The organism is Corynebacterium sp. (assembly GCF_030532195.1).
Taxonomy (GTDB): domain Bacteria; phylum Actinomycetota; class Actinomycetes; order Mycobacteriales; family Mycobacteriaceae; genus Corynebacterium.
In genome coordinates, this window is sequence record NZ_JAUNLP010000002.1 from 57,672 (window position 1) to 115,342 (window position 57,671).

General features: G+C 59.4%; 49 protein-coding genes (1 of these 49 only partly in view). 14 read left to right on the top strand and 35 right to left on the bottom strand.

Translation table 11 applies throughout. The features are described from left to right. Nucleotides 1-147: 147 nt before the first annotated feature. The gene (locus tag Q4E11_RS03105; protein WP_303163584.1) at nucleotides 148-531 is read right to left on the bottom strand and encodes a hypothetical protein; all 384 of its coding nucleotides are present in this window, start codon (nucleotides 529-531) and stop codon (nucleotides 148-150) included. A gap of 108 nt (nucleotides 532-639) precedes the next feature. Here Q4E11_RS03105 and Q4E11_RS03110 point away from each other — a divergent pair, with 108 nt between their 5' ends. Continuing rightward, nucleotides 640-2,016, top strand: coding sequence for a DUF4921 family protein (locus Q4E11_RS03110; protein ID WP_303163586.1), 1,377 nt, complete (start codon nucleotides 640-642; stop codon nucleotides 2,014-2,016). Nucleotides 2,017-2,126: 110 nt separating this feature from the next. Further along, entirely contained in the window at nucleotides 2,127-3,404 is a 1,278-nt protein-coding gene (locus tag Q4E11_RS03115; protein WP_303163588.1) for an amidohydrolase, read from the top strand. Between the two features lie 198 nt (nucleotides 3,405-3,602). Here Q4E11_RS03115 and pyk read toward each other — a convergent pair whose 3' ends face one another. From pyk to hisH, 12 genes are all read right to left on the bottom strand, one after another. Further along, a complete protein-coding gene (gene pyk, locus Q4E11_RS03120; RefSeq protein WP_303163591.1) occupies nucleotides 3,603-5,018 on the bottom strand; it encodes a pyruvate kinase in 1,416 nt (471 codons plus the stop codon). Nucleotides 5,019-5,051: 33 nt separating this feature from the next. After that, a complete protein-coding gene (gene lgt / locus Q4E11_RS03125) occupies nucleotides 5,052-6,065 on the bottom strand; it encodes a prolipoprotein diacylglyceryl transferase (RefSeq protein ID WP_303163966.1) in 1,014 nt (337 codons plus the stop codon). A gap of 7 nt (nucleotides 6,066-6,072) precedes the next feature. After that, a complete protein-coding gene (gene trpA, locus Q4E11_RS03130) occupies nucleotides 6,073-6,852 on the bottom strand; it encodes a tryptophan synthase subunit alpha (RefSeq protein WP_303163594.1) in 780 nt (259 codons plus the stop codon). After that, nucleotides 6,853-8,142 (bottom strand): tryptophan synthase subunit beta, encoded by a 1,290-nt coding sequence (trpB, locus tag Q4E11_RS03135; protein ID WP_303163595.1) that lies wholly within the window; start codon nucleotides 8,140-8,142, stop codon nucleotides 6,853-6,855. Nucleotides 8,143-8,255: 113 nt separating this feature from the next. Beyond that, nucleotides 8,256-9,065, bottom strand: coding sequence for an indole-3-glycerol phosphate synthase TrpC (trpC, locus tag Q4E11_RS03140; protein WP_303163596.1), 810 nt, complete (start codon nucleotides 9,063-9,065; stop codon nucleotides 8,256-8,258). A 6-nt stretch (nucleotides 9,066-9,071) separates the two neighbouring features. Next, on the bottom strand, nucleotides 9,072-9,770 hold the full coding sequence (locus Q4E11_RS03145) for a TIGR02234 family membrane protein (protein WP_303163598.1): 699 nt from the start codon (nucleotides 9,768-9,770) through the stop codon (nucleotides 9,072-9,074). A 12-nt stretch (nucleotides 9,771-9,782) separates the two neighbouring features. After that, nucleotides 9,783-11,327, bottom strand: coding sequence for an anthranilate synthase component I (locus Q4E11_RS03150; protein WP_303163600.1), 1,545 nt, complete (start codon nucleotides 11,325-11,327; stop codon nucleotides 9,783-9,785). Between the two features lie 150 nt (nucleotides 11,328-11,477). After that, a complete protein-coding gene (gene hisI / locus Q4E11_RS03155) occupies nucleotides 11,478-11,795 on the bottom strand; it encodes a phosphoribosyl-AMP cyclohydrolase (RefSeq protein WP_303163969.1) in 318 nt (105 codons plus the stop codon). 71 nt (nucleotides 11,796-11,866) lie between these two features. Next, a complete protein-coding gene (hisF, locus tag Q4E11_RS03160) occupies nucleotides 11,867-12,643 on the bottom strand; it encodes an imidazole glycerol phosphate synthase subunit HisF (protein WP_303163601.1) in 777 nt (258 codons plus the stop codon). 66 nt (nucleotides 12,644-12,709) lie between these two features. Then, entirely contained in the window at nucleotides 12,710-13,522 is an 813-nt protein-coding gene (locus Q4E11_RS03165) for an inositol monophosphatase (protein WP_303163602.1), read from the bottom strand. A 127-nt stretch (nucleotides 13,523-13,649) separates the two neighbouring features. Continuing rightward, nucleotides 13,650-14,384 carry a bifunctional 1-(5-phosphoribosyl)-5-((5-phosphoribosylamino)methylideneamino)imidazole-4-carboxamide isomerase/phosphoribosylanthranilate isomerase PriA gene (gene priA / locus Q4E11_RS03170; protein WP_303163604.1) on the bottom strand — a complete coding sequence of 245 codons (735 nt, stop codon included), beginning with the start codon at nucleotides 14,382-14,384 and terminating at the stop codon, nucleotides 13,650-13,652. 212 nt (nucleotides 14,385-14,596) lie between these two features. Further along, on the bottom strand, nucleotides 14,597-15,295 hold the full coding sequence (hisH, locus tag Q4E11_RS03175; protein ID WP_303163606.1) for an imidazole glycerol phosphate synthase subunit HisH: 699 nt from the start codon (nucleotides 15,293-15,295) through the stop codon (nucleotides 14,597-14,599). A 315-nt stretch (nucleotides 15,296-15,610) separates the two neighbouring features. Between hisH and Q4E11_RS03180 the strand changes: the two genes are divergently transcribed. Then, on the top strand, nucleotides 15,611-16,231 hold the full coding sequence (locus Q4E11_RS03180) for a low molecular weight phosphatase family protein (protein WP_303163608.1): 621 nt from the start codon (nucleotides 15,611-15,613) through the stop codon (nucleotides 16,229-16,231). A 39-nt stretch (nucleotides 16,232-16,270) separates the two neighbouring features. Here the strand turns inward: Q4E11_RS03180 and Q4E11_RS03185 are convergent, their stop codons facing one another. Continuing rightward, nucleotides 16,271-17,725, bottom strand: a complete 1,455-nt coding sequence (locus Q4E11_RS03185; RefSeq protein WP_303163611.1) for an MFS transporter — start codon at nucleotides 17,723-17,725, stop codon at nucleotides 16,271-16,273. A gap of 427 nt (nucleotides 17,726-18,152) precedes the next feature. On the opposite strand from Q4E11_RS03185, the gene Q4E11_RS03190 reads away from it, so the two are divergent. After that, a complete protein-coding gene (locus Q4E11_RS03190; protein WP_303163614.1) occupies nucleotides 18,153-18,833 on the top strand; it encodes a pyridoxamine 5'-phosphate oxidase family protein in 681 nt (226 codons plus the stop codon). A gap of 10 nt (nucleotides 18,834-18,843) precedes the next feature. On the opposite strand, the gene hisB is transcribed toward Q4E11_RS03190, so the two are convergent. From hisB to hisD, 3 genes are read right to left on the bottom strand one after another with little or no spacing between them, the layout of a single operon-like run. Then, nucleotides 18,844-19,482, bottom strand: a complete 639-nt coding sequence (gene hisB / locus Q4E11_RS03195) for an imidazoleglycerol-phosphate dehydratase HisB (RefSeq protein ID WP_303163617.1) — start codon at nucleotides 19,480-19,482, stop codon at nucleotides 18,844-18,846. Between the two features lie 49 nt (nucleotides 19,483-19,531). Then, nucleotides 19,532-20,644: a histidinol-phosphate transaminase gene (locus Q4E11_RS03200; RefSeq protein ID WP_303163970.1), complete on the bottom strand. Its 1,113-nt coding sequence runs from the start codon at nucleotides 20,642-20,644 to the stop codon at nucleotides 19,532-19,534. Between the two features lie 17 nt (nucleotides 20,645-20,661). After that, nucleotides 20,662-22,017, bottom strand: a complete 1,356-nt coding sequence (gene hisD, locus Q4E11_RS03205) for a histidinol dehydrogenase (protein ID WP_303163619.1) — start codon at nucleotides 22,015-22,017, stop codon at nucleotides 20,662-20,664. Nucleotides 22,018-22,301: 284 nt separating this feature from the next. On the opposite strand from hisD, the gene Q4E11_RS03210 reads away from it, so the two are divergent. From Q4E11_RS03210 to Q4E11_RS03220, 3 genes are all read left to right on the top strand, one after another. Further along, nucleotides 22,302-23,993, top strand: coding sequence for a hypothetical protein (locus tag Q4E11_RS03210; protein WP_303163621.1), 1,692 nt, complete (start codon nucleotides 22,302-22,304; stop codon nucleotides 23,991-23,993). Between the two features lie 77 nt (nucleotides 23,994-24,070). Next, complete coding sequence (locus tag Q4E11_RS03215) at nucleotides 24,071-25,858, top strand: hypothetical protein (protein WP_303163623.1); 1,788 nt, start codon at nucleotides 24,071-24,073, stop codon at nucleotides 25,856-25,858. Nucleotides 25,859-25,911: 53 nt separating this feature from the next. Further along, the gene (locus Q4E11_RS03220) at nucleotides 25,912-26,493 is read left to right on the top strand and encodes a hypothetical protein (protein ID WP_303163625.1); all 582 of its coding nucleotides are present in this window, start codon (nucleotides 25,912-25,914) and stop codon (nucleotides 26,491-26,493) included. A 30-nt stretch (nucleotides 26,494-26,523) separates the two neighbouring features. Here the strand turns inward: Q4E11_RS03220 and nadC are convergent, their stop codons facing one another. The 6 genes from nadC to bioB all read right to left on the bottom strand — a co-directional run bounded on the left by nadC (nucleotide 26,524) and on the right by bioB (nucleotide 32,308). Next, nucleotides 26,524-27,405: a carboxylating nicotinate-nucleotide diphosphorylase gene (gene nadC / locus Q4E11_RS03225; protein WP_303163628.1), complete on the bottom strand. Its 882-nt coding sequence runs from the start codon at nucleotides 27,403-27,405 to the stop codon at nucleotides 26,524-26,526. A 3-nt stretch (nucleotides 27,406-27,408) separates the two neighbouring features. Further along, entirely contained in the window at nucleotides 27,409-28,971 is a 1,563-nt protein-coding gene (gene nadB / locus Q4E11_RS03230; protein WP_303163971.1) for an L-aspartate oxidase, read from the bottom strand. A 10-nt stretch (nucleotides 28,972-28,981) separates the two neighbouring features. Beyond that, complete coding sequence (nadA, locus tag Q4E11_RS03235) at nucleotides 28,982-30,025, bottom strand: quinolinate synthase NadA (RefSeq protein ID WP_303163973.1); 1,044 nt, start codon at nucleotides 30,023-30,025, stop codon at nucleotides 28,982-28,984. A 345-nt stretch (nucleotides 30,026-30,370) separates the two neighbouring features. After that, the gene (locus Q4E11_RS03240; RefSeq protein ID WP_303163630.1) at nucleotides 30,371-30,943 is read right to left on the bottom strand and encodes a hypothetical protein; all 573 of its coding nucleotides are present in this window, start codon (nucleotides 30,941-30,943) and stop codon (nucleotides 30,371-30,373) included. An 83-nt stretch (nucleotides 30,944-31,026) separates the two neighbouring features. After that, nucleotides 31,027-31,314: a hypothetical protein gene (locus Q4E11_RS03245; RefSeq protein WP_303163632.1), complete on the bottom strand. Its 288-nt coding sequence runs from the start codon at nucleotides 31,312-31,314 to the stop codon at nucleotides 31,027-31,029. Then, nucleotides 31,301-32,308 carry a biotin synthase BioB gene (gene bioB / locus Q4E11_RS03250; protein ID WP_303163633.1) on the bottom strand — a complete coding sequence of 336 codons (1,008 nt, stop codon included), beginning with the start codon at nucleotides 32,306-32,308 and terminating at the stop codon, nucleotides 31,301-31,303. The genes Q4E11_RS03245 and bioB overlap by 14 nt, the downstream gene beginning before the upstream one ends. Nucleotides 32,309-32,548: 240 nt before the next feature. Here bioB and Q4E11_RS03255 point away from each other — a divergent pair, with 240 nt between their 5' ends. Beyond that, entirely contained in the window at nucleotides 32,549-33,184 is a 636-nt protein-coding gene (locus tag Q4E11_RS03255; RefSeq protein WP_303163636.1) for a TetR family transcriptional regulator, read from the top strand. A gap of 15 nt (nucleotides 33,185-33,199) precedes the next feature. On the opposite strand, the gene Q4E11_RS03260 is transcribed toward Q4E11_RS03255, so the two are convergent. The 5 genes from Q4E11_RS03260 to Q4E11_RS03280 all read right to left on the bottom strand — a co-directional run bounded on the left by Q4E11_RS03260 (nucleotide 33,200) and on the right by Q4E11_RS03280 (nucleotide 38,480). Next, the gene (locus tag Q4E11_RS03260) at nucleotides 33,200-34,564 is read right to left on the bottom strand and encodes a Na+/H+ antiporter family protein (protein WP_303163638.1); all 1,365 of its coding nucleotides are present in this window, start codon (nucleotides 34,562-34,564) and stop codon (nucleotides 33,200-33,202) included. A gap of 75 nt (nucleotides 34,565-34,639) precedes the next feature. Then, nucleotides 34,640-34,999, bottom strand: coding sequence for a biotin/lipoyl-containing protein (locus Q4E11_RS03265; protein WP_303163640.1), 360 nt, complete (start codon nucleotides 34,997-34,999; stop codon nucleotides 34,640-34,642). 49 nt (nucleotides 35,000-35,048) lie between these two features. Then, nucleotides 35,049-35,354: a hypothetical protein gene (locus Q4E11_RS03270; RefSeq protein WP_303163642.1), complete on the bottom strand. Its 306-nt coding sequence runs from the start codon at nucleotides 35,352-35,354 to the stop codon at nucleotides 35,049-35,051. Next, nucleotides 35,354-36,961: an acyl-CoA carboxylase subunit beta gene (locus Q4E11_RS03275; RefSeq protein ID WP_303163644.1), complete on the bottom strand. Its 1,608-nt coding sequence runs from the start codon at nucleotides 36,959-36,961 to the stop codon at nucleotides 35,354-35,356. The genes Q4E11_RS03270 and Q4E11_RS03275 overlap by 1 nt, the downstream gene beginning before the upstream one ends. 22 nt (nucleotides 36,962-36,983) lie before the next feature. Beyond that, nucleotides 36,984-38,480 (bottom strand): methylmalonyl-CoA carboxytransferase subunit 5S, encoded by a 1,497-nt coding sequence (locus Q4E11_RS03280; RefSeq protein WP_303163646.1) that lies wholly within the window; start codon nucleotides 38,478-38,480, stop codon nucleotides 36,984-36,986. Nucleotides 38,481-38,767: 287 nt separating this feature from the next. Here Q4E11_RS03280 and glgX point away from each other — a divergent pair, with 287 nt between their 5' ends. Next, a complete protein-coding gene (gene glgX / locus Q4E11_RS03285; protein WP_303163647.1) occupies nucleotides 38,768-40,909 on the top strand; it encodes a glycogen debranching protein GlgX in 2,142 nt (713 codons plus the stop codon). Nucleotides 40,910-41,206: 297 nt separating this feature from the next. On the opposite strand, the gene Q4E11_RS03290 is transcribed toward glgX, so the two are convergent. Continuing rightward, complete coding sequence (locus Q4E11_RS03290; protein WP_303163650.1) at nucleotides 41,207-41,452, bottom strand: HigA family addiction module antitoxin; 246 nt, start codon at nucleotides 41,450-41,452, stop codon at nucleotides 41,207-41,209. Nucleotides 41,453-41,792: 340 nt separating this feature from the next. Between Q4E11_RS03290 and Q4E11_RS03295 the strand changes: the two genes are divergently transcribed. From Q4E11_RS03295 to Q4E11_RS03305, 3 genes are read left to right on the top strand one after another with little or no spacing between them, the layout of a single operon-like run. Then, the gene (locus tag Q4E11_RS03295; protein ID WP_303163652.1) at nucleotides 41,793-43,397 is read left to right on the top strand and encodes an exonuclease domain-containing protein; all 1,605 of its coding nucleotides are present in this window, start codon (nucleotides 41,793-41,795) and stop codon (nucleotides 43,395-43,397) included. 54 nt (nucleotides 43,398-43,451) lie between these two features. After that, nucleotides 43,452-45,914 carry a malto-oligosyltrehalose synthase gene (gene treY / locus Q4E11_RS03300; protein ID WP_303163653.1) on the top strand — a complete coding sequence of 821 codons (2,463 nt, stop codon included), beginning with the start codon at nucleotides 43,452-43,454 and terminating at the stop codon, nucleotides 45,912-45,914. 14 nt (nucleotides 45,915-45,928) lie between these two features. Next, nucleotides 45,929-47,122: a GTP pyrophosphokinase family protein gene (locus Q4E11_RS03305; RefSeq protein WP_303163657.1), complete on the top strand. Its 1,194-nt coding sequence runs from the start codon at nucleotides 45,929-45,931 to the stop codon at nucleotides 47,120-47,122. On the opposite strand, the gene Q4E11_RS03310 is transcribed toward Q4E11_RS03305, so the two are convergent. Both Q4E11_RS03310 and Q4E11_RS03315 read right to left on the bottom strand, forming a co-directional pair. Next, nucleotides 47,070-47,462: an RNA-binding S4 domain-containing protein gene (locus Q4E11_RS03310; protein WP_303163658.1), complete on the bottom strand. Its 393-nt coding sequence runs from the start codon at nucleotides 47,460-47,462 to the stop codon at nucleotides 47,070-47,072. The two genes, Q4E11_RS03305 and Q4E11_RS03310, sit on opposite strands and share 53 nt — an antisense overlap. Then, complete coding sequence (locus tag Q4E11_RS03315; protein WP_303163660.1) at nucleotides 47,463-47,699, bottom strand: hypothetical protein; 237 nt, start codon at nucleotides 47,697-47,699, stop codon at nucleotides 47,463-47,465. Nucleotides 47,700-47,905: 206 nt separating this feature from the next. On the opposite strand from Q4E11_RS03315, the gene Q4E11_RS03320 reads away from it, so the two are divergent. Further along, the gene (locus tag Q4E11_RS03320; RefSeq protein WP_303163662.1) at nucleotides 47,906-48,652 is read left to right on the top strand and encodes a helix-turn-helix domain-containing protein; all 747 of its coding nucleotides are present in this window, start codon (nucleotides 47,906-47,908) and stop codon (nucleotides 48,650-48,652) included. Between the two features lie 77 nt (nucleotides 48,653-48,729). Here the strand turns inward: Q4E11_RS03320 and Q4E11_RS03325 are convergent, their stop codons facing one another. Next, complete coding sequence (locus Q4E11_RS03325) at nucleotides 48,730-49,422, bottom strand: YigZ family protein (RefSeq protein ID WP_303163663.1); 693 nt, start codon at nucleotides 49,420-49,422, stop codon at nucleotides 48,730-48,732. An 84-nt stretch (nucleotides 49,423-49,506) separates the two neighbouring features. On the opposite strand from Q4E11_RS03325, the gene treZ reads away from it, so the two are divergent. Next, complete coding sequence (gene treZ / locus Q4E11_RS03330; RefSeq protein ID WP_303163664.1) at nucleotides 49,507-51,426, top strand: malto-oligosyltrehalose trehalohydrolase; 1,920 nt, start codon at nucleotides 49,507-49,509, stop codon at nucleotides 51,424-51,426. A gap of 66 nt (nucleotides 51,427-51,492) precedes the next feature. Here treZ and Q4E11_RS03335 read toward each other — a convergent pair whose 3' ends face one another. The 3 genes from Q4E11_RS03335 to dnaE form a co-directional block, all read right to left on the bottom strand. Beyond that, the gene (locus Q4E11_RS03335) at nucleotides 51,493-55,224 is read right to left on the bottom strand and encodes a hypothetical protein (RefSeq protein WP_303163666.1); all 3,732 of its coding nucleotides are present in this window, start codon (nucleotides 55,222-55,224) and stop codon (nucleotides 51,493-51,495) included. Nucleotides 55,225-55,317: 93 nt separating this feature from the next. Next, the gene (gene ilvA / locus Q4E11_RS03340; protein WP_303163667.1) at nucleotides 55,318-56,613 is read right to left on the bottom strand and encodes a threonine ammonia-lyase IlvA; all 1,296 of its coding nucleotides are present in this window, start codon (nucleotides 56,611-56,613) and stop codon (nucleotides 55,318-55,320) included. Between the two features lie 56 nt (nucleotides 56,614-56,669). Then, nucleotides 56,670-57,671: the final stretch of a DNA polymerase III subunit alpha gene (gene dnaE, locus Q4E11_RS03345; RefSeq protein ID WP_303163668.1), read on the bottom strand. The gene runs 2,556 nt beyond the window's last position; 1,002 of the gene's 3,558 nt are visible here — the last part of the coding sequence; the start codon falls outside the window, past its right edge — the gene reads right to left on this strand; it ends in the stop codon at nucleotides 56,670-56,672.

The following is a 57,671-nucleotide window of genomic DNA, read 5'->3' on the forward strand; positions in this document are numbered from 1 at the left end:
GGACTGGGCAATTACTGATATTAAAGCGGATATAAGTATACAACGGCAGCACGCTGGGAAAACTTAAAACTTTGCGCACTACACCCGTTGAACACTGCCCAAAAAGCTATCGCAGCGAGTTACACTTTTCATCAATTTGGTAGGAAATTACCTAAATACGGCGACATTCCATGGGTACGTTGCGACAGATTCGAGCATCTCGTCAAACTCTCGCAGCACCGGATCCGGGGGCAATTCTGAACGGGGGGTCAGTAGTTCTGAGAGGTCCATTGCAAGCTCATTGAGCGAGCCCCCGTGCTGCTCAAATTTCAGTACGTAGCGGAAAACCTTCCTATCTTCTAGGGACTCCTTCGGATTCTCGCGCTCCCACTGCTCCACCAATTGCGCATCAGTCTCCGCAGAAGCCAAGGAGACATCCACATCACTAATTCGGCCAGCTCGGTCAAAATCATCGAGCTTGGTTCGGAATGCCTGGGCCAGGGACTCGGCGTCCGCCGGCTTCACAAGGCAGTTAAATACGATTGTCGACATAGCAATCAGGCTAAGCCACCGCAGGCGGGCTGACAATCGATGACGTCGTCACGCATCCGCCGCGTCTTAGCGCGCGCCCACCGTCGACGAAGACGTAATGTGGAGTTTATGCAGGCACCTAGGAATCCGCTCATCACGCTTGCCGACGGCACGGTTAAGCAAGTCAATCCTTTTTCCGGTACTCAGGTCTGGACTGTTCCGGGCCGTGGAAATCGGCCGCTGGGCATTAAGCACGTCGACCCGCAGCCACTGACCGACAAAGATTTTGGCAGTCGCGATTCCTTCGGTTGGAACAATCTGCTGCAGACCCCGCCGGAGAAAGCCCGCGTCGTCGCCGATGATTCGGTTTTCGGCGGCTACCGCATTGTCACCGGCGTGCTGCCCGATCAGCTGTTTGATACCACCGCGGAGTTCCGCCGGGTGCCCAACCTCTTTGAGATCGTCACCTATGACTACTGGAAAGATAACTACGGCTTCGAGCCTGACCGCGAGACGCAGCAGCGAATGGAGACTTACCTCGACGATCCGCAGGGCCGCGAGCACGTCCTCAACATCGTGCGTATGCGCCTTCGCGCCGCGGGTAAGAGCGATGAGGACATCGCCGCGCTTTCCGACGAAAAATTGCTGCGCCGCGCACCCAGCTATTTCGCCGGTGGCCATGATGTGATTATTGCCAGGCGCCACTTTGTCGACGGTGCCACGCACGACAATCAGCTGGCCTCCTCCGGAACGCTGACGGTGGCCGAGCACCGCGCGCTGATTGCCTTTACTGTCGAGTCCATCGCTGACCTCTACCGCCGCAACCGCTATGTGCGCTACGTGGTGGCATTCCAGAACTGGCTGAAACCGGCTGGTGCCAGCTTTGACCACTTGCACAAGCAGCTGGTGGCCATTGATGAGCACGGCGAACAGCTCGGCCGTGAAGTCGCCCTAGTGCGCAAAAATCCGAATATTTATAACGAATTCGCTGTGGACTACGCCGCTCGGCACAACCTGATCATTGCGGAAAACGAGCACGCAGTCGCCTTCGCGGGATTCGGACACCGCTACCCTACGCTGGAGATTTATTCGAAGTCTGACGTCTGTGAGCCGTGGCTGCAGACTCGTGCTGAAATTGACGCGATGTCCGATCTTATTCACGCCTGCCATGCCGCAGCGGGTCCGACAATTCCGTGTAATGAGGAATGGCATCACCGCCCGGTGGACTTGGATGCCCGGATGCCATGGCGCGTGATGATCAAGTGGCGCACCTCTAACCTCGCTGGTTTTGAAGGCGGCACGAAGATTTACCTGAACACCATTTCACCATGGGATTTGCGCGACCGCGTAGTCCCGCAGCTCTATCGCTTGCGCGAAACTGGTGCTATCTCAGACAGCATTCACATCGCCACCGAGTGTCAGTGCCTGCCGAATTCGCTGAAGTACAACCCACTGGTGGAAGAAGGCGACCGCCTGTACGGACAATCTTTAGGACCAATTAGCTAATTGGCATATCCGCCAGCGGCAGCTGCTGGCGCAGCGGTAAGGTCGGCTGAATAAAGCACATTGTCTATCCGCCAATCGATTCTTAACTGAAGATAGGAGTAGTAGCCCACGTGAGCCACGATAACGCGCGTTTGGAGCGTATTAACGACATCATTTCGAACTACCGAGTTCCCTTGGACAAGCAGTGGGAGACCTACCGCCACCTGCACCAGAATCCTGAGCTGTCCCAGGCGGAGGAGGACACCGCGCAGTATCTGACTGCAGCGCTGCGGGAGATGGGTACCTATACCGTTCAGGTGGGAATTGGTGGCTACGGCCTGGTTGGTGTCATGGAAAATGGCCCCGGCCCCACGGTGCTGTTCCGCGCTGACATCGACGCTTTGCCCGTTGCGGAGGAAACCGGTGTGGAATTCGCCTCCACTGCTACCGGAACTGCCCGTGACGGCTCCGCCACCGCGGTGATGCACGCCTGTGGCCACGATATGCACATGACTGCTGGCCTTGGTCTTGCCAGCCTGATGGCCGAGGCCAAGGAAAAGTGGTCCGGTACCTTCATTATTTTGTTCCAGCCGGCAGAAGAGCTGGCCAGCGGCGCCACGGCCATGGTCGACAGCGGCCTGGCTGACATTATTCCGAAGCCAGATGTGTGCTTTGGCCAGCACATTGTGCCAGGCCCAGCCGGACAAGTCATGACAATGCCGGGGCCTGCACTGGCCGGCTGCGACACTATTAGCATCACGCTGACCGGTCGCTCCGCGCATGGTTCGATGCCGCACAACGCCATCGACCCGACTTACTTGGCCGCGGCCATTGTCCTGCGACTGCAGGGCATTGTCGGCCGCGAGATTCCCCCGTCGGAGTTTGGCGTCCTTTCCGTCGGTACGCTGCAGTCCGGAAATTCCAACAACACCATTCCAGGGCAGGCCCGCATCGTAGTGAATATCCGCTACTACTCCGATGAGGTCCGCACAAAGCTGATCTCCGGTATTGAGCGTGTGGTGCGCGGTGAATGCGTCGCCTCTGGCACCGAGGTCGAGCCGGTCATTGAGTACTCGGACCACGGCGATGTCACCGATAATGACCAGGTTGTCTTCGATACGATTCGCCCAGTAATGGATGCTGTCCTCGGCGATGACTCCGCCGATGCAGAGCCGTGGACCGCTTCCGAGGACTTCTCCAACATTCCGCGAGCACTGGGCAGCCCCTATGTGTACTGGACTGTGGGTGCGACCCCGCGAAAGCAGTGGGAAGCAGCTGTCGCCGCTGACCGCGTGGTGGAGGATATCCCGTCCAACCACATGCCGACGTTCCTGCCGGACTTCGTTCCAACCGCTCAGTCCACCACCTCAGCCGCCGCCGCTGCGGTGCTGGCCTACCTGGTGAAGTAGGCAGATGCAGCTGGGAGGGCCGACGTAGGTGCCGCGTGGCAGCATGCTTTACGACGATGCCCCCACCTTCCCACCTCCCAGAAACATAAAAGGCTTGTCGGTGAGTTCTTCGAAACTTACCGACAAGCCTTTTCGTACTGGTGTGAAACAGTACTGAGTTAGCAATCAACTATTGCTAACTATTGCTAGATATTGCTACTAGCGGGCGTCCTCACCAATCATGTGGACGTGAATCATGTTGGTATTGCCCTCATTTCCCGGAGGGGTACCAGCAACAACCACAAGGGTGTCGCCGACGCTGTAGCTGTCCATAGCCATCAGCTGCTCATCGATGACCTGCATAATCTCATCGGTGTTGGAGACCTGGCGAACCAGGAAGGTCTCCGCACCCCAGGTCAGTGCCAACTGCGAGCGGACCTGCTGATTAGGCGTGAAGACCAGCAGCGGCAGACGCGAGTGCAAGCGTGCAACGCGACGAGCGGTATCGCCCGAGGTGGTAAAGGCCACCAGAGCGCGAGCGTTCAGGCGCTCACCAATATCGCGAGCTGCGTAGGAAATAACACCGCGCTTAGTGCGTGGCATGTGGGTCAGGGCAGGTACCTCGCCCTCACGCTCTGCGGCGGTGACAATGCGAGCCATCGTCTTGACTGTTGTGGCCGGGTACTTACCCACCGAAGTCTCGCCGGAGAGCATGACTGCATCCGCACCGTCGAGCACAGCATTGGCCACGTCGGAGGCCTCCGCACGTGTCGGACGGGAGTTGGTAATCATGGAATCCAGCATCTGGGTTGCCACGATGACCGGCTTAGCGTTCTCGCGGGCAATCTGGATGGCACGCTTTTGAACCAGCGGTACGTCCTCCAGCGGGACCTCAACACCGAGGTCACCACGGGCCACCATGACGGCGTCGAATGCCAGGATGATGGCCTCGAGGGATTCGATTGCCTCCGGCTTTTCCAGCTTGGCGATAATCGGAACGCGGCGACCCTCTTCATCCATCACAGCGTGGACCAGCTCCACGTCGGACGGCGAACGGACGAAGGACAGTGCGATGAAGTCAACACCCAGCTTCAAAGCGAAGCGCAGGTCTGCAATGTCCTTCTCCGAGAGCGCCGGAACCGAAATGTTCATACCCGGCAGGGAGACACCCTTGTTGTTGGAAACCGGGCCGCCCTCGATAACACGGCACACGACATCATTGCCGTCTACCTCGATACATTCCAGGCCCACCTTGCCGTCGTCGACAAGCAGGCGGTCGCCCGGACGGGCGTCTTCAGCGAGGTTCTTGTAGGTGGTGGAGACGCGGTCGTGCGTGCCCTCCACATCGTCAACAGTAATGCGCACGATTTCGCCGTCGGCCCAGTACGTCGAGTCTTCCTTGAAACGGCCAAGGCGAATCTTCGGCCCCTGCAGATCGGCCAGAATGCCGACCGCGCGACCCGTTGCATCGGATGCTTCACGCACCCAGTGGTAATTCTGAGCGTGATCCTCGTGCTCGCCGTGAGAGAAATTCAGACGGGCAACATCCATACCGGAGTTGACGAGTTCAGTAATTCCCTCCAGCGAAGCAACTGCAGGACCAAGGGTACATACAATCTTCGTTCGTCTAAGCACGAGTTCTAGCCTAGTCGGTAACTGCCGCTCACGTCAGTTGGAAGATTTTCGGGTCTCCTTCGAGATGTCGCGAGCAGTGCCGCCTGCCGCGTTGACCGCGTTGTTCGCCGAGTTGTCCACGGTAACTACCTGGTCTTCTGTCACGTCCGCCGCAGCTTCCGGGCCACGCACGTATTCAGGTGTCTCGCGCTTTTTATCCCGCAGCATCCACAGCACCACCACCGCGCCGATAAAGACAACGGCAGAGGTGATGTTGTTAATGCGCACACCGAAGACCAGTGTGGCTTGGTCCACGCGCATGAGCTCAATGAAGAAACGGCCCAGTGTGTACGCGGCGACATACAGCGCAAACACGCGCCCACCGCCCATGCGGAACTTGCGGTCTGCCCACACAATGACAAGACAGGCGAGGATGTTCCACACCATCTCATAGAGGAACGTGGGGTGTACGACGGCGAGCACTTCGCCTGTCGACGTTCCGGTGACCGGGGCAACCCGCCCGAATTCATCGACTCGCTGGTAAATCTCCAGTCCCCACGGCAACGTTGTCGGCCCACCGTAGAGTTCCTGATTAAACCAATTGCCCAGGCGCCCGATGGCCTGCCCCAAAATAAGTGCAGGAGCTCCAGCATCCAGCAGCGGCGCAAACGGCACCTTGCGCCATTTCGCCACACCCCAGGCCGCCAGCACGCCTAGCACCACAGCACCCCAGATGCCCAAGCCACCATTGGTGATTTTGAAGGCATCGGCGGGGTTGGCACCTGGTCCGAAGTACTTCGGCCAATCCGTTGCCACATGGTAGAGCCTGCCGCCGATAATGCCGGCGGGGATGACGGCAATGGCGATATCGAGGATGACCTCGGGGTCGCCTCCCCTGGCTGCATATCGGCGTTGCGTCCAAAAAATGCCAACGAGGACGCCAATCAGAATCGAGATGGCGTAGCCGCGGATGGGCAGTGGCCCTAATTGCCACACGCCCTGCGACGGCGACGGAATATTTGCGAGATACCTGGTTGCGGTTTCTGCGAGTACAAGCGTGGAGCTCATCAATTCGCTAGCACTCTCCTCGAACGCCTGCTGCAAGTTCGCGGGCAAGCGCCACTAGGTCGTCCTTGCTCCTAGTTGCGGCCTTAATCAGTGCGGAGCCGACAATGACACCGTCGGCAAACTCAGCGATTTCAGCAGCCTGCTGCCCATTGGATACACCGAGACCAACGCATACCGGCGTGTCGGTGACCTGGCGCGTGCGGGCGACCAGTTTGGCGGCGGCGGAGTCCACGCTGGACTGCGCACCGGTAACCCCCATGTGGCTGGTGGCGTACACAAAACCGGTTGAGGAAGTAGCGGTGAGCTGCAGACGCTCGTTGGTGGACGACGGCGCTACAAGCATGATGTTGGACAGACCGTTGGCCTCGGCTGCCTTCATCCACTCGCCTGCCTCTTCCGGAATGAGATCCGGGATAATCGTGCCGCAACCACCGGCCGCGGCCAGATCTTCGGCGAAGCGCTCTGGGCCGTACTGCAAGATTGGGTTCCAGTAGCTCATCACCACGCAGGTACCACCATGCTCGGTGACCTCGCGGACAACTCGCATCACCTCGCGGGAACGAAAACCCGCATCCAGAGCCACGTTAGCGGCATCCTGAATGGTCGGGCCGTCCATCATCGGGTCAGAAAACGGCAGACCCACCTCAATAATGTCGGCACCGGCATCGACAATGGCCTTAATGTTCTCGATGGACTCATCCGTGGTGGGAAAGCCCGCTGGGTAGTAACCGATAAACGCTGCGCGGTTTTCCTCGCGGACCTTGGCAAAGACATCGCTCAAGCTCATTTAGGACTCCTCCATCAAGTCGAACCACTTGGCTGCGGTGTCGACATCCTTATCACCGCGACCGGAGATATTGACAATGATCAGCGGCTTGCGGCCCAGCTCTTCCCGCAGGCCATCGGAAATAAGACGTGCTGCTGCAACTGCGTGGGCGGACTCAATCGCAGGCAGGATGCCCTCCATCTGCGTGAGATCCTTGAACGCCTGCATTGCCTGAGTATCGGTCACCGGCAGGTACTGCGCACGGTGAATATCGGCCAGGTACGAGTGCTCTGGGCCAACGCCTGGGTAATCCAAACCGGCGGAAATCGAGTGTGACTCTGTAATCTGACCATCTTCGTTCTGCATCAGGGCAGCGAACGAGCCCTGGAACACACCGGGGTTGCCGCCTGCGGAAATCGGTGCTGCATGACGCCCGGTTTCCACACCGTCACCGCCAGCTTCTGCACCAATCAGGCGCACCGAATCATCATCAATGAAGTGGTGGAATGCGCCAATTGCATTGGAACCGCCGCCGACACAAGCCACAACGGCGTCGGGAAGTATGCCGGTCTCTGCGAGAATCTGCTGACGTGCCTCAGCGCCGATGATGCGCTGGAAGTCACGCACCATTGTTGGGAATGGATGAGGGCCGGCGGCGGTACCGAAGCAGTAGTAGGTGTCGTCGGCATGCGAGACCCAGTAACGCATGGCCTCGTTGATGGCGTCCTTCAGTGTCTTCGAGCCGAGTTCGACCTCGATGACCTCCGCGCCGAGCAGGCGCATACGCGCAATGTTCAGGCGCTGACGCACTGCGTCGACCTTGCCCATGTAAATGCGGCAGTTGAGCCCCAGCAGCGCACATGCGGTCGCGGTGGCGACACCGTGTTGACCGGCACCAGTTTCGGCAATGATGTTCTTCTTGCCCATGCCTTTGGCCAACAGCACCTGGCCCAACACATTGTTGATTTTGTGGCTACCGGTGTGGTTGAGGTCTTCGCGCTTGAGCCACACCTCTGCGCCGATGTCGGCGGAGAATTTCTCCGCGTAGTACAGCGGCGAGGGTCGGCCGACATAGGTGCGCTGAAGGCGGTCGAGTTCATCAAGAAAATCCTGATCGACGCGGGCCTTCGCGTACCCATCGGTGACCTCACCAATCACGGCCATCAGTGCCTCCGGCACGAACTGGCCGCCCCACTTGCCCCAATGGCCAATGCCATTGGACTCATGGTTGGTCGTCTCCGCGATAACCTGCCCCATTGTGGGCAAGCGGTCACCGCGGGCATCCTGGTTCTTGAAATCCTGGTCACTCACAGTTACCTATTGTGGACTATCCCACCGCGAGTGTGGGACATAAGGCCTAAGAAACTGTGGGAAATCGGATAACTTCTCCCCCGCCTGCTCACTGACTGAGCCAGGCGGATCTGCTATTTTTCGCTGCGCAGTGTGGGGTGGACACCGGCGGCAACGAGACGTCGACACGCATCGCCTGGCTTGCCAGCCGTTACCAGTCCCTCGCCCACCAACACTGCGTCAGCGCCGTGGGAGGCGTAGTAGCGCAGCTCCTCCGGCCCCTTCACACCGGACTCCGCCACCTTGACCACACCCTCCGGCAGCATCGGCGCCAGGCGCTCGAAGACGGTCAGATCGACATCGAGAGTCTTCAGATTGCGGGCGTTGATACCTAGAATCTTGGCGCCCGCAGCTTCAGCGCGCTCGACCTCTTCGGCCGTATGCGCTTCGACGAGAGCGTTCATGCCCAGAGATTCTGTGCGGTCCAGCAGGGACTCCAGCGTCGGCTGATCCAGCGCCGAGCACATCAGCAGCACCAAGTCAGCGCCGTGCGCACGTGCCTCATGCACCTGATACGGAGTGACAATGAAGTCCTTGCGCAGCACCGGAATGTTCACCGCGCGACGCACGGCATCCAAGTCAGCCAGCGAGCCGTGGAAGCGGCGCTCTTCGGTCAGACACGAAATGACTGCCGCCCCGCCCTGCTCATACTCCGCCGCCAGCACATCCGGCGCTGGGATGTCCGCCAACGCGCCCTTCGACGGCGACGCGCGTTTGACCTCGGCGATTACCTGCACACCCGGCTTGGCCAGTGCAGCCACCGCATCAATCGGCGACGGCGCCTTGAGCGAAAGCTCCTTGATTTCACGATAGGAAATCCGCGTCTCGCGGGCTGCTAAGTCCTCGCGGACCCCTTCAATAATGCTATCCAGAACGTTAGCCACGGTCGATTACTCCTTAGTTTTCTCATCCACGCGAGCGTCACGCTCTTGGTCTGCGAGATCCTGATCCATATCCGTCGGATCGACGCCCGCATCGAGCGCGTCCCACAGCACACGTCCCGACTGGCCGTCTTCCTTCAAATCCTCAGTAATGCGCTGGCGGCGCACCTCTGGGGTCTCATACGCACTGGACTTCTGCTTCTTCACAGCGCCGGGGTTACGCACCATCAATACGGCACCGACCAGCGCCAACGCGCACGATACCAGGGCCAGCACCGGCCCCAGGGCATGAATTTCGATCGCGTTGATCTGTGCCCAGTCAGACACCGTCACTGCATCGCTGGCACGCTGTGAGGCGCTTCCCGACGTCAACAGATCCAGTGCCCTCTGCCCATCAACACCATCTTCCCCACCGCTGAGCAGGACCATCGGTGTCCACGAAGCCGCAATGGCGAGCACAGCGGCAAGCGCACCGACAATGCGGCGGCCCAGGGAGCCCATGATGGTTGTGGCAAATAGTGCGGCCAGCAGCGCCAACGCAATGGAGGTCATCGCTGGCGCCCAGACGGCACCAACCAAATCCGTTGTTGTCGGACCGGCCTTGTCATCGATTGTGCTGACCGTCAACCACGGCCGCTGGCTGCTGAGCCAGAGCCCCAACGCGGACAGGCCAATGAGCCCTCCGGACACAAAAGTCTTCGACTTCACTTGCGAGACCTCCTATCTCCTTGCCGCTGGCACCAGTGTCTCAGCGGCCGCGACGGCGCGCAGCACAGCCGCGGCTTTATTGCGCGTCTCTTCATCTTCGGCGATGGGGTCGGAATCGCTGACAATTCCACCGCCGGCCTGGACATAGACCGTGCCACCCTTTTTCACACCGGTGCGGATGGCAATCGCCTGATCGGTATTACCCCTGAAGTCAAAGTAACCGACGGTGCCACCGTAGACACCTCGGCGAGTATCTTCCAGATGATCAATGATGCTCAGCGCCGATGGCTTCGGCGCACCGGACAGCGTGCCTGCCGGGAATGTTGCAGCAAAGGCATCGACTGCCGTGGCATCTTCTGCGAGCTCACCGGTGACCGTAGAGACTAAATGCATCACGTGACTGTAGCGCTCAATGTGGCGGAAATCATGCACGACGACGCTGCCCGGACGGCATACCCGACCGAGGTCATTGCGGCCAAGATCGACCAGCATCAGGTGCTCACTGTTTTCTTTTTCATCCGCGAGCAAGTCAGCTTCCAGTGCATTGTCCTGCTCCACGGTGGCGCCACGCGGACGAGTACCCGCGATTGGGTTGGTAATGACCTCGCTGCCGTGGACTGCCACGAGTGACTCCGGGGATGAGCCGACAATTTGAAAAGCGGTGTCAGAAAAGTCCTTCGTTGGCACATTGACCAGGAACATATACGGCGACGGATTAGATGTGCGCAGAATGCGGTAGATATCAAAAGCCGAGGCCTGTGTGTCCATCTCGAACCGCTGCGACAGCACAATCTGAAAGGCATCACCGGCACGAATGTGCTCCTTACACACCTCAATGCGACGCATGTGTTCTTCCGCGGTGCGCTGGCGACGCACCTTTGGTTCTGGATAGCTGACCTCTGCAGGGCGCAAATCCGACGGTTCTGCCAGACGCGCGACCATGTCATTTACGCGGTCACAGGCGCGGCCATAGGCTTCATCAATACGCTCATCCGAGCCATCCCAGTTCACCGCATTGGAGATTAACCACAGCACGCCCTCATGGTGGTCAAAAGCTGCCAAGTCCTCCACCAACAGCTGCATGAGCTCTGGGATCTGCAGGTCATTGTCCGTGGTATCCGGCAGCTGCGGCTCAATGTAGCGAATGGTGTCATGCCCGAAGTAGCCAACGAGCCCGCTGGTGAGCTTTGGCACCGAAGCATCGTCGGCAAGCGGGAGCTCCGTATGCAGCAACTCCAGCGTCCGCGCCAGCGCATCGAGCGGATTGCCCCCTTCAGGCGCGCCGTGTGGGGCGTTACCAATCCACGTGGCTTCACCGTTGTCATCGACCGAAAGTGCTGCGCGCGAACCGCAACCGATAAATGACCACCGCGACCACGATTGCCCCACATCAGAGGACTCGAGCAAGAAAGTACCGGGACGATCGGCCGCCAACTTCCGGTATGCCGACAGCGCAGTTTCGCCGTCTGCCAATACCTTCCGAATAACGGGCACGACCCGATGATGTGCGGCCAGTTCGCGGAAGCTCTCCCGCGTGGTCATGGTGATACGAGTCATAGCCGCTATTGTGCCACGCACACCGGATTGCGCCGAACATAACCCCGCATCATTGATGGATTACCTCACGATTGATGGTGTCCGTGCGAGGCTTCTGCCGGGTATTCTGCAACGCGCCTCTCTCGACCAACGCGCTTTCGTACAGCGCTCTTAAACCACCGGGTGCACGTCGAAGCAGCTGTGCGAACCCGTGTGGCACGCGGCACCGTCCTGCACAACCTGCATCAATACGGTGTCGCCATCGCAGTCCAGCGCCAGTGACGTCACGGTCTGGAAGTGACCACTGGTCAGGCCCTTAATCCAATACTCCGAGCGCGAACGGGACCAGTAGGTACCGCGCTTGGTGGCAATGGTGTAGGCCAACGCATGCGAATCCATCCACGCCATCATGAGCACACGACCGGTGGATTCCTCCTGCACAATCGCAGGAATCAACCCGTCAGCATTGAATTTGGCAATTTCGGCAATCTCGGCCGGAAGGGTGTACTCCCGCGGGTCGTCGCCCGCGCCGTGCTCGGCTGCACCTGGGGCTAGCTCCGTCACTTGCGCACCTCAATTCCCTCGCGTGCCATTTCTTCCTTCACCTCAGCAATGCTGACCTCCCCGAAGTGGAAAATCGAGGCAGCCAGCACCGCATCGGCACCTGCGCGCACTGCCGGCGGAAAGTGCTCAGCCTTGCCTGCGCCGCCAGAGGCGATAACTGGCACGTCCACTGCGGCACGAACCTTCTCAATAAGCTCAAGGTCGAAGCCGTCCTTCGTGCCGTCGCCATCCATGGAGTTCAGGAGAATTTCACCTACACCCAATTCCTCGCCGCGGCGTGCCCACTCCACCGCATCAATGCCAGCCGAGCGGGAACCGCCATGTGTTGTGACCTCGAAGCCGGACGGCTGCGGAGTACCACCTTCCGGCACACGGCGGGCATCGACCGACAGCACCACGCACTGTGCACCAAAGCGGCGCGACAGTTCACTCAGCAACTCCGGACGAGCAATCGCAGCGGTATTCACACTGACCTTGTCAGCACCGGCACGCAGCAGCTGGTCGACATCCTCGACGCTGCGTACGCCACCGCCGACCGTCAGTGGAATGAAAACTTCACTTGCCGTGCGACGAACCACGTCGAGCATAGTGCCGCGACCATCCTTGGAGGCTGTGACATCCAGGAAGGTCAGCTCATCTGCTCCTTCTTCGCCGTAGCGGCGTGCCAATTCCACCGGATCGCCCGCGTCGCGGAGATTTTCAAAGTTAACTCCCTTGACGACTCGTCCGTTGTTGACATCCAGGCAGGGAATCACACGTACTGCCAGAGACATAGTTTTTCAGTTCTCCTTGGTTGAAAAAGCGTTACAGCGTTTTTAGCGTCGCAGTTTAGCTGCAGTTTAGCTGTGGAAAGTTTCCGGATGACCCAGCTGAGCAATAATTGACCGCAGCGTGGCGTGGACATCGCGCGTGCCCGCCAGCACTCCCACCGAGTCATGGCGCCAGGGATTACCTGCCAGGTCAGTGACAACGCCACCTGCTTCAGAGATCTGCAGTACACCAGCGGCGTTGTCCCACACATGCGGTGAAAATGTCACGGTACCGCCAAAGGCTCCCATCGCGGTGGAGCCCAGGTCGACTCCGACCGAGCCGGTAATTCGAATCGTCGGATAGCGCTCGCCCACCTTCGACAGCAGCAGCTGCCGCCACTGGCGGGGGAACGTGCCGTCGGTACGCGCGATGACTGACCCAAAGGCGATGGACACGGGCCTACCGGCCTCGGCATCCATGCTCACGCGCCGACCGTTGACGTACGTGCCGCTGCCTTTCGCGGCGGTAACGCGGCGGCGCAGCAGAGGCATCGAGGTGATCCCGACCAGCGGTTCGCCCTCATGCATCAGTGTGAGCAGCATGGCGCACAGCGGAAAGCCGTTGGCGTAGTTGGTCGTGCCGTCAATCGGATCGATGACCCACGCGGTGTGCTCCTCCGGAACCTTGCCGCCGAACTCCTCGCCGTAGACGGGAAGCCCCGAGTACTGCGTGAGAATCGCGCGAAGCCTGCGCTCAATTTCCAGGTCGGCTTCTGTTGCGAAATCGCCACGCGGCTTCATGACGACCGGGTCAGCACCCACCTGCTCAGTGAACAGGCCTTCGACCTCATCGAGCGCTGCTTCGGCGATTGCGAGCATCGCGCGCGGTTCCAGGGCATCCATACTTTCCAGTCCTTTAATTCGCCGATTCTGCCAGGGCTTAGGCTGTCTCGTCTACGGCGGCGCTGTCTCGTCTACTACGACCGCGCTTTACGACGTCCACCCTGGCCAGGCCACGGAAGTGACGTTGTTAGCCGCGGGCGATTGCCAGGGCTTCCTCCAGAGTGAAGCGACCCGCGTAGAGCGCCTTGCCAACGATTGCGGAATCCACGCCTTCATCAACCAGGTTCTTAATAGCGGCGATGTCGTCGAGGCTGCTGATACCGCCCGATGCGACAATCGGAGCCTCGGTAGCAGCGGCAACATCGCGCAGCAAATCTACGTTCGGGCCCTGCAGGGTACCGTCCTTGGAAACATCGGTAACAACAAAGCGGGAAGCGCCCTGGGAATCCAGGCGCTCAAGGACCTCCCACAGGTCACCGCCGTCGGAGACCCAACCGCGGCCGCGCAGGCGCCACTGACCATCCTCATTGCGGACATCCAGACCGATGGCAACACGGTCGCCGTAGTTCGCGATAACCTCGCGGCACCACTCCGGGTTCTCCAGCGCGGCGGTACCAATGTTGACGCGGGCGCAACCGGTGGCAAGTGCGGCCTCCAGCGACTCGTTGTCGCGGATACCGCCGGAAAGCTCCACCTTGAGGTCGAGCTTGCCCACAACGTCCTTCAGCAGCTCATAGTTGGAACCGCGACCAAATGCGGCGTCCAAATCTACCAGGTGTACCCATTCGGCACCTGCGTTCTGCCAGTTCATTGCAGCTTCCAGCGGGGCACCGTAGGAAGTCTCGGTGCCAGCGGCACCCTGCACCAGGCGGACAGCCTGGCCATCGGCGACATCTACAGCGGGCAGCAGGGTCAAACTCATGGGGGCTCTACTCTCTTCGACTCTTAGCGCGCGGCTTGTGTGTTGTAACGGTTTTCTATTTTCCGAAAGGCCAACGACGCTGGTTGCTAGTTATTTCAGTATAGGCGGTGCAACAGGGTTTCCTGCCAGGCAGTGCTGCTGCAGCCCAGAGGGCGGCGCGGTTGCCGGTACTCGATGCGGTATGGGTGCCACTTAGCTGCGCAACAGCGCTACTACAGCGTGTTCACCCAGTTGCGAAGCAACTTCAATCCCGCTTCACCGGACTTTTCCGGATGGAATTGAGTTGCCCACAGCGGACCATTTTCCACGGCAGCGACGAATCGATCAGACTCATGAGTCGACCACGTCACCAACGGTGCTGCGATGCGCGAATCAGCCTTCAACTCCCACTTTCGCACACCGTAGGAGTGCACGAAGTAAAAACGCTCATCTTCAAGACCGTCAAACATGACAGACCCCTCTGGCACCTCGACGGTATTCCAACCCATATGCGGCAAAATTGAGGCTTCCAAGCGCTCCACAGTGCCCGGCCATTCGCCGCAGCCCGGCGTGCCCGTTGGGGTGGCCGAACTTTCCGTTTCCGCAGCATGGATGCCGTCTGCGTACTCAACACCACGGTCAAAGAGCACCTGCATACCGACGCAGATACCCATCACCGGTCGACCACCAGCCAGGCGAGAGCCAATCAGACGCGGCCCCTGGACCTTGCGCAGCCCGTCCATGCAGGCGGCGTATGCGCCGACGCCCGGCACTAGCAAGCCGTCGGCTTCCATGACAGTTTTCGGATCAGCAGTGACGATGGCTTCGGCGCCTGTAGAGGCCACCGCACGCTCGGCGGAGCGCAGATTTCCGGAGCCGTAGTCCAAGATGGCAACGGTCGGGGCCTTCGTCAACGGTGAGACTTGTTCCATAGTTGGTCATTTTAGGGCGAGGCTAACCAAACACTGGCATTTACCCCGAGATACCCAAGTTTGGGTCCTTTTTTCGAATCTATCTAGCAGTTAATTGGCAGCTAGATGGCAAGGATTTTGCAGTCACCCTAGCTTCGAATGCGATGAACAAATGGAAAGTTCCAATTCTCACAATAGTTTGGTAAACTCAAGGTTAACAACAGGTTAACTGCTTTATTAATAACTAATTGATTCGACAGCGGTAGCTGCCGGGCACCTGGTTAGACACTCCCGTGCCGCCAGGTATCTGCCGCAAAACTCGAAAGGCTAATCACCATGACTACCGCTTCAACACTTAGTCCTGCATTCGCTATCGTCCGCGAGGATTTACACCGCCTGTACGGCGCAATCTGCAAGCCAGAGACCATCGATACCATTCTCGATGACGTAATCGCGGAGTTTTCCACCGCCAAGGTGACCAATTTCCTCCCAGTCCTGGCAGAGCGTGAGGCCGCCGAGCGCATCAAGGCCATCAGCGGTAACGCAGCTGCTACCCCGCGTCAGGAGATTCTCTTCGCCGACAATCGCGGCTCCGGACGCAGCCAGATTGCCACCGCCCTTGCCCGCCACCTCGCAGGCGACAACGTCTTCGTCCGCACCATTGGCCTGAATCCCGAAGATGGCCTCAACCCACGAGTCATTGAGGCGCTCGAGGCTCGTGGCATCGACACTTCTCATCTGGCGCAGAAACCTATTACTCCTCGCGTATCTCACCGCGCTGATGTTGTGGTGCTCATTGGCATCGATGAGACTCCGGGCGTACCTGGTGACCGCTACGTCGAATGGGACATCGCCGATCCCGCCGAGGCCACCGATGCTGAGCTCAGCGCCATCATCGACGACATCGAGGCTAAGCTTCGCGCACTCCTGGCTGAGATGAACGTCGAAACGCACTAACTTGCACGCCTCGTAGTTGATACAAACTGGGGGTGCTGGCTACTTCTTCTGTTTTTTCGAAGCCTTTGGTCCCTTGTGGTTTTTCGGATCGCGCACCGTCAGGCGCGTCATCGCATTCTTCGCCGGACGAGCAACACGCACAGCGGCCTCCGGTGTCCTACGCTTCACGGCATCGCCAAGGCGACGAAGCGTAGCACGGGTGTTCTGGTACTCCGCGACACGGTGCTTGCCGACGATTCGGTCGAGCACAGCCCCAATCAGACCAATGGCAACCAGTGCCGCGGCGAAAGCAAACACCGCTGGGTATGGGCGCAGTGCGGCAGCGGCAACCGCACCGAGGACAAACGAACCGATACCGGTGCCCGAGTCGAAGGACATGTTCCAAAACGCGCTGGCCTCTGCAGTACGGTCGCGTGGCAGGCGTGCGAACATCAGCAGCAGTGCCTCGTTTTGGACAATGCCGAAGCCCGCGCCGTAGAAAATGGCTGCTACCAGCAGCAGCCATGGCGACCATCCTGCAAGCACAATGCCAGACATCATCAGCAGTCCGGCAAAACCGCTGACCAGAGCCGGAATCAGCAGCTTGCCAGCTTCGCCCTGACGGTCAGCGTAAACGCCTGCGAAGTAACGGAAAATCATTTGGGCGCCACCGACAACCGACAGGGATAGGCCTGCCACAATTGCGCCGGAAACCGGGTTGATTTCGCTGGCAGCTGGGGCGAGGAATGCGGAGATACCACCGAAGCCCATGGCAATAGTGCACATTGCAATTGCCGGGATACCCACCAGCTTCCAGGTGGCGACATGCTGAACCGGGCTCGGCTGGGTGGCGGCGGAACCGGGCACCGGATCGCCAACATCCTCAGTGCCGCCCTTGCCTTCCTTCGGAGCCGGCTTAATGCGCGGAATGAACAGCGCCATCAGCGAACCAACCAGCGAAATGATTGCACCCAGGACGTACACCGGCGTGTACGAGCCCATCTTGTCCGCGATAATCAGGCCCAATGGCAAGAACAGCAGCTCCGACAGACCAACTGCAACACCCAGCACGCCAGAGGCCTTGCCCAGGAACTTCATCGGCACAAGCTCAGCAATGAGGGCGGACTCAGCAACGGTCAGGGCACCAAAGCCCATACCGCGGAGAACCGCGATGGCGAGTACCAATGCTGCATCGGTGCCAAAGATGTGGAAGATCGTCGGCACGCCCAAAAAGAGACCTGAAATAAACATGGTCCGGCCGTAGCCGACGTGCCGCAGCATCCGAGGAGTTTGCGTCTGCGTCAAAACGGTGGCGGCCATGAAGATACCGGTGTAAGCACCAGCGAGGGAGGTGCTACCGCCATCGTCAAGAATGGCCTGCGGAATAACAGGCATCAGCAGCGACCAGCCACCGAAAGCGGCCATCACTGCAATAAGCGTGGGAATCAGTCCGGGCGCTTTCCACATGCTGTCCAATTGATCCAACTGCTTGCGGTCCATCACCCGGGACGCCATTTACCCAATCACTCCAATCAACCACAAAACCGCACCGGCAAGCGCAATCACCGACAGCGCTCCGAGGATAAACGTCCCTACCCTCGAACCCGCCTTATACAGTGACCAAGTTCCGCCCACCAGAAGACCAGCGACAATGAACAAAAAATAAGTGCCTAGCGTCGATGCGGTGGACACCTGAGCTAAAAGCACGTCTACTGACGTTGTTACCATTAATTCCTCCAAAACTCCAGCTAAGGAAAAGAATTGGCCTGCCTTTAATAACTACCACGGCCGCCGATATGAGCCCGTTGTCGGTGCCATTTCGACTCGCGATGAACACTTATCAAACCGCCCCACTACTGCCCCACAAAAACGCACCTTTAAAAAGTGGGAATTTTTGCTAAGCCAGCACTTGCGCGTCTCCTCGGGACTAGAGTCTGCGGCTATGAGCCCGCTGGACAATAAGCCCGAGCACGAGGATCTCGAGTACCAGGACCTCGAGTACCAGGACATTGCCTTTGACAGCTATGTCCGGCATCGCCAGGAATCACTTCAAACTGAGATTCCCCGTTCTCATGACCACTTTGAAATCGAGCCGGCCCACCAAAAGCTCATCAAAACGTCATCGCACTTTTTCTTGTCCACCGTCACCGGCGCTGGCTGGCCCTATGTCCAGCACCGCGGTGGCCCCGAGGGTTTTGTCCATGTACTGAGCCCCACAAAGCTGGGTTGGCTTGAATTTCATGGCAATAATCAGTTCGTCAACACTGGAAACGTTGACCGCGATGGTCGCGTCTGCATGTTTTTCATCGACTACGCCACGCGCAAGCGGCTCAAGCTCTTTGGCACAGCACGAGTGATTGAAAAGGCCGACGACCCAAAGCTGATGGAGACGCTACGGCAGGTCAGCGGCCGAGAAATCCGCAGCCCACATGAGCGCGCGATGGTGGTCGATGTCGTTGCGGCCGATAGTAACTGTTCCAAATACATCAAACCTCGCTACACAAAGGAGCAGGTAGATGAGCGCATTGACCTCTACCGCCAGGACATCAAGGATCTGAAGCAACAGGTAGAGGAATTAACTGCGCAGGGAGAACAGCTACCGGCGCAACTCGAAAACGGTTAGCCTGCGAAAACTACAGTGTGCCCTTCGTCGATGGCACACCGTGAACGCGCGGATCATCTTCACATGCTGCGCGCAATGCGCGAGCCACGGCCTTGTACTCCGCCTCGGTGATGTGGTGCGGATCGCGACCATAGAGGCAACGAACGTGCAGCGCAATGCGAGCATTAAGGGCAAAGGACTCAAAGAAGTGCTCGTTGATCACAGTCGGGTAATGCCCACCGATAACTGAGGTCAGCATCTGCTCCGGCTCGCCTGTTGCCACGAAGTACGGCCGCCCGGAGACATCGACAACCGCATGGGCCAACGTCTCATCCATCGGAATGAAGCTGTCTCCGAAACGACGAATGCCGGACTTGTTGCCCAGCGCCTCAGCGAAGGCCTGTCCCATCACAATGCCGGTGTCTTCCACTGTGTGGTGTGCGTCGACTTCCGTGTCACCGTTGGCCTGCACAGAAAGATCAAAGCTGCCGTGAGAGCCAAAAGCGGTCAGCATATGGTCAAAAAATGGCAGGCCAGTCGAAATATCGGTCTTGCCCGTGCCATCGAGGTTCACCGTGCACACGATGCTCGATTCGCGGGTTGCGCGCTCGATACGGCCAATGCGCTCAGTGCGCTCCGACTCCAGATTGTCCTTGTCACTGACGTGCATGGTTTTTCCGATTCTCCTTGTTAGGGGGATTTAAAAAGTGCGGACGTTTCTAAGCCAGCGCGCTGCCGGCCAACTTTTCGGCTGCAGCCAACAGGGCATCGTTTTCACTGGGCAGGCCGATGGTGGCACGCAGGCGCCCTGGGACACCAACGTCGCGAATCAGCACGCCCTCATCCAGGAAGCTCTGCCAGGCAGCAGGGGCGTTGGCAAAACGACCAAAGAAAACGAAATTCGAGTACGAGTCGATCACGTCGTAGCCGTAGCTCTTCAGTGCGGTGACGACGCGGTCGCGTTCGTCGGCAAGCTTTGCGACGGTCGACAGCGTGGCCTCCGAGTGACGCAGCGCCACGGTTGCGGCGGCCTGCGTCAGCGTGGACAGGTGGTACGGCAGGCGCACGAGCATGACTGCGTCGATGAATGCGGGGTTGGCAACGAAGTACCCAAGGCGACCGCCAGCGAAGTCGAAAGCCTTACTCATAGTGCGAGACACCACCAGCTTGGCTGGGAACTCAGCCAGCAGTGACACAGCGGACGGCTCATCGGTGAATTCTGCGTATGCCTCATCAACGATGACAATGCCCGGCGCGGCTTCGGCAATGGCGCGCAGGTCATCCAGCTTGGTCAGGTTGCCAGTCGGATTGTTCGGAGTGGTGACAAAAATGACGTCTGGTCGGTGCTCCTCAATCGCCTTCAGCGCCACATCCATATCGATGTCAAAGGTCTCAGGATTGCGGTTGATACCGATAAACTCGGTCTGCGTCCCGGACGACAGAATCGGGTGCATGGAGTAGCTGGGCACAAAGCCCATCGCGCTGCGGCCCGGGCCACCAAACGCCTGCAACAGCTGCTGCAGAATCTCGTTGGAGCCATTAGCTGCCCACACCTGCTCGACGCCCACTTCCACGCCGGTCTGGCGCGTGACGTACTCCGCCAGCGCGGTACGCAGAGCCACTGCATCGCGGTCTGGGTAACGGTTGAGATCCGAGGCGACCTTCTCCACCGTCTTGACCAAATCAGCAATCAGGTCATCGGACGGCGGGTACGGGTTTTCGTTGGTGTTCAGACGAACATCGACACTTAGCTGCGGCGCACCGTAGGCCTCTTCCCCACGCAGTTCGTCGCGCAAAGGCAGGTCGGCCAGGCTCAGCTTGCCGACGGGCATTTCTGGCTGCTGCTCCATTAGTTGTCCTCTCCCTCAGTTGCCTTGTTGTTCTCGGAGTCGCCCAACAGCGACTCAAAGCGAGCGCGAATAGCCTCGCCGTGAGCAGGCAGGCGCTCCTCATTGGCCAGGGTAACCACGTCTTCGGACACTTCCTTGAGCGCAGCTTCGCTGTATTCGACCATGTGGACGGCCTTGAGGAACGTGTGCGTGGACAGGCCGGAGGCATAGCGGGCCGTGCCGGAGGTCGGCAGAACGTGGTTGGATCCGGCCGAGTAATCACCCAACGGCACCGGCGAGTAGCGGCCGATGAAAATGGCACCGGCATTGCGAATACGCTCAGCATCAGCTGCAGCATTTTCCGTGTGAATCTCCAGGTGCTCGGCAGCGTAGGCATCAGCAACCTGGATACCGACATCGATGTCGTCGACAAGCACGATGCCCGACTGCGCGCCGGTGAGCGCCTCTCGGACGCGCTCGGCGTTCATGGTGACTTCGTAGCGGTTTTCGACCTCGCGGTCGACAGCGGCGGCGAAGTCGGCATCATCGGTAATCAGCACGCTGGCGGCCATGACGTCGTGCTCAGCTTGGGAAATCAGATCGTAGGCGACGGACACTGGATCTGCGGAGTTATCGGCGAGAATGGCGATCTCGGTCGGGCCAGCTTCAGCATCGATGCCGACGACCGAGCGGCACAGGCGCTTGGCGGCGGTGACGAAGATATTGCCCGGGCCGGTGACCATATCGACCGGCTCGAGGGATTCATCCTCATCGCCGTACGCCAACAGGGCGACTGCCTGAGCGCCGCCGACAGCCCAGACCTCATCGACGCCGAGCAGCTTGCAGGCAGCCAGGATGGTCGGGTGCGGCCAACCGTTGTTATCCGGCTGCGGCGGAGATGCCACGACCAGCGAGTCGACGCCGGCTTCCTGTGCTGGGATGACATTCATCAGCACCGACGACGGGTAGACGGCATTGCCGCCCGGAACGTAGAGGCCTACGCGGGAAACCGGAATCCACTTCTCACGGACGATGCCGCCAGGCAGAATTTCGACGGTCTTATCGCTTGGCTTCTGAGCTGCGTGGAACTTGCGCACACGGGCGATGGATTCCTGCAAAGCAATACGAACTCGGTTATCCAGTGCGGCCTCTGCGGCATCGATAACCTCTGCTGGGACTCGCATGCTGGCGGGGCGAATTCGGTCGAACTTTTCGGAGTACTCCATCGCCGCGGCGATACCGCGGGAAGCCACGTCTTCGACAACCGGCTTGACCGTCGGAATCATCGAATCAACATCCGCAGCACCGCGGGGCAACACTCGACGCAGAGTGGCGGTGGATGGAGTTTGACCGCGAAGATCAATAGTGGACAACATGATTGATAAATAACCGCCTATTCGCACGATGGATTCATACGGGGGCACGGCTCACGATCGAGCTGCGAAACTCTCGCAATGCCAAACAAATCAGCTAGCAGGTCCGCTACTATTCGACCCTGAAGTCACCCCTGGGTATGAACTAAGCATAACTTTTCCGCATTAGGTTGATACAGATTGCCCTCTTTATCCCCTATTACAGCGGAGTGTGCTCCCCCGATGGGGCCTACATGATGCAGTATTGTGAAATTGCCTAAATCCCCCGAGTCGTAGAAAGGCCAGCTGTGCAGCAGGAAGGAAATAACCCGGATTTGCGCGAGCTAGTCAAGGCATACGCGGAAGTCACCGCCGCCGACAATTCCCTGGCCATGCGACAGCTCGAAAGCGTCTTCGCACACCACTTCTACGATTCGGCGAACTTCTCCGCCCCAGAATCCGTTGGCATCTCCGAGCAGATCGGGGCGTTCTACCGACTGGTCCGTGAAGTGACAGAGGACCTCGGCGACTACACCGCCGCTCACGATGCCGCTATGAACTGGATGATTTGGGCATCCGACAACGACAATGTTCCTGAGTACTGGTATGCCCGCGCTCGCCTGGCTATGGATGAGACACGGCGTTACATCAACTTCATCGCCGACGGCCCCTCTTCTGTTGCGGCCGAGACCGAAATTCCACTCATTGCTCGTATGAGCAGGGAAATTGCCTCATACCGAGCACTGATTCTGGCCGATGAGATTGAGGCTCCCACCGGTGGCATTAATGCGTCTGGGGCGTACTCGCAAGACTCGTCGCAAAGCGAAACGTTTAGCCCACGCCAGTGGCAGAAGCGCGCGGCACTGACTGATGCGCTGATTCGCATTGCTGGAGCGCTGCGCCGCGTTAACCGCGGTGACCTGGCAAAAGAACTCCACGAGATGATTGAGCAACTACCCGGCGCGGATAAGTTTGAATCCATTGCGCTGGCGAAAACGCTGACGCAGGCATCTCGCTACCACCGCGAAGGCAAGGTGGTGGAGGCTGCCAGGTTGTGCGCCTCTCAGCTCAATGCGATTGGTAACCGATCCGTCATTTCCGGTATTGAGCTGCGACAAAACCTCGCTCGCTATTCGGTGGAAACCGGAAATGGCGACACGGCGTTTCGCATGCTGTCGAACAATGTCGCCGTCGCGGACCAGTACGCCCTTGATCTCGACCACATTCTGGCCGTGCGGGAAATGGCCAATATCAACTTTGACACCGCGCAGAACAAGCCGAGTGCCGAAGAGATTTTGGCGCTGGCACAGCGCGCCCGCGAGGTCTCGCAGGGCTTTCCACAATGTGAAGTCACTATGGAGATTGCGCTGCTCAACGCCACCGCGCAGTATGAACTGAGCAATTTCCAGGCAGCCGGCAACGAAGCCGAAACGGTGGCTAAATGGTCGGAGAAAACCTCCGATACTGCGCGGACAGATTTCGCCTGTGCCATCGCCGCGGAGTCCGCGTTGCAGCAAGGCGACACCGCACATGCGGCGGTGCTCTTCGACGCGCTAGCCGATATCCGCGCCAGCTACTCCTCCCCGGTCTCACCGGCGGAGACCTTGATGGATGCCGCGCTGGAACTCAGCAACGCCAACGCGGAAAAGCCCGTCACCGACAATTTGATGGCTCGTTCCAAGAGTTTCATCGATGGCTCCTGGGAGCTGGCCAAGTGGCACGAGGCTCAGGCTCTGCTCTGCTGGGCGGTGTGGGATAACTTCGGTGTCTACAAGTACGCTGAAGAGGCTGCCCAACTTTTCCTGGAAGCTCATGCTCCTGCCGATGCCGCACGAGCCCTGGCGGTTGCCGTGCGCGCCGCTACCGGCGACAATGACACCGAGCGCGCACGCCGCTTTGCCACCCGCGTGGGTGAGCTGGTCGGCCCCGGTCATCCCGTCCGCGATGAAGTGCGCACCCTCATGCGTGAGATGGCTGCCAACAACGAAACCAACAACTAATCCAAGCACCAACCCTTCCCTCAAGGTCGCTGCGGAGCGTTTTGCATCTCGCTGCCGCCACGGGCCAAGATAGTGCAATGGTGTGGTGGGAAATTGCCGAATCGATTGATGTCTCTCTGAGCAGGTCCGAGGGCACTTCTGGAACTGCTGCTATCACTGGCACCGCTGGCGCTTCTAGCACCGAATCCGCAGCAGATTCCGCCAGCGAGGCCGAAGCTATCGCCTTCCCACCGCTGCCCGACCTCACCCCACTGCCCGAGTCGCTGCCCGAGCTCCTAGCTGCGTCCCGCAAAGCCGGTATAACGCTGCAACACGTCACAAGCTGGCGCGCCGTCACCGCCTTTGCCCGACATCACTGGCTCGCCGACGCCCCAGCCGACACCACGGATCTCATCGGCGAGTACCACGCGCTTCGCCACGCCGTCGCCGATCAGCTAGAGCTTGTCGACGAAGCCAAAGCCGAACGCGCCGCCTGGCTGAAATGGGCAACGGCGGCAGGGGTTCATTCAGCAATCCTGCACGCCCGCTCCTACGGTGCATTTGCCGAGGCCGAAGCATTCATCGACGCCAACCCCGGCGATGCCATCACTGGCCGCCGCCCAGAAGACGCGGAAATCCCCGAGCTGGTCAGCTTGGCTGATGAAATTCTTGCCACCACGCCGAGGCAAGGTGAGGCCTATTACTACTTGGTCAGTGCTGCGGTCACCGGCGCGGCAGCCTCGCTTGCGCGCCGGGCCGATATTGCGGGCAAGCTCTCCAAGTGGTCAGCGCGCTGGGCACCCAAGCGCAGTGGTCTGGATGACCGCAAGCTCTTGGAGGCACAGTTGGCGCATGGCCGAGGTGAGCTTCGCAAGGCCGCGCGCATTGCCGCTGGCGTTGCCGCCACGCCACAGTCGGAGCCGGTGACCACCACCATTGAGGCTCGCCAATTCCTCGCCTTTTTGTCGCTGGAGGCTGGCGAGGAGGACGAGGCTATTCGTCAGCTGCGCCCCATCGTGCAGGCTGGCCTCGATGCCGGTCTTACCGTCGCTGTGCTTCGCAGTACTCGCCTGCTGTGTGCGCTTCTCAACGCCCATGGCCACTTTGCCGAGGCAGCCGAGATTGCCCGCCACGCACTCGAGCGCGCCGAGGGAATGCCAGCCAATCCCATTTCCATGGACATCCAGCTGATTCTCGCACGCAGTCTGCTCGATGCCGATGCTATCGAGGACGCATTGCGCTATGCCGAACCCGTCGCGCACTGGTCCACTTTTACCTCCGACGAGGAACGCACCGATGCTGCCTTTTCCATTGCCGCTGCCGCTGCAGGCCTTGCCAACAACCCACGTCATGCGGCGAAACTGCTGGTAGAGCACGGCGAGCATCTGGAGCGAATTGGTGATGCCAAGGGAGCCTCGAAGGCCTACCGCCAAGCCGCACGCTCGGTCATTCACATCATCGATGTGGTCATTACCGAGACAGCTGCCGCTGCCGATGCCGCAGACGCGTCACTGACAATCGACCGGACTCTCAGCGAAGCCGAGGACCTTCTGCTGCGCTCACAAAAGTTGATTACCGATGACTGGTCAATGGCCGATTGGCACGATGACGCCGCCTACATCTTCTACTCCGCTGGCCGCGACGAACTGGCTACCGACCACGTCGAAGCCGCCGCCGAAGGCTATCTGAACTCAGGTGATGGTGAAGAGGCCGCCCGTGCGCTGCTCGCCGGTGTGCGGTACCGCCTCGATGCCGACGACCCCGAAGGCGCCGAAGACTACGCCCGTCGCGTCGAAAAGCTCTTGCCCCGAGCGACGTGGGACGGTCATCCAGTTCTGGACGCGCTGGACACGATTCTGCCGCAAATGCCTCACGACGATCAGTAGCGAGCGGTAGCCCACTTCGGCGCTGACGATGACCCACAGTAGAGTGTTATGCCATGACTACTTCTGGTTCTGGTGATTCCACTGTTTCCAGCCCACAGCAGCTTTTTGACACCGCCACCGCGCAGGCGGAGCACAACCAGCTCTGGGAGGCGGCGTTGACCCTCATGCAGGGCTTTGAGCAGCTCGGCGACAAGGCCGATGCTCCGCAGACCGATAGCCTGGGCCGGCCCATTCGTGGTTCAGCACCAAAGCTGATGGACAAGGCCGCCGACTGGTTGGATCTGCTGGACAATCTGGAAAAGGACGGTTTCGAGCCGACTGCGAACACTCCTCCGCGTCACCTGCGCTGGGCCATGTGGCACACGCTCAATGGTCAGGCGGAAATTCGTCGTGGTCATCAGGGCCGCGCCATCGATCACTTGGAGCTGGCTGCCGGGCTCTTCCAGTCCGATAATTTGAAGAACCAGGCCGTGCCGTTGCTCGCACAGATTGCGCAGTGCCACTTGCACCTCAATGACGTGGCAAATGCGGAAAAGACGCTGCACCGCGCCCTCGAGGTCTGTGATGATGCCGCCCGCGAGCGCTGGGGTGCTGCACTCAATGAAATCGGCGCGGAAATCGCCCGCAGGCTCTAACTCACAAGCGGAAAAACCCGCCTCACCCGCCTACTGCTCGTCGAAATCCAGTCCGACGTCAAAGACCTTGGCCGAGTGCGTCAGCGCACCGACGGCCAGGTAATCCACACCGCACGAGGCGTAATCACGCGCAACGTCCAAGGTCAAGCCACCAGAGGACTCCAGCTGAGTAGCCGGCGAGACCTGCGAGCGACGCTGAACGGCAATCTGAGTTTCCCAGACTTCGAAGTTATCCAGCATCACGATATCCGGCTTCATCGGCAGAATTTCATCGAGCTGTGCCAGCGTATCGACTTCCACCTCGCACGGCAGCTCCGGGTACTGCTGGCGCACCTTCTTCAGCGCACCGGACACCGAGCCCACAGCAATTACGTGGTTGTCCTTAATAAGCGCTTCATCGCCCAACGCGTAGCGATGATTAATACCACCACCGCAGGTCACCGCATACTTTTCCAAGTTGCGCAGCCCCGGCAGAGTCTTCCGCGAATCACGAATACGCGCGCCGGTGCCCAAAATCGCATCGGCCCACTTACGCGTCTCCGTAGCGACGCCACTGGCGTGCGTCAGTATATTCAACAACGTGCGCTCAGCCGTCAACAGGCCACGCGTCGGCGCCGTAATCGTCGCAATCACGGTGCCGGGGTGCACCAGCGTGCCGTCGTCAACATGCTTTTCGACGGAAAAATCACCAGCGATAACTTCCTGCAGCGTCCACTCGACCGCATCGATGGCTGCAATAACACCAGTTTGTCGAGCTACCAAGCGCGCACGCGCCTGGGCGTTGGGAGATACCGTCGACAACGTCGTCACATCAGGACCAAAGCTCTGGTCCTCCTGCAGTGCCGTGCGAATAAGGCCGCGGGTGATGTTCTCATTGAGCACTCCGCGCAAAGTGTCCTTTTCGGAAGTCATGCTTTACTTTTCCTCGTCCTGTTCAAACCAAGTGTGGCACCCCAGAGTATAGGGGCGTGCCAACGCTGCCTCGACGACTTTCCGTGCTGCCACTACCTGAACCGATTGTGGCAGCTGGTCAATAATTGCCAGTGTTGCTCGAAGTCCCTTTTCGTTGCGAGTTACCCCAGCGCCTTGCTGCATCGCGTTTTGCAGGCGGAACAGCTGACGCGGTTCCAACTGAGGTCGAGGCTCAGGCAGCGCGGCCGCAGTCTTTTCGAAAACTTCCTGCCCGACCGGTGTGAGCGCCTCGGACGCCACCTGCTGCGCCACGCGTCTGCCGACGACGAGGCCTTCCAACAGCGAATTCGATGCCAACCTGTTGGCACCATGCAGCCCAGTCGCAGAGCACTCACCGGCCGCATAAAGTCCCGGCACGCCAGTTGAGCCCTGCGGATCCACCGCGATGCCACCGCAGGTGTAGTGGACCGCCGGGGCCACGGGAATGAGCTCAGTCGTGGGATCAATTTCCTCGGTGGCCAGGCCCGCTGTGATCGTCGGAAAGCGCGACGCGAAATCCTTTACGTGACGAGCATCGAGGAAGACGTGGTCTTCGCCGAGCTCGCGCATGCGTGTAGCAATGGCACGCGAGACGATATCGCGTGGCGCGAGGTCACCGCGCGGATCGACACCTTCGGTGACGCTGTGCCCGCGGGAATCAACAAGGACTGCGCCTTCACCGCGGACAGCTTCGCTGATGAGCTGACGACGTCCGCTGCCATCTGTGGCCGAGCGGTCATCGTAGAGAACCGTGGGATGGAACTGGATGAATTCCATGTCGCGGACCTCGGCACCAGCATCTGTGGCCAGACCGATGGCCTCGCCGCGAGCGCCCGACGGTGCGGTAGTGGCCCGATAAATATGGCCAACCCCACCGGTGGCCAGCAGCGTGGCACCCGCACGAATGGTGCCACCCCCGCGGGAGTCCTCAACCAGTGCGCCGAGAACGCGGCCGTGGTCATCGACAACCAGCTGACGCGCCGTGGCATTTTGCAGCACACGCACACCAGTGACGGACTCTTCCAGGGCACGCTGAATCTCCGCGCCGGTCGCGTCACCACCGGCGTGAATGATGCGCCTGGCGTGGTGACCGCCCTCCTTGGTGCGCGAATAGACGGCCGGATTGTCCGGTGATGGGTCAAACTGAGCGCCGAGCCCAATGAGCCACTGAGTTGCCTCCGCGCCGGCGCGGATGATGGAGGCTACGGCCTCTTCATCGCAGTGGCCGGCACCTGCGTCGAGAGTATCGGCAATGTGAGAATCGGTGGAGTCATCGAACCCATTGGCCACATGCCCTGTCGGATCGTCGTCAAGCCCAACGACGGCGAGCCCGCCCTGCGCGAGATTCGTGGCGGCGTCGGCGAACCGGAGATGTTTGCGCGCGCCGGTGCGCCACTCGACGCTGTCGATAACGAGCACGTCGAGACCGAGCTCAAGTGCGCGGCGTGCGGCGGACAGGCCGGCGACTCCCCCGCCGATGACGAGGAAGTCGCAGCTTAGCGTCCAGGAGTCGAAGGAGGGGCGCAGACCAAACGTGTTACTCGCCTCCGCCTGGGTTGCCGATGGCGATCATGCGCTCAACGGAGGCACGAGCCTTAGCAGCGACCTCTGGATCAACGTCAACCTCGTCGACACCATCGACCAGGCAGCGCAGAAGTGCCGCCGGGGTAATCAGCTTCATGTAGGAGCAGGAAGCGCGGTCATTAATTGGCTCGAATTCCACGTCCGGTGCGGCCTTGCGCAGCTGGTGGAGCATGCCCACCTCGGTGGCGACGAGGACCTTCGAAGAGGACTTCTTATCCTCGAGCTTGTGGGCCTCAGTCAGCATCTCACCGGTGGAGAGCATCTGCACGCGCTCCGGCTCAATGGCGCCCTCGCCAGCCAGGTAAATTGCGGAGTTGGCGCAGCCGCACTCTGGGTGAATGAACAGCTGCGAGTCGGCATTTTCCTCGGCGCGGTGTGCGAGTTCCTCACCGTTGATGTTGGCGTGGACGTGGCACTCGCCAGCCCAGACCTTGATATTGTCACGGCCGGTCTCACGGCGAACGTGAGCACCCAGGAACTGATCCGGGTTAAACAGAATCTCCTTGTCTGCGGGAATGGACTTGACCACATCGACTGCGTTGGACGACGTACAGCAGACATCGGTCAAAGCCTTCACATCGGCCGTGGTGTTGACATAGCTGACAACGACCGCATCCGGATTTTCGGCCTTCCACTCAGCCAGTTCCTCAGCCGTGATGGAGTCTGCCAGCGAGCAGCCAGCGCGCTCATCCGGAATCAGCACCGTCTTTTCCGGGCTGAGAATCTTGGCGGTCTCCGCCATGAAGTGCACACCACAGAAAATAATGACGTCAGCATCGGTCTTCGCTGCAATGCGGGAAAGGCCCAGGGAGTCACCGGTGTAGTCGGCAATATCCTGAATCTCCGGCAGCTGGTAGTTGTGTGCGAGAATGACAGCGTTGCGCTCACGGGCGAGACGCTTGATTTCGCTGGCCCACTTCTCGTCGGCAACTACGCCTTCGTAGCGGCCATTCTTGTCGACGACATTGGCGTACAAATCCGATTCAAGGCGCGGCAGACCGGAAGCGGCGGTACTCGGCGTAGGGCTGGTATTCACGAAAATTAAGTCCTTACTACATCGGGCTGTGGCTACGACCGGCTGGATGTGCCATTAAAAATGGTGACATCCCTCGGTGGCATTCGCAGCGGAGTCGAACGGGCAAGTGCAAGAGGACAATGGCCGCCCCTCGATATCTCACTATCCCAATATCCCAATATCGAAAACGCCCCTAAATCGGGGCGAATAGCGGGTATTGAAAGGTTGAAAGGCGAACCTATTTTAGGAAATTGTAAGACTTCCCTTAGGGCAATGCCCAATAACTACCCCTTTTCGGCAGTTTCCACGCTTTCCTTCTCGCCTTCTTTATCGATTTCCTCCCACTGCTTCCTCCGCCTTCGCGGTCGTGCCCGGTTCACCGGAATCACCGAGAAACAGCACCCGCGTCCACAACACCAACATAGAAATCAGAGGTGCAATAAGCAGCGCAGTGTAGGTGGTGAAATTCGGAATAATCGAGACTTCATCGCCCGGCTGGACGCCAGTGAGATCCGGCTGCAACAGTCCTGCCACGGACTGACCGACAATGTAGGTCACAACGGCGCACAGCAGCGCTATAAAGCCTGCCATGAGCACGCCGACGAGCATTGCGCCCGGAGTATCAATGGTTCGCTTTCGATGGGACAGATTTCCCAGTACCAGACCACAGATGGCAGTGATACCGACAAACCAAAGCAGGCCGGTAAAACCTGCGTCAACAGTCTGCGAGATAACAGCCATTTGACCATCCGGCAGCAGCTGAACTTCCTGCTTAGGCCGCAGGAATGCCCAAATCACACCCGTGACAGTGCCGAACACAATAGAGATGAAAACAGTACCCGAGACCGTAGCCACGTTCTGCTTGTGGACGTGTGGGACTTGGGTACTTTTCTTAGTCATAGTTGATTAACTTACCTCACAGCGCGAGCGGAATCCGATGTCTATTCACCTACCGCATTCCGCCTGCGCCGACAAGGTATTTTTCAGCGTTGTTCCAGCATGACCGAATCGACTTCACCGTGGCGAGAGCACTTTGCCGTCCAGCCATCCGGGCGTACCTGCACCACCATGCGGCGACCACAGATCTGGCAGTAGCGAGGTGCCTCAAGCCCCGCTTTTGCGCCGTAGGAGCGCTCGCGCACTTCACCGGCTTCCAAATCCGCCCCAGTAAACGGATCGAACTTCGGGGCATCGCCTAGGACCATGGCCTGGAGCAGTTCGGTGGAATCTACTTTCTTAGACCGCGTCGGGCGCGTTTTAGACAGTTGCATTGAGAGCCTTAATGGGAAGTCGAACCTTACCGAGCAGATCCAGATCCTGTTCTGCTGGGCGGCCAAGAGTGGTCAGGTAGTTACCAACGATAACGGCGTTGATGCCGCCGAGCAGGCCCTTTTCCGCACCGAGATCGCCGAGGGTGAGCTCACGGCCACCGGCGAAACGCAGGATGGTCTTTGGCAATGCCAGGCGGAAGGCGCCGATAGCGCGCAGAGCGTCCTTGGCCGGCATCGGCTCGCGGCCCTCAAACGGGGTGCCGGGTCGCGGGTCGAGGAAGTTCATCGGCACCTCAGTCGGGTTCAAAGCAGCGAGGTCCTGAGCGAACTCCGCACGCTGCTCCAGAGTTTCGCCCATCCCTAGGATGCCACCGCAGCAGACCTCCATGCCGGCTTCGCCGACCATGCGCAGAGTTTCGTTGCGCTCTTCCCAGGTGTGAGTGGTGACAACCTGCGGGAAGTAGCTCTTTGCGGTCTCCAGGTTGTGGTTGTAGCGGTGAATACCAGCCTTGGCCAGGCGGTCAACCTGCTCCTGAGTCAAAATGCCCATGGATGCGGCCACGTTGATGTCAACCTCGGACTGAATTGCGGCAACGGCCTGCTCCATCTGGCTGAGCAGACGCTCATCCGGACCCTTCACAGCAGCCACGATGCAGAACTCGGTCGCGCCGGACTTTGCGGTCTGCTTTGCAGCGTCAACCAGCGCCGGAATATCCAGCCATGCGGAGCGAACCGGGGATTCAAACAGGCCGGACTGCGAGCAGAAGTGGCAATCTTCTGGGCAGCCACCGGTCTTCAGCGAGATAATGCCTTCGACCTCAACCTCTTCACCGCACCACTTCAGGCGAACCTCGTGAGCCAGCGCCAGCAAATCCTCAATGCGATCATCATCGAGATTGAGAATTGCCAGAGTCTCCTCGTAGTTCAGCCCCTCACCGCGTTCAAGCACCTTTTCACGTGCGAGATCCAAAATGTCTTGGTGCTGTTCAGTCATTGGCTTGCGACACTCCTTGAGGCTGGTTTCGTCATCACTTCCAACACCCACACACGTTCCTAACCAATCTTGTTGACCGGAATTGAACAGTGTTTTGAGCGTTGTTCAGGTTCCAAATCTAATACTGTGAACCGCAATTGTCGAACATGGTTCAATTCGTGTCATTACAGGGGCATTTCCCGCCCGCACCCGTAGCCCCCTTTAATCCGAGGCAAACCAGTTTCGTCTACGGTGGGCAGTGTGCAACTGACCAAGGACATTATTCTCGACGCCGCGCTGACCATTCTTGATGAGTACGGGCTCGGTGACCTGACCATTCGTCGCCTGACTCGTCACCTGGGCACCGCCGCCGGGGCGATGTACTGGCACTACTCCTCCAAGCAGGCGCTCCTCGGCGCTGTCGCCGACCGCATCCTTGCCCCCTACGCCGAATTCACCCCCACCGGCCAGTGGCGCGAGGACGCAACGGCCATGTCAGAGCTGCTGTACACCTGCCTGACTTCCCATCGCGACGGCGCCGAAGTGGTCTCCGCAGCACTGGCGACGAATACCGCCACCATCCGCCCCGAACAGCTGCTTGGCGACGTTCTCAGCGGTGCACCCGGCACTGATTCCAGTAACACTGTCGACACCGCATCTGTCTTGGTCTACTTCATTCTCGGTGCCACCGTCGATCAGCAAACCGCCAGTGCTTTGGAGCTCGTCGACAAAACAGCGGCCAAGAACAAAGCCTCACGCTCCACTGACACTGCTGAAGCAGACGCTGCTGACTCCACCGAGGCCGAGACCGCCGCGGAGAAGAAAAAAGAGCTCGGCCGCCAGCGCATTGCGCTGGGAACCGAGCTCATCATTGCGGGCATTGCTGCCCGCGGCTAAGCCGCAGTCAGTGCTCTAGAGCACCAGGGCTGCGATCCAACCGGCTGCCAGCAGCGGCAGGTTGAAGTGCAGGAAGGTCGGAATAACCGAGTCTCGAATGTGGTCGTGCTGACCATCTGCGTTAAGCCCCATCGTCGGGCCAAGCGTGGAGTCAGATGCCGGGGAACCCGCATCTCCCAGCGCACCTGCGGTACCGATAATTGCGACGGTGGCCATCGGAGAGAAGCCCAGCGACAAACACAGTGGCACGTAGATAATGGAAATGATCGGCAGCGTCGAAAACGATGAACCGATACCCATCGTGACCACCAGACCAACAAGCAGCATGGCAATTGCAGCTGCAGGTTTATTACCTGCGAACAGCTCTGCAGTCGCGGTCACCAACGGCTCGACCTGACCCGACTCGGACATCACGGAGGCGAAGCCCTGTGCGGAAATCATGATGAAGCCAATAAGCGCCATCATCTTCATGCCCGCAGTGAACACGTCGTCAGCTTCGCGCCAGCGAACAGCGCCAGTCAGCATAAAGATCGCCAGACCCGTCAGTGCACCGATGAGCAGCGGATCGGCTTCCGTGCCCATCGAGTTCATGACAATCTGGACAACGAAAGTGACCACAATCGCGATGAGGGCAACGATGACGCGGTACTTAGATACCGGCTCATCGGAGTTCGATTCCGTGTGCTCTGATGCCGCAATTGGACGATCTTCGTAGTACCGCGGCTTGCGGTAGGAAAAGAACACGGCGATAGCCAGACCAGTCAGCATGCCGAGAGCCGGGATACCCATCGTGGTCATGATGTTGATGTCGGATACATCGAGACCAGCATTTTCGATGTTGCCCAACAGAATGTCGTTCAAAAAGATTGAACCGAAGCCGACTGGAATCCACATATAGGTTGTGACCAAGCCGAAAGTCATAACGCTGGTAATCATTCGGCGGTCAATGTGCAGGCGATTAAATACCGGCAACAGTGGCGGGATAATCAGCGGAATAAACGCAATATGAACCGGAATGAGGTTCTGCGACATAATTGCCATCGCCAAAATGCCGGACAGCATGCCCCATTTCGTCCACGTCACCGCTTTGGCTTTGGTGTTTTCATCTTCGGTACCAATCTTGGCGATGAGCCAATCCGCCAGGAGCTTTGGCAGACTGGAAGATGCTACGGCCATGGCGAAAGCACCCAGCATGGCGTAGCTTAAGGCGATCTTGGCACCACCAGAGAGGCCTTCTTGGAAGGCCACCATGGTGGCATCGAGCCCCATACCGGCGGAGAGGCCACCGACCAAGGCGCCGATAAACAGCGCCAGCACAACGTGTACCCGGCAAACTGCCAGGATGAGCATCACCAAAACGGCGAGAAGAACGGCATTCATGGGGACGATATTAAGGCAAAATTAAGTAATTGCCGTAACCGGGGTTAGACCCTGGGTGCCGTCCTTCGTCGCCCGCTAATCGATGGACACCAGTCCCTGGCCGCCCTGCACGGCGTCGCCAACCTCAACGTGGATGGTGCTGACCGTACCGGCGCTCGGAGCCGTGATCTCAGTTTCCATCTTCATGGCCTCGAGAATCAGCAGCACCTCCCCTGCCTCAATCTCCTGGCCCTCGCTGACCAATACCTTGCTCACCGAACCGGCCAACGGTGCCACAACAGTATTTGCAGAAACACCGGAGACACTGGCCGTGGCCGGCTCAGCAGAGGCGTTAGAGGAACCGCCCATCACAATCGGAGAAAGGCGCTTTGGCTCCTCCACCACTTCAACGTCGACATCGTAGGCAATGCCACCGACGGTCACTTTCAATTCCATGGCTTAAAAATCCTTCTCAAAATTGCTTCACGCTACGGGGGAAAAATGCCTACCGATGCAGCCGCTGCTGCTGAACCTGACGGCCCTGCGCGGCCCACGTCTTGTGGCGGTTGTATCGAATTGCTTTGACCTTGCCGCGATTGCCCAGGTACGCGGAGACAGCCGCCGAAATCGCGATGACCGTGTCCTCCGGAATGTCGGCATCGACGCGCTTGCGCAGGTCAGCCAGCTCACGCTCCGCTTGATTGAGCCGTGCGGTGGCCTTTTGCAAGCTGCTCGACGTCGCATCCAAGCGGTTGGTCAGCTCAGCCACCAGCTGACGAAGCTCTTTGATTTCCGCGATGTTCTCACTCATTACTGCGGCCCCAATCCGTGCTTCTTAGCCGGGCGGACTTCGCGCTTGTTGCGCAGAACCGACAGCGCATCTGCCACGTACAGGCGGGTTTCAGCCGGGTCAATCACATCGTCGACCAGTCCGCGCGAGGCGGCGACATACGGCGTCGAAAAGCGCGTCTTGTATTCCGCGATGCGTTCGTCGCGCACCCGAGCCTGCGCTTCCTCATCGCCCGCAGCGGCGATTTCCTTACGGAAGACCACGTTGACCGCGCCTTCGGCACCCATGACGGCAATCTCTGCAGTCGGCCACGCAAAGACATAGTCAGCGCCGAGATCCTTCGAGCACATCGCCAGGTACGCACCGCCGTACGCCTTGCGCATGACGACGGTTACCTTGGGAACAGACGCTGCGGAGTATGCGTAGAGCATCTTTGCGCCGTGACGGATGATGCCGCCGTGCTCCTGAGTGACACCCGGCATGAAGCCCGGCACGTCCACCAGCGTGACCAGCGGGATGTTGAAGGCGTTGCAGAAGCGAATGAACTTCGCGCCCTTGTCGGAGGAGTTGATGTCCAGTACACCGGACATCACATTTGGCTGATTGGCAACAAAGCCCACGGTACGGCCGAGAATTCGGCCGAAACCGACGACCAGGTTGGTGGCAAAACCCGCCTGGCACTCGAGGAAATCACCGTTGTCGGCAAGGCGAATAATGATTTCACGGACGTCGTAGCCCTTCTTGCCGTCGACCGGGACAATCTCGCGCAGCTCCGGATCTGGCTCGGCCTCAAAAACTGGGTCAACGACCGGCGGCTCTTCAGTATTGTTCTGCGGCAGGAAGCTCAGCAGCTTCTGAGCAATGAGAATTGCCTGTTCATCGTCTTCCGCAACAAAGTCGATGTTGCCGGCCTTGGCCATGTGTGCGTCAGCCCCACCGAGCTGCTCCGAGGTGACATCCTCACCGGTGACGGACTTAATCACACCCGGGCCAGTAATGAACATCTGAGCCTTGCGGGTCTGAATGATGAAGTCGGTCAGAGCTGGCGAGTAGGCAGCGCCACCAGCGCACGGGCCGGCGATGATGGAAATCTGTGGCACCAGACCGGAGAGCCAGACGTTGTTGTAAAAGACCTGGCCGTAGCCGGACAGGGAGTCGATGCCCTCCTGAATGCGGGCTCCGCCGGAGTCATTGATGAACACAAACGGAGTGCCGTTGTCCGCGGCGGCGCGCATGGTGGCCGCCACCTTGCGGGACTGTGTTTCACCTGCGGAGCCACCCATGACGGTGAAGTCTTGGGAGGCCACATGCACCGCGCGGCCGAGGACCGCGGCAGTGCCGGTGACCACACCGTCGGCAGGCGCATCGGCGGTATCCATGCCGAAATCAGTGGTGCGATGCGTCATGAACATACCAGTTTCGCGGAAGGTGCCTTCATCGACGAAGCTGTCGATGCGCTCGCGAGCGGTCATCTTGCCGCGATCATGCTGCTTGGCCTGGCGAGCTTCGCCGCCACCAGCCTCGACGCGGCGACGCTGGGACTCAAGGTATTCCAGGCGCTCGGCCATCGACGCATCTACGCCCGGAGCCTGTGCCGAAGTCGGTTGAGTATCTGGGTTGTTAGACATTGCTATCTCTTCTTCCGAATTCCTAGGCAGGTTCAACCTGAACGGTCTGAGAGCGACCGCCGACGGTGACCTTGTAACGGATGGGCTCGCGGATGGCGTTGGCAGCACCCGAGGCCTGCTCGGCCTCGCGCTTGAGCTGCTCGGCGGTCTTGCCGACGTTCTTCGGGCCTTCGCCACGAGTGGTGAAAAAGCCCGGCGCGACCGATGGGAACAGCGCGTTGGTCAGCACATCCTCATCAGTGCCGTTGAAGCCGTCGAGGCCCTTGGCCTGCTCAACCAGGTCATCCCACTCCGGCTCCAGCAGATCTGCCGGACGAACCGAAATCTCTTCCTTCTTGGTCTGCGCCGCAGCCTGCTTAATCAGCTCTGGGTTGCGCTCACCTGGGCACTGGCCGTAGTAGCCGAGCATCAGGTCGGCGAACTCCGCGGTCATGACCTTGTAACGCCCCATCAACACATTGAACACAGCCTGCGTGCCGACGATCTGCGAGCTCGGTGTCACCAGCGGCGGGTAACCCGCATCCTTGCGGACAATAGGCACCTCACGCATAACCTCATCGACGCGGTCGCCCGCACCTTGAGCCTTCAGCTGGTTTTCCATGTTCGACAGCATGCCGCCAGGAATCTGGGACATGAAGATGTCGGTATTGACCAGAGTCTTGGACTCAAACTCTGCGTACTTCGGACGTACCTTGCGGAAGTGATCACGGATGGTGATCAGGTTGTCCATATTCAAATCGGTGGTGTAGTCAGTGCCTTCCAGCATCTCCACCAGCGACTCAGTCGGGTTGTGGCCAGGGCCAAGCGACATGGAAGAAATTGCCGTATCGACAACATCCGCGCCTGCCTCGATAGCCTTCATCAGGGTGACCATGGTGACACCCGTGGTCGAGTGGCAGTGGACATTAATCTGTGTGTCCTCGCCATAGGTTTCCTTGATGCCGCGAATGATGTCATATGCCGGCTGAGGCTTAAGCAGCGCTGCCATATCCTTCAGCGCAATGGAATCCGCACCCATATCAAGTAGACGACCAGCGAGCTTGACGTAGCCGTCGACGTCGTGAAGCGGAGACGTCGTGTAGCAAATCGTGCCCTGAGCATGCTTGCCGACGTTCTTGACAGCCGTCATTGCGTGCTCGAGATTTCGTGGGTCGTTCAGGGCATCGAAAACGCGGAACACATCCATGCCGTTTTCGGCGGACTTTTCGACGAACTTGTCGACGACCATGTCCTCATAGTGGCGGTAGCCGAGCAGGTTCTGGCCGCGCAGCAGCATCTGCAGCCGGCTGTTCGGCATCAACTTGCGGAACGTGCGCAGACGCTCCCAGGGATCTTCGTTGAGGAAACGGATGCACGCGTCAAAGGTTGCGCCACCCCAGCACTCAACACTCCAGAAACCGGCCTTGTCCATTTCTTCACAGACATCGACCATGTCTTCCATAGCCATACGCGTTGCCATGAGGCTCTGATGAGCATCGCGGAACGCAACTTCCGTTACACCAATGGTTCGTGGGCTCATAAACCCGAATTTAAAGGTAGTTGGTGAACTTCGCGCGCTGGTGACCGCGAATTTTGGGTGACGGATTGAGAACTTGTTGAGTTTTGGGCGGAAAATTGCCCACAAGCAGGGTTAAATACCTAATTTCGCGCGTAGTTTAGGTGCTTAATCGTTCAACGAGAAAACTCATCGACCGGTCGTTTTTGTCGCCGCAACTCTAAGTTCTGTGGGCATTTTGTGAGTAGCAGCACGCGCTTACCTCGCGCGAAAAGCTTAAGAATGAGTACAGAACAGATAGAGTGTGTCACATGAACCAAGCAAACACAGTCGGCGAATATCAAGTGTGGCCAGGTGACCCCTATCCACTCGGCTCTACCTATGACGGCGCTGGCACCAACTTTGCGCTCTTTTCCGATGTCGCGGAAAAGGTTGAACTATGTCTGATTAGCTCTGAGGGCGAGGAGACTCGAATCGCCCTCGAGGAAGTTGATGCTCATATTTGGCACTGCTACATCCCGTCGATCATGCCGGGACAGCGCTACGCCTACCGCGTACACGGTCCGTACGATCCGGAAAACGGTAAGCGTTGCGATCCGAATAAGCTCCTGGTGGATCCATACGCCAAGGCCTTTGACGGCGAATTCGACGGTCACTCCTCGCTATTTAGCTACGACATCCATGACCACTCGAAGCGCAACACTGAGGACAGCCTGGGGCACACGATGACCTCGGTTGTCATCAACCCATTCTTCGACTGGGCTGCTGACCGCGCACCGCGCACGCCATACAACGAGACGGTGATTTATGAGGCACACGTCAAGGGTATGACCATGCTGCACCCGGATATTCCGGAGGAACTGCGCGGTACATACGCAGGTTTGGCGCATCCGGCGATTATTGATTACCTGAAGGACCTGGGTGTAACGGCAATTGAGCTAATGCCGGTACATCAGTTCCTCCAGGACGATCACCTGCGTGAAAAGGGCCTGCGCAACTACTGGGGCTACAACACCTTCGGTTTCCTGGCACCGCATCAGGATTACGCGGCATCCACGAAGCCGGGCGGTGCGGTCAGTGAGTTCAAGGGCATGGTTCGTGCTTTCCACGATGCCGGTATTGAGGTCATCCTCGACGTGGTCTACAACCACACGGCAGAGGGCAACCACATGGGCCCGACCATCTGCTTCCGAGGCATCGACAACGAGGCCTACTACCGCTTGGTCGAAGGCGACCGCCAGCACTACATGGACTACACCGGTACTGGTAACTCGCTGAATGTCCGCCATCCGCACTCACTGCAGCTGATTATGGATTCGCTGCGCTACTGGGTTTCTGAGATGCATGTCGACGGATTCCGTTTCGACTTGGCCTCCACCCTGGCCCGCGAGTTCCACGATGTGGACCGTCTGTCGGCCTTCTTCGACCTGGTCCAGCAAGATCCGATTGTCAGCCAGGTCAAGCTCATCGCTGAGCCATGGGACGTCGGCGAAGGCGGCTACCAGGTCGGTAACTTCCCGCCGCAGTGGACCGAGTGGAACGGTAAGTACCGCGACACCATCCGCGACTTCTGGCGTGGCGAGCCCTCCACGCTGGGCGAATTCGCTTCCCGCATCACCGGTTCTTCGGACCTGTACGCCAACAATGACCGCCGCCCCACCGCGTCGATTAACTTTGTCACGGCACACGACGGTTTTACCCTCAATGACCTGGTCAGCTACAACGAGAAGCACAATATGGCCAACGGCGAGGACAACCGCGATGGTGAGTCCCACAACCGCTCCTGGAACTGCGGCGTGGAAGGCCCGACTGACGATGAGCGCATTTTGTCGCTGCGCGCTCGCCAGCGTCGTAACTTCCTAACCACATTGTTGCTCTCCCAGGGCACGCCGATGATCAGCCACGGCGACGAGATGGGCCGTGGCCAGAAAGGCAACAACAACGTCTACTGCCAGGACAATCGTCTGTCCTGGGTGGACTGGAATCAGACGCGCACAAATTCCGAATTGGTGGACTTCACCACGTTCCTGACCAACATGCGCCACGAGCATCCGGTCTTCCGACGTCGCCGCTTCCTGCGTGGTGGCCCAATCGGAACTGAAACAGATGACCGCGACATCGCATGGCTGACCTACGAAGGTCGAGTCATGACCACCGATGACTGGAACTTTGACTTCGGCAAGTCCCTGATGGTCTGGCTCAATGGTGATGCCATCACAGAGCGTGACATTCGCGGCCACAAGATTGAAGACGACTCCTTCCTGCTGTGCTTCAACGCCCATCATGAGGACATCGTGTTCCAGATTCCGGGCACTGAATATGCACACAGCTGGGAAGTCATTATTGACACCTCTGAAATCACCGGTCGCCCGACCCACGAACGTATTGTCGAGCCAGAAGGTGAGCTGCGTGTCCCGGCTCGATCCACCATCGTGTTGATCGAGCGCCACTAGGGCTATGCCCCGCGGCCTCTAGGGCGCTAGGGCGCTAGGGCCACACTTGGGCGGGTCGGCGGGTCGGCGAGTTTTGCTCGCCGACCCGCTTTTGCCTTTTTGCCGCCTACTTCGTTGCCTGAGCAATCGGGTGAACTGCCATAAGATCACCCCAAAAATCAGAAAACCCCCGCAAGGACAGAGGACTTACCTTCTGCCACCTGCAGGGGCGCAACACAGAGCGTGGTTCAGATTCTTACGAGTTCAATCGCGAGTGTGCGAGGCCTTACACCTCAGCCGAGCTCACCAGAAGCCTTATTACGCAGATGCGCGCATATTGAACTCCTGCTGAGAGTTCAACCAGTACTCCGGCTCGGTATCAAAGTAGTCGGACAGACGATTAGCAAGATCGTTGGTTACCGCGGTGCGACCGCTACGGAAGCGCTCCAGCGTGGAGCTCGGAACACCAATTGCAAGGGCCAGGCGGTAGATGGACATGTGACGCGGCTCGAGGAAAATGTCATTGAGAATAGAACCAGGGTGCATCGGGGTGGTGCTGCTCAAATTAATTACTCCTTATTTATCGCTTCACTGGCATACGTTGTTTCCGCTGTGCCTTCCACTTGAGCCCAACAGCTCTTAAAACGGCGAGTTATCACCGTTCGGAAAAGGATTATAAGCAGTGCCTACTCAAAATGCATCCGGACATTTTAATGCCCAAAACATGTGGCTTTCGGGGGTATAGCTACCCCCTTCGTTCAAAAACGGCCAAAATATTTTTGTTTCTGTGGTAAATTTCCACCCCTCTTTTAGGCAATGGAGACACAACGGCGACCTCGCACAGACCACCACTTCGCCAGCCTCTATACCGGCCAAATCCGGCATCGGCGCTACCATCTAGAGCATGACTACGACCACGCCAACATCCGAGCCCGCCGTCGTCTTCGAGCTCACCGGCGACACGGTGATTATCACCGCCGATGGACTCCGACTCGCCCACACCATCAATACGTCCAGCCAGGCATCGGCAAAGCCCGTCCCGCTTGACGACGTTGTGGAGGCCACCTCCCACACAGAAGGCGGTATCTACACAGAAGCCACCCGCTTCTTCCCCGGCACGGTCGATTTAGGTAATACCCTGCCTAAGGCTCGTGTGATGCAAAGCCGCGTGCCAGCGGCAAAGCTGTTGGTTGACCTCCTGGCCGAGATGGCAAAGGATCCGAAGTTCTACAACACCCCCAAGGCCTTTAATTCCACGCTGCTGGCCTGGATTACGCAGCGCGCAGCGGTGGTTGAGGGCGTGACGGTTATTGGTGCCGCAGGCGACGTCGTCAAGCACACTGTGCCCTTTGCACCCACGCCCACGGGTGAGGAGGTTTCGGTGTCGGAGATTGAGCCGTTTGCGGCCTTCGATGTGGAGACTGCGAATGAGGATACGGGCTCGATTATTCAGTTGGGTCTGGCCATTGTGCGCGGTGGCGAGGTTGTGGAGAAGTACTCGTGGCTTAGTCGTCCGCCGAAGGGGCTGGAGTACTTCGATGAGGCCAATGTGGCAATTCACGGCATTACTGCGGCGGATGTTGCTGGTCAGCCCAGTTTTGTAGAGCAGCTGGAAAAGTTCACGAAGACTGTCGGGGATTTACCGGTGGTTGCTCATAACGCTCGGTTTGATTTCACGGCGCTGTCGCGCGCGTGTCGGGCCGAGGGCGTGGCGGCGCCGAAGATCTCATTTGCCTGTACGTATATGTGGGCGCGCCAGATGCAGTTGGGGTTGCCGAACCTGAAGCTGCCCACTCTCGCAGAGGCAGCGGGTACATCGCTGGCTAATCATCATGACGCGACTGCGGACGCGGTGGCGTGTGCGGAGGTCGCGCTGTGGCTGATGAAGCAGCAGCATGCCAACTCTGTGACAGATTTGAGCAAGAGGGTCTCCCTTGCCATGGGGCAGATTGGAGATGGCCGCCTGCGGCTGGTTCGCTACGCGCCCGCAGGCGGTGCTGCGGCGAGTGCCAGCGCTGGCCAGCGACGAGGGTCTTCGGCTGGTGGCGGTTCGCGTCCGCGTCGTAACGCAAAGTGGGATGCTGCGAAGACGCCGGACACCATTCCGGAGCCAAATCCGGATGCTGATCCGGATGGCCTTCTCTTTGGTCAGCGCCTGACACTGACCGGTGACTTTACCCCGTATGACAAGGGCTTTTTGTGGGACAAGATTGCGTTTGCCGGCGCGAATATTAATAAGGGAGTCACCAAGAAAACCACGATTTTGGTGGCCGGTCCATGGGACAATGTGACCTCCAAGGAAAAGAAGGCCCGCCAGCTGCAGGCAGAGGGGCAAGACATTGAGATTTGGAGCGAAAAGGAGCTTTTTACAGCACTTGGTCTCGATCCGGAAGCAGATGCGGCCGATGCGGCCGATGCGGACGGCACCGACAAGGCGGCCGATACCGAACCGACTATGCTGTTCGGTTCTACTGCGCTTCCCGGCGACGATGGTGAGCCGCCGTTCTAGGCAGCTCGCACACTCGCACAGCAGCTTTTCCGGGTGGGCGGTATAAAGGGGAGCATGAGTCGCCGACCAATTACGTCCACCTACCGTCTTCAACTCCGTGGCCCGAAAGCCGATCCGCAGGGCCGAGCTTTCACCTTCGCTGATGCAGCTGAGCAGGTTGACTACCTGGCAGATCTCGGGATTTCGCACCTGTATCTCTCCCCTATTCTGACCTCTGTACCGGAGTCGAACCACGGTTACGATGTCATTGATCCGACGACCGTGAATCCAGAGCTCGGCGGCATCGAAGGCCTGCAGGAGCTAGCCAAGGTCGCTCACAAGGCCGGGCTCGGCATCATTATCGATATCGTGCCAAACCACCTTGGCGTGGAGCAGCCCAAACTCAATGCCTGGTGGTGGGATGTCCTGACCTACGGCAAGGACTCTCAGTTTGAGCCCTACTTTGATATTGACTGGCACGAGGACAACGGTGCGGATGGCAAGATGGGCCTTCCTGTTCTGGGCGCACCGGAGGACGTGGACAAGCTCGAGGTGGATACCTCTGGCGACGAGCCAGTGCTGCGCTACTACGACAATGAGTTCCCTGTGCGCCCGGGCACGGAAAATGGCACGCCGCAGGAAGTTCATGACCGTCAGGCATACCGCCTGATGTACTGGAAGGACGGAATCATTGGCTACCGTCGCTTCTTCAGTGTCAACGGCCTGGCCGGTATTCGCCAGGAACACCCAGTGGTCTTTGAGCACACCCACCGAATTATCCGCGAGCTGCTGGCAGCCGACATTATTGACGGTGTCCGCGTCGACCACCCAGATGGCCTGAGCGATCCATTCGGGTATCTCCGCGAACTGCGCCGCCTGCTCGGCGATGACAAATGGTTGGTCATCGAAAAGATTCTCGGCGCCGAGGAGCCACTGGATCCAAGGCTCCAGGTCGACGGCACGACTGGCTACGATGCCCTGCGTGAGTTCGACAATGTCTTTGTCAACCGCGAATCCCGCGATGCCATGAGCATGCTGGCTCTGCAGCAATCTGGTTCCACTTGGGATAAGACCGCAGTTCAGGCAACTGTTCAGGCACTTAAGCACGATGTCGCCGCTGGCGAGTTGGCTGCGGAGGTGCGTCGTCTAGCCAGGGCGCTGCGCCGTGATAACTGGTCCATTAGCGGCACGAGTGTAAGCGATGACGTGCTGATTGACACCATCTGCAGCCTTGTTGCCGCCATTCCGGTCTATCGCTCGGACTACGTTTCCCTATCCCGCGTGACCTCCACGGTCATCGGTGAAATGGCCGCGCGCTTCCCCTCCCGCGTGTTCGCACTCGACCTCATTGCTGCCGGCCTCATCGCCGGCGGCGAGGCCGCCACTCGTTTCGCGCAGGTCTGCGGTGCCGTGATGGCCAAGGGAGTGGAGGACACTACGTTCTACCGCGCGTGCCGCTTAATCAGTCTCAATGAAGTCGGCGGTGACCTCGGTCGCTACGGCATGTCGGCTGCCGAATTCCACCTGCTGCAGTCGGAGCGCGCTCGCCTGTGGCCGCGAACCATGACCACGCTGTCCACCCACGACACCAAGCGCGGTGAAGACGTCCGCGCCCGCATCCTCCAGCTGTCGGATGTATCGGGTGACTGGACAGAGCACGTCCGCAATTGGATGGCCATTACCCCAGCTCCAGATGATGCCACTGGTTACTTCCTGTTGCAGAACATCATTGGCGTCTGGCCAACCGACGGTGTCATCACCGAAGAGCTCCGCCAGCGCCTGCACGCCTACGCCGAAAAAGCCATCCGCGAAGCCGATGTCCACACCTCGTGGACCGAGCCGGTCGAGGAGTTTGAGCTTGGCATCCGCAGTTGGATCGACGCGCTTCTCGACGGCCCGCTGACCGAGCCCATCACAGAATTCGTCCGCTCCATTGCGCCCGCTGCCCTGACTACCAGCCTGTCGCGCAAGCTCCTTCAGCTGGTTGGACCGGGCATCCCGGACACTTACCAGGGCACGGAGTTCCGGGAAGACTCCCTGGTGGATCCGGACAACCGCCGCTTCATCGACTACGACGCGCGGGCAAAGGCGCTGAGCCAGGTTGTCCGCGAGGAAGTTACCCCGGTGACGGCCTCCGCCGAACGTCCGGCTGAATTGCCGGAGGGCTTTACGGATGCCGATGCTGACGTCGCAAAGCTCATGGTGACTCATCATGGCGTGAAGCTTCGCGCGGAGCGTCCGGAGTCGTTCGTCGGCGGCACCTACCAGCCGGTTTTCGCTGTCGGCGAGGGCGAGCGTCATCTGGTCGGTTCGGCGCGTGGGCCTAAGGGCGAGCCGGAGGACATCATCGCGCTTGTGACGCGCCGCCCACTGGGACTGCAGCGCGAAGGCGGCTGGGGTGACACCACCGTCACGCTGCCTGAGGGCTTCTGGACTGACCGCTTTACCGGAAACACCTGGTCAGGAACCATTGCCGTGGCATCGGTCTTTAGCAGCTTCCCGGTCGCGCTGCTGGTGCGCGAGGATGACGACGACTAATCAGGACTAATCAGATGGGCACATCGCTTAGCGACGGCTCCAGCGAGAAATCCCGCAAGGCACAACTGGCCGAAGATCGGAAAGTCACTCGCGCGCTGCAATCTCGCTATGACTCCTGGGTGACACGCCACCCCACGGCAGCGCAGGACTTCGTCGATGCAATTAAGGAAATCCTCTCGGAAGCAGGCCTTGCCTTCGACAACGTCACGGCACGCGTGAAAAGTTTTCGCTCTTTGCGGATTAAAGCGCTGCGCCGTGATGCCGAGGGCAACTACATCTACCCGAACCCGTGGGAAGATGTCCACGACATCATCGGCGTGCGTGTGACCACGTACCACTCCACGGAGATTCCGGAGATCATGGATGCCCTCGGGGATTCGCTGACGGTGGTTCGCACGATTGATAAGACAGCCGAGACGCGCATTAGCGGTCGGCTGGGCTATGGCTCGCAGCACTTAATTTGCAAGGTCTCCCCGACCGGTCCGGCAGAGTTGGCACCTTATGTGGGAATGCAATTTGAGGTGCAGCTGCGCACCGTGCTGCAGCATGCGTGGGCGGAGTTTGAGCACGATATTCGCTACAAGGCACCTGAAGGTGCGACCGATCCTCGGATTGACCGTGCGTTTGCGCTGGCAGCCGGGCTCATCGAGCTGGCTGACCAGCAGTTTGACCAGGTTGTGGCGGTGTTGGAGGAATCCACTCCAGATGATTCTGCAGCCCACACCAAGGATGCGGAGTTTCCGGAGCGCAGCAATGCCGATGACATTGTGCTCACAGAGGAGACCCTCCCCGGTGTGCTGACCATGCTGCTGCCGGATTCTCCGCGCTCGAAGTCTGAGCATTATGACTGGGCCGAGGAACTGTTGGAGCTCAATGGCATTACTACAGTCGGCCAGCTGCGTGAGTTGCTGAGTCCGCAGCGGCTCAAGGCCGTCAACAAGGCGATGAAATACCGGTTCAACCCGGGTCATGTCCGTGTCATCGATGACCTGTTACTCGCAGCGCGCGGCCAGCAGCACATTGATGCCACTGCTGCCACGGGTCATAATCCGCAGCGTCGCCCGCCACGGTTGCGCGCCCGCCTAGAGCAAATGGCAGATGCCGGTGTTTTGGAAGCACCAGTTCCTAAGCCTGGCGGGAAGAAATCGAAAAAGGCTAAGAACGACGCCCGCGAAGACGATCGAGCTGACGGCGCTCCCTCTTCGTAGGCCGTCCTGCACCACGGTCGCGCCTCGGCATCGATGCGGCGATCTCGGGTGCCGGTGGCGGCGGCGAGTGGTCGATATAGCACTGCCGAGCAACCGGGGCACCGACGCGCTTTTTCACGGTGCGCGTTACTTCCACGATGTATTCGCGATGATTTGCCCACAGCCGGACCTTGTCCCCCGGCACGACCAGCGCTGCGGGTTTGACAGCCTCGTCATTAATTTTGACGTGCCCACCGCGGCAGGCCTCCGCCGCCAGTGCCCGCGTCTTTAAAAGCCGTACAGCCCAAATCCAAGCGTCAATGCGTACCGGCTCGGTGGACAATTCCTGCTGAGCTGACACTTACTGCGGATCCTTGTAGTTGACAATCCGCTGCACCTTATTCCAATTGATAAAGCCACCGACGGCACCAATCAGTGCGAGGATGGCAAACAGCCAGATATCGCTGGCCAGCAGGCCCAAGACGATACCGCCAACGACACCGCTACCGACCCAGATGACGGCATTGCGGCTGTACTTGCGCACGGCATTCTTACGAAGCTCAATGGGGTTCTGCGAACGGGGCTGAAGATTGCTCATGGATTACATACTAAATGTTCTCTTGAAGACGCATGTACTCACACTTGAAAAGGCATGCGTTTTCCAGCTCGCTACTGCGTACGTGACTGCTAATCATTCGCTTCGATGTTCTACAATTGGCTAACGCTAATCCCCCGACCTCCTATTTTTCCTATTTAGGTAGGCAATTAACGCAATAGCGTAGTTACATTGCTAAGGTAAGCCCTATGACAGAAACTGTGCGCCCCCGCCACCGCATGGTCGACCGCGTTGCTGCGATTCTCGAGCTCGTCGCCCGCTCCAACGAAGGCCTGACTCTAACAGACATTGCCCATACGCTGAACTATCCGCTCAGTACCACGCAGGGCCTTGTCAACGGTCTCACCGCCACAGGCTATCTCGATGAGTCCAACAAGCGTTACACCCTTGGCATGGCGCCATTTCTGCTCAATGTCATGGCAGGTCGCCGCATGGTCAATGTGCCGACTGCAGAGCTGGAGGCCATTCACGATGAGACTGGTCTCATCACCGTCCTGGCGCTGCCGGTCGGCGGCAAGCTGTTCTATCTGAAAACTGTCGGCGAATCAATGCGTTACCAGTACCTCACGGAAAACTTCCTGCCGCGTTCACTGCTGCGCACCTCCGCTGGCTGGGTTTTGATGAGCCGCTTTGAAAAGCGAGAGCTGTGGTCTTACCTGAACTCGGCGCGCCCGGAGGATCAGGCCTACGTGGACGACTTCCTCCGCCATGCCGGTGAGATCGCCGAAACTGGCGTGTGTGCTGCTCCCGGCATTGCGGAAGGCGGCGGCGTCGATGGTGTCTCCATCGCTGTTGAAGAAGATGGTGCCACTGTCGCGGCCGTGTGTGTCTTTGGTTCGCCAGACAAGATTGCAGAAAACAAGGATGAACTTGTCGAGATTCTCCAGCGCCATCGTGGCGCGCACGGAAAAGACGACAAGCCCGCCCACGACTAAGCTCACGCCACAGACGCTTATGAGCAAGCTGTTAGCTAACCGTTCTAAACTAGTCGCTTAAACTAGTCACACTGGGACTACGCAGGCAGCTCCCACCAGATTTCGCCGCCGTCGCGGGATGGCTCACTGGCACCCTTGGTCAGCGCCTGCATCTCACCGTCGAGTTGTTCTATTTCATCGACCGACACTGCGATGGCGAACTCCACGTCTTCGCCCCACGTGGTCTCGACAATTTCGTAACCGCGCCCGCGAAGTTCTGCCTCGATGCGCCCGGCATCGGCCGCTGGCACGCTAATCAGCCGCAGCACTCGACGAACCCTGCGCATACGCTTTACTTGTTCCAGACATTCCGCGACGGAATCCGAATATGCCCGCACCAATCCCCCGGTGCCCAACTTGATTCCGCCAAAGTAGCGAATCACCACTGCAGTGATATTGGTCAGGCCTGAGCCCTGCAGCACGTCGAGCATGGGGCGCCCTGCAGTACCGCTGGGCTCGCCATCGTCGGAGGAGCGCTCTACCCGATTACCATCCGGAACCTCGTGGATATATGCGCTGCAGTGGTGCCGGGCATCGGGGAATTCCGATTTGGCCAGGTTGATAATCTCGCGGGCGGTATCCTCGTCGTCGGCACGCGCGATCCAGGTAATGAATCGGGATTTCTTAATCTCGATTTCGTTGGTGAAGATCTCACCGTCGGCAGGTACGAGCAACTCAATGTCGCGTTGATTTTGGCCTGCTGTAATCGGGGAATCGGGCGCGGAGGTCATGGTCTCCATTGTGGCGCATGGCAGTGCCGCACAACCAATTGCTGTCGGTTTATTCCCCTGTCTCAATCCGTCACCTGACCTACGATGGGTGTCATGAGCAACTATCGAGTCTGGGCACCGTACGCTTCTGAAGCTCGTCTGCTGCTGGGAGATCCCAGCGCGCCGGCGATTTTTGACATGCATCCGATGACCGATGCCTCCGATGGCTATGGCGCTAACTCCGGCTGGTTTGAGGCGGATGTCGCGCGCAATGTCGGGGATCGCTACGCGTTTTCGCTGCGGGCACATGCAGGATACGGCGCGCCTGACGACGAAGCTGCGAACGCAACCGACGCCCCTGACGTTGGTGACTGGACTATTCCGCTGCCTGATCCACGCTCACAGTCACAGCCGGATGGCCCGCACGGTTTTTCCGAGGTCATCGACTTGGCTGATTACAAGTGGAAGGACTCTTCCTGGACGGGTCGTATCCTGCCCGGTGGCCTGATTTATGAGCTCCACGTGGGCACGTTTAGTTCTGCTGGCGACTTCGCAGGTTTGGTGGAGCACCTGGATCACTTGGTGGAACTCGGCGTGACTCACATTGAGCTGATGCCGGTTCAGCCATTCGGCGGTGATCGCAACTGGGGCTATGACGGCGTTTCATGGCACGCCGTCCATGAGGGCTACGGCGGCCCGCGGGGCTTGCAAGAACTTGTGGATGCCTGCCACCGCAAGGGCCTGGCTGTGATTTTGGATGTCGTCTACAACCACTTCGGCCCGGATGGCAACTATGCGGGCTTCTTCGGCCCCTACACCGCAGGTGGCGCAACTGGCTGGGGCGAAATCGTCAATCTCACTGGCGATAATTCCGATGAAGTCCGAGCATTCATCCTCGATGCCGTGCGCCAGTGGTTGATGGATTACCACATTGATGGTCTGCGCTTGGATGCCGTCCATGCGCTGCATGATGAAGGCGCGTTCCACATCCTTGAACAGATGCAGGTTGTCGCTGACACTGTCGCTGCGGAAACCGGCATTCCACGCACGCTGATTGCCGAGTCGGATCAGAATGATCCCCGTTTGGTGCGCCCGCGTGCAGCAGGCGGCTTTGGTCTCAACGCACAGTGGGATGATGACGTCCACCATGCACTGCACACGTTGGTCTCTGGTGAAGACCACGCGTACTACGCAGATTTTGGTTCGGTGGAAGCGCTCGCCACTGCGTTGGAGACCGGCTTCTGGCACTCGGGGTCGATGTCGACCTTCCGCGGCCGCACTCACGGCCGCCCGTTCGACCTGTCAGTGCAGCCCATGCACGCTTTTGTCACCTACACCACCACACATGACCAGACGGGTAACCGCGCCGTCGGTGACCGTCCGTCGATGAATCTGACTCCGGCGCAGCAGGTGCTCAAGGCCGCAGTCATCGCCTGCAGCCCGTTTACGCCGATGCTCTTCCAAGGTGAGGAATGGGGTGCCTCTACCCCATTTGCGTTCTTCTGCTCGCACGAAGACCCAGAACTGCAGCGCCTGACTCGCGAGGGACGCCTCCGTGAATTCGCGCGAGCAGGTTGGAATCCGAAGGAGGTCGCCGATCCTTCTGCACCGGAGACGTTCACGCGCTCGAAGTTGGATTGGCGGGAACTCGCCGACGGACCTCATACAGAAATTCTCGCCGCCTACCGTGAGCTCTTTGGGCTGCGCAAGACGCACCCAGCTCTGCGTACACCGTGGTCTGCGTCTGTGACTACCGAGTATGACGAGGATCGGCGCTGCCTGATTATGGTGCGCAGCCAGGATGAGCGCGAGGTGGGTGCTCGCAGTTCGGAGGCTTTTGAAACACTCGCGCTGGTGGCGAATTTCTCCGATGCAGCGCTGAATATCAGCCTCGACTCGGAGTTCGGCTCCGCGCAGCTGCTACACACCTTCGGTGACGCAGCCGCCAGCATCGTCAACGATGAGGCAGCTGGCCCCGAAATTGCACTGCCGGCCTGGGGCTACGCGGTCATCTCGCTGAGCTAAGAGGTACGAAAAAGGTGCCTCGTCGCATAGCACGAGGCACCTTTCAGCTAACCGCGAAACCGTCTGCTATTTGACGTCGCCGTCGGCCGCGTCGTCATCAGCGGCATCGGATTCTGCCGCAGTGCTTTCCCCTTCCTCAGCAGCTTCCGCGGCTTCCGACTCTTCGGCCTCTGCTTCCGGCTCTGGCCATGGCAGCGTGGTGACATCACCGTGCAGTGCATGTGCCACCAGCGCATCGGCAATGAGAATGTCACTCATCACCAGTGTCGGGACCAGGTCTGCCAACTGAGCCCACATTGGAATCAGCTCGCGGACTGCCGCATCGCTGACATCTGGGTTCTGCGCCTTGGAGCGCGCCAGCACACGGGCTGCCACGGCAATGAGCAGCGAGGTGCCCGGCACCAGAGTCCAGTGCAGCGACGGATCATCAGCGTCAATGCCATCAAGCTTGTGGAAACGAACATTGACCGCCTTGCGCAAGCGTGGCGAGGCCTTCGACACCGTCTTAAACAGCACACGCGACGCTGCTGCCAGGCGGGTCATCACTCCGGATTCCACAATCTCAGCACGATTTTGCACCACTTCGTAGATAGCGGTGAAGCGAGCATCGTCATCGGTCAACGGCCCCGGCACCATGCGGTAGGAGTCGAAAACCTGCGACAAAATAGCGCTGGCCTGCGCCTCTGGCAGCGCGGTAATCTGCACTGAACTCTGATCGATACTGGCGGACTCCAGCGTCGTGTCCTGGCCGGTTGCGGCAATATCCAGCAGCCCCTGGCCACCGGTCTTACGCAGGTATTCCAGCTGACGCGAACGGTCCACGCTCTCATCGGTGAGATCGGCCAATGCCGCCAATGCGCCGAGCCATGGCACACGACGACGCCCCGGCACCGGCTTAGTTGCGCTGAAGTCACCCAGCACCAATCCGGAGGAAATGAAGATACCCGGCTGATCATCCAGCGCGATGGCCGAGCGGTTCAGCGCGGCCAGGCCACCACGTGGCTGCGCACACAAAATGGCACCCAGCATTGGTGCTGACAGCAGTGGGTTGGCCTGCGGCATCGACGTGGCACGGCCTGCACGCAGGGTTGCCAGCAACGTCCACAGGCGAGCCAGCTGATCCTGGCCCAGCTCTCCCCAGGCCTCAGCGGTGTAGGCAACCGGGTCAAAGTCCTCGGCTTCGACGTCAATTGCTTCCGGATCGTCGACATGGTGCAGAATTGCGGATTCTGCAGCTGGCCACTGTGGGTGGCGTTCCTTTTCCACACCGAGGGTTACCTGGGCGACAAATGGGCCGAGGCCGCGGAGCTCGTCGGGAAGCTCGCATTCGCCCTCAATGACTTCCAGTGCGACTGGTTCGCGCCATGGCTCACCGGCAGCCCAGAGCCACAGTGTCATTGGCAGGTGCGCTGCTTCAGCGGCGACATCGATTTCGATGATGTCGGTGGCTTCATCATTGAAGGCCACCTGACGGATGGCATCCCGCGACGATGCCTCCACCAGCGGCACTGACAGACGCTTGCGGCCGGTGACGCGCGTCCAGTCCAGGCTGATGCGCAGGCTCTTGAGCAGGGACACTCGGTCGGCGAACTTGCCAAACTCCGCGAAGCCAGTGTCACCAAAACGGCGGATAGGAACGCGACAGATATCGCGCTCACCGCTGGCAACGGCAATGTGAGCATGGCGCAGCTCACCTGGTGCGTTGACCACAATCTTGCCGAAGGCATCGATACGTCGCGGGCGGGTCACCAGTGTTGTGGTGCGGCGGGCGACGGTTTCGTCGGAAAGCGGAACCTCAAACTGCAGCGTGCCTGGCGTGACCTGCACCTGCAACCACGCGCCCTCTTCGGTAGACAGGTCGAGTGTGCCAGTGAGCTCGTCCGCGCCGAGGCGCACAATGGCAGGCTCGGCATCGAGTGGCTTGTCGCCAGAGACCACGCGGATGTCGGCGGGGCTCAGCCCATCGACAGTTGGGATGCGGAAGCCATCGCCACCGCCGCTGTAAGTGATGGTGAGATCGGCCTGCTCCGCAATGGCGAAGTGCTTCTGGAAGCTGCGGCCGCGTGGGTTGACCAGGCGGACAACGAACTCGCCAAGCCATGGGTAGTCATCATCGGTGAGGATGTCGACCTCGCCGCCGGCGGCTGGCACCTCAAGGTCGTAGACCATGACAGAGTCCGTGGTAAACGCGCCGTAACCGCCGAATTCGGTGACAATAGCGCGCCAGGACTCATCATTGCCAGACAGCGTCGGCGGGAAAACCGCCACCGGGCCGCCAGCGTAAACCGGCGTGCCGTAGGAGGACACCGTGCCGTCAAGACGAGCATGCGGCAGAGTCATGCGAGGCTGGCGCTGCGGCGAGGCCGAACGCACCTCGCCGGCGACACCAGCGCGACGAACCTGCACTGCGTGAACATCACGCAAGTCAATCTCTACAACTTGCCACAGCTCCCAGTTGAATGGACGCGGGTCCGACAACATCGGCACCTCAGCGCCCGTAACTGGGTCAACCAGCGTGGCATCGACGGGGTATACCACCGTCGCGGATGTCGAGTGCAGCGAGACCTTATCCGTCACCGACTGCCCATCGGCGCCGAAAATCAAAATCGGATCCGCTGTGCTAATCGCCGGGACACGCCAGTGCTTGTCCTCGCCCAGTTCCACCAGCACATCGCGCACCGGCTCATCAATCGTCACCACCGGGCGCGGCGCGGAATCCTCCAGCCCCACCACCGGGGTCGTGGCAACCGTGCCGCCGAACGTCACACGCCACGTACGTCCCGCCGGGTCCGCCGGGGTCGGCAGCTGCACGCCGACGGTCTGCGTCAGCTCATCGAAGTACAGCTGCGGGCGGCCGGTCGTCGCCACCACGCCGACTGCTTCACGACGATTCGGCGTACCCGCCGGGCGCAGTCGCAGCTCCTCGCGCGCTGCGGCCACCAGCATTGGCGGCAAGCCCGCATCGAGCTGGCCAATCTCCTCGCGAGCCTCCCAGTTAGCTGGATCCGCCGCGGTTGCAATGGTGTAGCCGAGGGTGGCCTTGAACAGCTTGTGGGCCTGACGCGGCGCGGACTTCGCCAACTGACGAAGCGCCAGCGGATAGACGCCATCTTCGGACTCAGCAATCTCCGTGCGCAAATCCTCCAGCTGCGGATGCACCTTCGACAGCGCCTGCACCAGGTCATTTGCCGACGGCTCCGTCAGGTCACCGACACCAGCGAGCTCTTCACAGCGCTCGATAATCAGCGGCATCACCGACAGCTGCACACCCGCGTGCAGCAGAAGCACCTGTGCCGCACGCTGCATGTCGTCCGCATCGGCCTGGTCGCTGTCGACGTCGTTAGGCAAGCCGGCGTTTTCCAGCATCACCGGGACTGCTGCTGCGATGTGTTCAACAAGCGCCGTCGTCGACTCGGCGTGCGCGTCCAGCTGCAGTGCGGCTGGCCAGTCCAACCACATATCGCTTGCCGACGCCACTCTTGCTGCGCGTCCCACCAGCGACGCGAGAGTAACCAGCGGATGGTCATCGACGACCTTCTTGGCGGCCTCGACATCGGCATCCGTGCCACCGGCCAGGTGATGTGCCAGGAGGGTGCCCAGGAAGCGGTCGATGCGCTCGACCTCATCCATGGACAGGCCGGACCAGACAAACAGCGGTTCGACCTTCGCCTGCGTAGCTGAGTCCAGCAATCCCGGAATCCGGGTGGCCAGGTCCTGCTCTGCGGCGGCCAGCCACATTTCAACAATTACTGTATTTTCCACACGGACACCCTGGTCAACACTGCTTGGCCCAGTCATATGGGTGCATGCTCCCCTTCGTTAAAAAGATTGCTGAAAAAGTATTCACATGTACGCAGATCGTGACGATGTCTGCGAATAGACGAAGCAAGTCTAGGTCAAAAAGTCGTACTCTGGCGTGCCAGGTACCAGTCGGCGGCATTTCAGTGGCGATTCATCCATGCGGGTAAGCAAGGAATCAAGGTCGGATGCACGACGCAGCTCAATGCCAACCAGCGCCGCACCGGTTTCACGGTTATTGCGCTTGAGGTACTCAAACTGCGAGATGTCATCATCCGGACCCAGCACATCGCTGAGGAACATGCGCAGCTGGCCGGGCTTTTGTGGGAAGTTCACCAGGAAGTAGTGCTTCAGGCCGCGGTAGACCAGCGAGCGCTCCATGATTTCGGCATAGCGCAGCACGTCGTTGTTACCACCGGAGATGATGCAGACGACAACCTCACCGGGCTCAAAGTCCATCTGCTCGAGTGCTGCAACGGACAGCGCACCAGCTGGCTCGGCGATGATGCCCTCATTCTGATAGAGATCCAGCAGCGCCTCGCAAACTGCACCCTCCGGTGCCACCATCGGGTGAACGCGAGAGCGATTGGCTTCCACAATGTGCCACGGCAGGTCACCAAAACGTGCCACAGCTGCACCATCGACAAATGGGTCGGTGTGGCCCAACGTGATGGGACCATTGTTCTCCAGGGCGGCACGCATGCAGGCGGCACCTGCTGGCTCCACAGCCATGACCTGAGTATTCGGCGACATATCCGCTAGGTAGGAGGTAACGCCAGAGAGCAATCCGCCACCGCCAACTGGGACGCAAACGGTGTCCAGCGTCAGTCCCCGGCCAGAGAGCTGCGCGATGATCTCGGCAGCCACAGTGCCCTGGCCGACAATGGTGTTGAAGGAGTCAAATGGCTCAACCATGGTGGCACCGGTGCGCTGAGCATCAGCGCGGGCAGCGGCTGCTGCCTCGTCGAAGGAGTCGCCGGTGACAACAATCTCTACGGCATCACGGCCGTGGTAGGCAATGCGGTCACGCTTCTGCTTTGGCGTCGGGTTTGGCACATAGATGCGCCCCTGGATGCCGAGAGTGCGGCAGGCGTAAGCCACGCCTTGTGCGTGGTTACCAGCCGAGGCCGCCACAACGCCCGCAGCGCGCTCCTCATCGGAGAGCTGCACCATGGCGTTGTAGGCACCACGAATCTTGTAGGAGCGGACATCCTGCAGATCTTCTCGCTTGAGGAAGACTTTCGCACCCGTGGCTTCAGAAAGACGTGGGCTGTACTGCAGCGGAGTGGCCTCAATGACCGAGGAAATTCGTGCCTGCGCAATCTGAATATCGGCCGCATGGACAAGTCGGCGTTCGGGCTGGGCAGCAGGTACAGAATTCTCACTCATGAGGTAGAACTCTACTCGGTTGTGGTAGCACTTGCGACAATCAGGGCCGCGTAGTCCTACCCCAAAATGCTGGCACCGATTGTTGCCTTCAAATCACCAATCAGGCTGGCATCACGATCGACCCGCAGGTGCTCACCGAGGACCAACGTGGTGTACGAGTCGCCGTCGACAAGCTTGAGATAGACATCGGAATCACCTGGGTTATCCAGCAGCACCGACTTCAGCTTGGCAATCATCTCCGGCGTGCACTGATCAGTGCGCATGGTCAGACGCAGCGGCGCCGAAGTCGAGCCGTTGCGCCCCAGATCCGGCAGCTTCAGATCATCGCAGACCACACTCATGCGGTCATCGCGGTACTGTACGCGAGCACGGACCAGCACGATGGCATCCTCGGCGATGCTGGTGGCAATCATCGCGTAGGTGCGCGCGAACGCCATGATTTCCACACGAGCGCCGTTGTGGTCCTCGATACCGATGATTGCCCACGGCTGACCGTTCTTATTCACGCGCCTATCGACGCTGGAGACAATGCCGCCGATGGTGATTTCGGTGTTATTGGCCACTTCCCCACCAACGACGGTGGTCAATGCGGTATCGGTCTGTGCGGCCAGCGACTCTTCAAAACCGTCGAGCGGGTGACCAGACACGTAGAGGCCCAGCATCTCGCGCTCCAGCGTGAGCTCGTGCTTGCGCTCCCACTTCTCATCCGGCACATGGATTTCGAAAATGTTTTCCGCATCCGTCTCATCGTCACCCCCGAAGCCGGCAAACAGGTCGAACTGCCCCTTGTCAGCTGCCTTCTTCGTGGGCAGCACCGCGTCAATGGCTTCTTCGTGGATGAGTGCGAGACCCTTGCGCTGGTGTCCCAGCGAGTCAAAGGCACCGGCCTTAATCAGGGACTCCGTGATGCGCTTGTTGCACGGCAGCGTATCGATCTTGTCCAGGTAGTCAGAGAAGGAGGTGAACTTGCCCTTTTCCTCGCGGGTCTTCACAATCGACGCGACCACGTCGTGGCCGACGTTGCGGATAGCGCCGAGACCGAAGCGAATGTCCTCCCC

Coding starts and splice junctions, on each gene's coding strand:
- Q4E11_RS03105 (WP_303163584.1), bottom strand. CDS start 531: ATGTCGACAATCGTATTTAACTGCCTTGTGAAGCCGGCGGACGCCGAG.
- Q4E11_RS03110 (WP_303163586.1), top strand. CDS start 640: ATGCAGGCACCTAGGAATCCGCTCATCACGCTTGCCGACGGCACGGTT.
- lgt (WP_303163966.1), bottom strand. CDS start 6,065: ATGAGCTCCACGCTTGTACTCGCAGAAACCGCAACCAGGTATCTCGCA.
- trpA (WP_303163594.1), bottom strand. CDS start 6,852: ATGAGCTTGAGCGATGTCTTTGCCAAGGTCCGCGAGGAAAACCGCGCA.
- Q4E11_RS03150 (WP_303163600.1), bottom strand. CDS start 11,327: ATGACTCGTATCACCATGACCACGCGGGAGAGCTTCCGCGAACTGGCC.
- hisF (WP_303163601.1), bottom strand. CDS start 12,643: ATGTCTCTGGCAGTACGTGTGATTCCCTGCCTGGATGTCAACAACGGA.
- Q4E11_RS03165 (WP_303163602.1), bottom strand. CDS start 13,522: ATGGATGCCCTGGAACCGCGCGCGATGCTCGCAATCGCCGAAGCAGCG.
- priA (WP_303163604.1), bottom strand. CDS start 14,384: ATGAGTTTGACCCTGCTGCCCGCTGTAGATGTCGCCGATGGCCAGGCT.
- hisH (WP_303163606.1), bottom strand. CDS start 15,295: ATGGAACAAGTCTCACCGTTGACGAAGGCCCCGACCGTTGCCATCTTG.
- Q4E11_RS03180 (WP_303163608.1), top strand. CDS start 15,611: ATGACTACCGCTTCAACACTTAGTCCTGCATTCGCTATCGTCCGCGAG.
- Q4E11_RS03185 (WP_303163611.1), bottom strand. CDS start 17,725: ATGGCGTCCCGGGTGATGGACCGCAAGCAGTTGGATCAATTGGACAGC.
- Q4E11_RS03190 (WP_303163614.1), top strand. CDS start 18,153: ATGAGCCCGCTGGACAATAAGCCCGAGCACGAGGATCTCGAGTACCAG.
- hisB (WP_303163617.1), bottom strand. CDS start 19,482: ATGCACGTCAGTGACAAGGACAATCTGGAGTCGGAGCGCACTGAGCGC.
- Q4E11_RS03200 (WP_303163970.1), bottom strand. CDS start 20,644: ATGCCCGTCGGCAAGCTGAGCCTGGCCGACCTGCCTTTGCGCGACGAA.
- hisD (WP_303163619.1), bottom strand. CDS start 22,017: ATGTTGTCCACTATTGATCTTCGCGGTCAAACTCCATCCACCGCCACT.
- Q4E11_RS03215 (WP_303163623.1), top strand. CDS start 24,071: ATGGTGTGGTGGGAAATTGCCGAATCGATTGATGTCTCTCTGAGCAGG.
- Q4E11_RS03220 (WP_303163625.1), top strand. CDS start 25,912: ATGACTACTTCTGGTTCTGGTGATTCCACTGTTTCCAGCCCACAGCAG.
- nadC (WP_303163628.1), bottom strand. CDS start 27,405: ATGACTTCCGAAAAGGACACTTTGCGCGGAGTGCTCAATGAGAACATC.
- Q4E11_RS03240 (WP_303163630.1), bottom strand. CDS start 30,943: ATGACTAAGAAAAGTACCCAAGTCCCACACGTCCACAAGCAGAACGTG.
- Q4E11_RS03245 (WP_303163632.1), bottom strand. CDS start 31,314: ATGCAACTGTCTAAAACGCGCCCGACGCGGTCTAAGAAAGTAGATTCC.
- bioB (WP_303163633.1), bottom strand. CDS start 32,308: ATGACTGAACAGCACCAAGACATTTTGGATCTCGCACGTGAAAAGGTG.
- Q4E11_RS03260 (WP_303163638.1), bottom strand. CDS start 34,564: ATGAATGCCGTTCTTCTCGCCGTTTTGGTGATGCTCATCCTGGCAGTT.
- Q4E11_RS03265 (WP_303163640.1), bottom strand. CDS start 34,999: ATGGAATTGAAAGTGACCGTCGGTGGCATTGCCTACGATGTCGACGTT.
- Q4E11_RS03270 (WP_303163642.1), bottom strand. CDS start 35,354: ATGAGTGAGAACATCGCGGAAATCAAAGAGCTTCGTCAGCTGGTGGCT.
- Q4E11_RS03275 (WP_303163644.1), bottom strand. CDS start 36,961: ATGTCTAACAACCCAGATACTCAACCGACTTCGGCACAGGCTCCGGGC.
- Q4E11_RS03280 (WP_303163646.1), bottom strand. CDS start 38,480: ATGAGCCCACGAACCATTGGTGTAACGGAAGTTGCGTTCCGCGATGCT.
- glgX (WP_303163647.1), top strand. CDS start 38,768: ATGAACCAAGCAAACACAGTCGGCGAATATCAAGTGTGGCCAGGTGAC.
- Q4E11_RS03295 (WP_303163652.1), top strand. CDS start 41,793: ATGACTACGACCACGCCAACATCCGAGCCCGCCGTCGTCTTCGAGCTC.
- treY (WP_303163653.1), top strand. CDS start 43,452: ATGAGTCGCCGACCAATTACGTCCACCTACCGTCTTCAACTCCGTGGC.
- Q4E11_RS03305 (WP_303163657.1), top strand. CDS start 45,929: ATGGGCACATCGCTTAGCGACGGCTCCAGCGAGAAATCCCGCAAGGCA.
- Q4E11_RS03315 (WP_303163660.1), bottom strand. CDS start 47,699: ATGAGCAATCTTCAGCCCCGTTCGCAGAACCCCATTGAGCTTCGTAAG.
- Q4E11_RS03320 (WP_303163662.1), top strand. CDS start 47,906: ATGACAGAAACTGTGCGCCCCCGCCACCGCATGGTCGACCGCGTTGCT.
- Q4E11_RS03325 (WP_303163663.1), bottom strand. CDS start 49,422: ATGACCTCCGCGCCCGATTCCCCGATTACAGCAGGCCAAAATCAACGC.
- treZ (WP_303163664.1), top strand. CDS start 49,507: ATGGGTGTCATGAGCAACTATCGAGTCTGGGCACCGTACGCTTCTGAA.
- Q4E11_RS03335 (WP_303163666.1), bottom strand. CDS start 55,224: ATGACTGGGCCAAGCAGTGTTGACCAGGGTGTCCGTGTGGAAAATACA.
- ilvA (WP_303163667.1), bottom strand. CDS start 56,613: ATGAGTGAGAATTCTGTACCTGCTGCCCAGCCCGAACGCCGACTTGTC.